Annotated in this window: 50 protein-coding genes and 1 pseudogene (2 of these 51 only partly in view); 14 read left to right on the top strand and 37 right to left on the bottom strand. The window is 69.3% G+C overall.

The genetic code is table 11. The annotated features are described in order from the left end of the window. The 17 genes from truB to QWY84_RS08285 all read right to left on the bottom strand — a co-directional run. On the bottom strand, positions 1-341 hold the 5' portion of the coding sequence (truB, locus tag QWY84_RS08365) for a tRNA pseudouridine(55) synthase TruB (protein WP_290202124.1). Its footprint begins 592 nt before the window's first position; the window shows 341 of its 933 coding nt (coding positions 1-341); its start codon is at positions 339-341; its stop codon lies off the left edge, out of view. A 34-nt stretch (positions 342-375) separates the two neighbouring features. Then, positions 376-750, bottom strand: coding sequence for a 30S ribosome-binding factor RbfA (gene rbfA, locus QWY84_RS08360; protein ID WP_290202123.1), 375 nt, complete (start codon positions 748-750; stop codon positions 376-378). A 32-nt stretch (positions 751-782) separates the two neighbouring features. Next, entirely contained in the window at positions 783-3,425 is a 2,643-nt protein-coding gene (gene infB, locus QWY84_RS08355; RefSeq protein ID WP_290202122.1) for a translation initiation factor IF-2, read from the bottom strand. An 82-nt stretch (positions 3,426-3,507) separates the two neighbouring features. Next, complete coding sequence (gene nusA / locus QWY84_RS08350) at positions 3,508-5,019, bottom strand: transcription termination factor NusA (RefSeq protein ID WP_290202121.1); 1,512 nt, start codon at positions 5,017-5,019, stop codon at positions 3,508-3,510. A gap of 45 nt (positions 5,020-5,064) precedes the next feature. Continuing rightward, the gene (gene rimP / locus QWY84_RS08345; protein WP_290202120.1) at positions 5,065-5,520 is read right to left on the bottom strand and encodes a ribosome maturation factor RimP; all 456 of its coding nucleotides are present in this window, start codon (positions 5,518-5,520) and stop codon (positions 5,065-5,067) included. 265 nt (positions 5,521-5,785) lie between these two features. Beyond that, on the bottom strand, positions 5,786-7,024 hold the full coding sequence (locus QWY84_RS08340; protein WP_290202119.1) for a cation:proton antiporter: 1,239 nt from the start codon (positions 7,022-7,024) through the stop codon (positions 5,786-5,788). A 181-nt stretch (positions 7,025-7,205) separates the two neighbouring features. Then, positions 7,206-8,051, bottom strand: a complete 846-nt coding sequence (locus QWY84_RS08335) for a carbohydrate ABC transporter permease (RefSeq protein WP_290202118.1) — start codon at positions 8,049-8,051, stop codon at positions 7,206-7,208. Positions 8,052-8,063: 12 nt separating this feature from the next. Continuing rightward, positions 8,064-9,035 (bottom strand): carbohydrate ABC transporter permease, encoded by a 972-nt coding sequence (locus QWY84_RS08330; RefSeq protein ID WP_290202117.1) that lies wholly within the window; start codon positions 9,033-9,035, stop codon positions 8,064-8,066. Further along, positions 9,032-10,084 (bottom strand): ABC transporter ATP-binding protein, encoded by a 1,053-nt coding sequence (locus QWY84_RS08325; RefSeq protein ID WP_290202116.1) that lies wholly within the window; start codon positions 10,082-10,084, stop codon positions 9,032-9,034. Before QWY84_RS08325 ends, QWY84_RS08330 begins: the two co-directional genes overlap by 4 nt. A 98-nt stretch (positions 10,085-10,182) precedes the next feature. Next, positions 10,183-11,625 (bottom strand): ABC transporter substrate-binding protein, encoded by a 1,443-nt coding sequence (locus QWY84_RS08320; RefSeq protein ID WP_290202115.1) that lies wholly within the window; start codon positions 11,623-11,625, stop codon positions 10,183-10,185. Positions 11,626-11,760: 135 nt separating this feature from the next. Then, positions 11,761-12,417 carry a DsbA family oxidoreductase gene (locus QWY84_RS08315; RefSeq protein WP_290202114.1) on the bottom strand — a complete coding sequence of 219 codons (657 nt, stop codon included), beginning with the start codon at positions 12,415-12,417 and terminating at the stop codon, positions 11,761-11,763. A 285-nt stretch (positions 12,418-12,702) separates the two neighbouring features. Then, entirely contained in the window at positions 12,703-13,233 is a 531-nt protein-coding gene (locus QWY84_RS08310) for a DinB family protein (protein WP_290202113.1), read from the bottom strand. Between the two features lie 83 nt (positions 13,234-13,316). Further along, positions 13,317-14,177, bottom strand: a complete 861-nt coding sequence (locus QWY84_RS08305) for a M48 family metallopeptidase (protein WP_290202112.1) — start codon at positions 14,175-14,177, stop codon at positions 13,317-13,319. Continuing rightward, entirely contained in the window at positions 14,158-14,622 is a 465-nt protein-coding gene (locus tag QWY84_RS08300; protein WP_290202111.1) for a YbjQ family protein, read from the bottom strand. The genes QWY84_RS08305 and QWY84_RS08300 overlap by 20 nt, the downstream gene beginning before the upstream one ends. A 9-nt stretch (positions 14,623-14,631) precedes the next feature. After that, positions 14,632-14,952, bottom strand: coding sequence for a YbjQ family protein (locus tag QWY84_RS08295; RefSeq protein WP_290202110.1), 321 nt, complete (start codon positions 14,950-14,952; stop codon positions 14,632-14,634). Positions 14,953-15,015: 63 nt separating this feature from the next. Further along, entirely contained in the window at positions 15,016-15,669 is a 654-nt protein-coding gene (locus QWY84_RS08290) for a hypothetical protein (RefSeq protein WP_290202109.1), read from the bottom strand. A 129-nt stretch (positions 15,670-15,798) separates the two neighbouring features. Then, positions 15,799-16,536: a zinc ribbon domain-containing protein gene (locus tag QWY84_RS08285; protein WP_290202108.1), complete on the bottom strand. Its 738-nt coding sequence runs from the start codon at positions 16,534-16,536 to the stop codon at positions 15,799-15,801. A gap of 137 nt (positions 16,537-16,673) precedes the next feature. On the opposite strand from QWY84_RS08285, the gene QWY84_RS08280 reads away from it, so the two are divergent. Beyond that, entirely contained in the window at positions 16,674-17,162 is a 489-nt protein-coding gene (locus tag QWY84_RS08280; protein ID WP_290202107.1) for a DUF488 domain-containing protein, read from the top strand. Between the two features lie 8 nt (positions 17,163-17,170). Here the strand turns inward: QWY84_RS08280 and QWY84_RS08275 are convergent, their stop codons facing one another. Then, entirely contained in the window at positions 17,171-17,902 is a 732-nt protein-coding gene (locus tag QWY84_RS08275) for a DUF2182 domain-containing protein (protein WP_290202106.1), read from the bottom strand. Positions 17,903-17,931: 29 nt separating this feature from the next. Further along, the gene (locus QWY84_RS08270; protein ID WP_290202105.1) at positions 17,932-18,537 is read right to left on the bottom strand and encodes a DUF1326 domain-containing protein; all 606 of its coding nucleotides are present in this window, start codon (positions 18,535-18,537) and stop codon (positions 17,932-17,934) included. A gap of 266 nt (positions 18,538-18,803) precedes the next feature. On the opposite strand from QWY84_RS08270, the gene QWY84_RS08265 reads away from it, so the two are divergent. Then, complete coding sequence (locus tag QWY84_RS08265; protein ID WP_290202104.1) at positions 18,804-20,750, top strand: winged helix-turn-helix domain-containing protein; 1,947 nt, start codon at positions 18,804-18,806, stop codon at positions 20,748-20,750. 26 nt (positions 20,751-20,776) lie between these two features. Then, a complete protein-coding gene (locus QWY84_RS08260) occupies positions 20,777-21,619 on the top strand; it encodes a sulfurtransferase (protein ID WP_290202103.1) in 843 nt (280 codons plus the stop codon). A gap of 15 nt (positions 21,620-21,634) precedes the next feature. Here QWY84_RS08260 and arfB read toward each other — a convergent pair whose 3' ends face one another. Both arfB and QWY84_RS08250 read right to left on the bottom strand, forming a co-directional pair. Then, a complete protein-coding gene (arfB, locus tag QWY84_RS08255) occupies positions 21,635-22,048 on the bottom strand; it encodes an alternative ribosome rescue aminoacyl-tRNA hydrolase ArfB (RefSeq protein ID WP_290202102.1) in 414 nt (137 codons plus the stop codon). A gap of 47 nt (positions 22,049-22,095) precedes the next feature. Continuing rightward, positions 22,096-23,106, bottom strand: a complete 1,011-nt coding sequence (locus QWY84_RS08250; RefSeq protein ID WP_290202101.1) for a calcium/sodium antiporter — start codon at positions 23,104-23,106, stop codon at positions 22,096-22,098. A 167-nt stretch (positions 23,107-23,273) separates the two neighbouring features. Here QWY84_RS08250 and QWY84_RS08245 point away from each other — a divergent pair, with 167 nt between their 5' ends. Next, positions 23,274-23,639, top strand: coding sequence for a phasin family protein (locus tag QWY84_RS08245; protein WP_290202100.1), 366 nt, complete (start codon positions 23,274-23,276; stop codon positions 23,637-23,639). Positions 23,640-23,718: 79 nt separating this feature from the next. Here the strand turns inward: QWY84_RS08245 and QWY84_RS08240 are convergent, their stop codons facing one another. The 3 genes and pseudogenes from QWY84_RS08240 to QWY84_RS08230 form a co-directional block, all read right to left on the bottom strand. Continuing rightward, entirely contained in the window at positions 23,719-24,198 is a 480-nt protein-coding gene (locus QWY84_RS08240; protein WP_290202099.1) for a nucleoside deaminase, read from the bottom strand. 42 nt (positions 24,199-24,240) lie between these two features. Beyond that, positions 24,241-24,507, bottom strand: coding sequence for a cation:proton antiporter regulatory subunit (locus QWY84_RS08235; protein WP_290202702.1), 267 nt, complete (start codon positions 24,505-24,507; stop codon positions 24,241-24,243). Then, a pseudogene (locus QWY84_RS08230) lies at positions 24,508-25,431 on the bottom strand (ATP-grasp domain-containing protein); the annotation flags it as partial. Positions 25,432-25,663: 232 nt separating this feature from the next. On the opposite strand from QWY84_RS08230, the gene msrA reads away from it, so the two are divergent. Further along, positions 25,664-26,299, top strand: a complete 636-nt coding sequence (gene msrA / locus QWY84_RS08225; protein WP_290202098.1) for a peptide-methionine (S)-S-oxide reductase MsrA — start codon at positions 25,664-25,666, stop codon at positions 26,297-26,299. 114 nt (positions 26,300-26,413) lie between these two features. After that, the gene (locus QWY84_RS08220) at positions 26,414-27,901 is read left to right on the top strand and encodes an esterase/lipase family protein (protein ID WP_290202097.1); all 1,488 of its coding nucleotides are present in this window, start codon (positions 26,414-26,416) and stop codon (positions 27,899-27,901) included. A gap of 6 nt (positions 27,902-27,907) precedes the next feature. Here QWY84_RS08220 and QWY84_RS08215 read toward each other — a convergent pair whose 3' ends face one another. Beyond that, positions 27,908-28,252, bottom strand: a complete 345-nt coding sequence (locus tag QWY84_RS08215) for a hypothetical protein (RefSeq protein WP_290202096.1) — start codon at positions 28,250-28,252, stop codon at positions 27,908-27,910. A 173-nt stretch (positions 28,253-28,425) separates the two neighbouring features. Here QWY84_RS08215 and QWY84_RS08210 point away from each other — a divergent pair, with 173 nt between their 5' ends. Next, entirely contained in the window at positions 28,426-29,325 is a 900-nt protein-coding gene (locus tag QWY84_RS08210) for a LysR family transcriptional regulator (RefSeq protein WP_290202095.1), read from the top strand. A gap of 27 nt (positions 29,326-29,352) precedes the next feature. Here QWY84_RS08210 and QWY84_RS08205 read toward each other — a convergent pair whose 3' ends face one another. Further along, a complete protein-coding gene (locus QWY84_RS08205) occupies positions 29,353-31,236 on the bottom strand; it encodes an ABC transporter ATP-binding protein (protein ID WP_290202094.1) in 1,884 nt (627 codons plus the stop codon). A gap of 217 nt (positions 31,237-31,453) precedes the next feature. On the opposite strand from QWY84_RS08205, the gene soxR reads away from it, so the two are divergent. The 5 genes from soxR to QWY84_RS08180 all read left to right on the top strand — a co-directional run bounded on the left by soxR (position 31,454) and on the right by QWY84_RS08180 (position 34,862). Next, entirely contained in the window at positions 31,454-31,909 is a 456-nt protein-coding gene (soxR, locus tag QWY84_RS08200) for a redox-sensitive transcriptional activator SoxR (protein WP_290202093.1), read from the top strand. A 307-nt stretch (positions 31,910-32,216) separates the two neighbouring features. Next, on the top strand, positions 32,217-32,789 hold the full coding sequence (locus QWY84_RS08195; RefSeq protein ID WP_290202092.1) for an LOG family protein: 573 nt from the start codon (positions 32,217-32,219) through the stop codon (positions 32,787-32,789). Between the two features lie 79 nt (positions 32,790-32,868). Continuing rightward, positions 32,869-33,747: an AraC family ligand binding domain-containing protein gene (locus QWY84_RS08190; protein WP_290202091.1), complete on the top strand. Its 879-nt coding sequence runs from the start codon at positions 32,869-32,871 to the stop codon at positions 33,745-33,747. 63 nt (positions 33,748-33,810) lie between these two features. Beyond that, positions 33,811-34,539, top strand: a complete 729-nt coding sequence (locus QWY84_RS08185; protein ID WP_290202090.1) for an AzlC family ABC transporter permease — start codon at positions 33,811-33,813, stop codon at positions 34,537-34,539. After that, the gene (locus QWY84_RS08180) at positions 34,536-34,862 is read left to right on the top strand and encodes an AzlD domain-containing protein (RefSeq protein WP_290202089.1); all 327 of its coding nucleotides are present in this window, start codon (positions 34,536-34,538) and stop codon (positions 34,860-34,862) included. Before QWY84_RS08185 ends, QWY84_RS08180 begins: the two co-directional genes overlap by 4 nt. Before the next feature lie 81 nt (positions 34,863-34,943). Here the strand turns inward: QWY84_RS08180 and QWY84_RS08175 are convergent, their stop codons facing one another. After that, entirely contained in the window at positions 34,944-35,234 is a 291-nt protein-coding gene (locus QWY84_RS08175; protein WP_290202088.1) for an HU family DNA-binding protein, read from the bottom strand. A gap of 201 nt (positions 35,235-35,435) precedes the next feature. Continuing rightward, entirely contained in the window at positions 35,436-36,401 is a 966-nt protein-coding gene (locus QWY84_RS08170) for a LysR family transcriptional regulator (RefSeq protein ID WP_290202087.1), read from the bottom strand. Positions 36,402-36,637: 236 nt separating this feature from the next. Between QWY84_RS08170 and QWY84_RS08165 the strand changes: the two genes are divergently transcribed. Continuing rightward, positions 36,638-37,840, top strand: a complete 1,203-nt coding sequence (locus tag QWY84_RS08165) for an efflux RND transporter periplasmic adaptor subunit (RefSeq protein ID WP_290202086.1) — start codon at positions 36,638-36,640, stop codon at positions 37,838-37,840. A gap of 67 nt (positions 37,841-37,907) precedes the next feature. Beyond that, positions 37,908-41,075, top strand: a complete 3,168-nt coding sequence (locus QWY84_RS08160; protein ID WP_290202085.1) for an efflux RND transporter permease subunit — start codon at positions 37,908-37,910, stop codon at positions 41,073-41,075. A gap of 158 nt (positions 41,076-41,233) precedes the next feature. Here the strand turns inward: QWY84_RS08160 and QWY84_RS08155 are convergent, their stop codons facing one another. The 9 genes from QWY84_RS08155 to QWY84_RS08115 form a co-directional block, all read right to left on the bottom strand. Further along, on the bottom strand, positions 41,234-41,500 hold the full coding sequence (locus tag QWY84_RS08155; protein ID WP_290202084.1) for an EF-hand domain-containing protein: 267 nt from the start codon (positions 41,498-41,500) through the stop codon (positions 41,234-41,236). Between the two features lie 215 nt (positions 41,501-41,715). Next, positions 41,716-43,011 carry a glycerophosphodiester phosphodiesterase family protein gene (locus tag QWY84_RS08150; RefSeq protein ID WP_290202083.1) on the bottom strand — a complete coding sequence of 432 codons (1,296 nt, stop codon included), beginning with the start codon at positions 43,009-43,011 and terminating at the stop codon, positions 41,716-41,718. 161 nt (positions 43,012-43,172) lie between these two features. Then, positions 43,173-44,657: a phospholipase D family protein gene (locus tag QWY84_RS08145; RefSeq protein WP_290202082.1), complete on the bottom strand. Its 1,485-nt coding sequence runs from the start codon at positions 44,655-44,657 to the stop codon at positions 43,173-43,175. 15 nt (positions 44,658-44,672) lie between these two features. Further along, positions 44,673-47,048 carry a penicillin-binding protein 1C gene (gene pbpC / locus QWY84_RS08140; RefSeq protein ID WP_290202081.1) on the bottom strand — a complete coding sequence of 792 codons (2,376 nt, stop codon included), beginning with the start codon at positions 47,046-47,048 and terminating at the stop codon, positions 44,673-44,675. Further along, positions 47,021-52,594, bottom strand: a complete 5,574-nt coding sequence (locus QWY84_RS08135; RefSeq protein ID WP_290202080.1) for an Ig-like domain-containing alpha-2-macroglobulin family protein — start codon at positions 52,592-52,594, stop codon at positions 47,021-47,023. The genes pbpC and QWY84_RS08135 overlap by 28 nt, the downstream gene beginning before the upstream one ends. Positions 52,595-52,776: 182 nt before the next feature. Next, a complete protein-coding gene (locus QWY84_RS08130; protein ID WP_290202079.1) occupies positions 52,777-54,129 on the bottom strand; it encodes a GGDEF domain-containing protein in 1,353 nt (450 codons plus the stop codon). A 249-nt stretch (positions 54,130-54,378) separates the two neighbouring features. Further along, positions 54,379-55,719: an aq_1923 C-terminal domain gene (locus QWY84_RS08125; RefSeq protein WP_290202078.1), complete on the bottom strand. Its 1,341-nt coding sequence runs from the start codon at positions 55,717-55,719 to the stop codon at positions 54,379-54,381. 306 nt (positions 55,720-56,025) lie between these two features. After that, complete coding sequence (yghU, locus tag QWY84_RS08120; protein ID WP_290202077.1) at positions 56,026-56,892, bottom strand: glutathione-dependent disulfide-bond oxidoreductase; 867 nt, start codon at positions 56,890-56,892, stop codon at positions 56,026-56,028. Positions 56,893-57,140: 248 nt separating this feature from the next. Further along, positions 57,141-57,671: the 3' portion of a LysR family transcriptional regulator gene (locus QWY84_RS08115; RefSeq protein ID WP_290202076.1), read on the bottom strand. Its footprint extends 366 nt past the window's final position; 531 of the gene's 897 nt are visible here — the last part of the coding sequence; the start codon falls outside the window, past its right edge; its stop codon occupies positions 57,141-57,143.

Genomic DNA, 57,671 nt, shown 5'->3' with positions numbered 1-57,671 from the left:
CGCTCCAGGACCCCGGCCACGGCGTCGGCGTCGAGCGCCGGCACCGGCCGCTCGCTCAGCAGTTCACCCTCGGCGTCCGCCGTGGTGGTGGTCTGCCCGAGCCGGCAGGTCACCCGGTAGCGCTTGTCGGCGTCCAGGAGGAAACCGGACACCTTGGTCGCCTCGCCGAAGCACAGCGGCAGCAGCCCCGTCGCCAGCGGGTCCAGGCTCCCCGTATGGCCGGCCTTGCGTGCCACGAACAGGCGCTTGGCCCACTGCAGCACCTGGTTGGAGGTGCCGCCGGCGGGCTTGTCCAGCAGGAGAATGCCGCTGACGTTGCGTCGATTGCGCTTGCTGACCATCGGAAGTCGTCGGGCGTCCCGGGAGATGACGGGTTCAGTCGTCGCGGTGGGCGTCGTCTTCCTCGACGACGCGATCGATCAGGGACGTCAGGTGCGCGCCCCGGTCGAACGACGGATCGTGGACGAAACGCAGGGCCGGCACGGTACGCAGCCGCACCCGCCGCCCCAGCTCGCGACGCAGGAACCCGGAGGCGCGGTTGAGAATGCCGGCGGCCTCCTCGCTGGCGGCCGCCTCCGCGCCCAGCACGGTCATGAACACGCGGGCGTGCCCCAGGTCGCGGGCGAGCTCCACCCCGGAGACGGTCACCGAGCCGATGCGCGGATCGCGGATCTCGTCGCGGATGATGGTCGCCAGCTCGCGCTGGACCTGTTCGGCCACGCGCCGGGTGCGCGGTGTCTCGTTGCTCATGCCTGTCCCCTGCGGTGGCAGCCCGGGCCCGTTTACAGCGTACGGGCCACCTCGACGCGCTCGAAGCATTCGATCTGGTCGCCGACCTTGACGTCATTGTAGTTCTTGACGCCGATGCCGCACTCGGTACCCGAGCGCACCTCGCTGACGTCGTCCTTGTACCGGCGCAGCGACTCCAGCTCGCCCTCGAAGATCACCACGTTGTCACGCAGCACGCGGATCGGGCAGCGGCGGCGCACCACGCCCTCCTCCACCAGGCAGCCGGCGATGGAGCCCAGCTTGGACGACTTGAACACGTCCTGGACCTTCGCCAGGCCGAGGATGTTCTCGCGGATCTCCGGCTCCAGCATGCCGCTGATGGCCTTCTTGACCTCGTCGATGGCCTCGTAGATGACACTGTAGTAGTGCACGTCCACCTCGGCCTCGCGGATCAGCTTGCGGGCGGCGCCGTCGGCACGCACGTTGAAGCCGATGAGAATGGCGTTGGACGCGATGGCCAGGTTGACGTCGGACTCGTTGATGCCGCCGACGCCGGTCTGGATGACGTGCACCTTGACCTCGTCGTTGGACAGGTCGGCCAGCGACTGGCTGAGCGCCTCGGCACTGCCCTGGACGTCCGCCTTGAGCAGGATGTTGACCTGGTTGACCTCGTCGGACTTCATCTGGCTGAACAGCTCGTCCATGCGCGCCGCCTTCTGCTGCTGCAGGCGCTTGTCGCGCTGGCGCTCCTGGCGCAGCTCGGCCACCTCGCGGGCCTTACGCTCGTCCTTGAGCACCATGACGTCGTCGCCGGAGTTGGGCAGCCCGGACAGGCCCAGGACGACCACCGGGGTCGAGGGTCCGGCCTTGTCCACCTGGCGGCCGTTCTCGTCCAGCATGGCCCGCACGCGCCCGTACTCGACGCCGGAGAGAATGACGTCGCCCTTGTGGAGCTCGCCGTTCTGCACGAGGATCGTCGCGACCGGTCCGCGCCCCTTGTCCAGGCTAGACTCGACCACGATGCCGGTGGCCGGGCAGTCCACCACCGCCTTGAGCTCCAGCAGCTCGGCCTGGAGGATGATCGCCTCCAGGAGGTTCTCCAGGCCCTCGCCGGTCTTCGCCGAGACGTGCACGAACTGGGTATCGCCGCCCCACTCCTCCGAGATCACGTCGTGCTGGCTGAGCTCCTGCTTCACCCGGTCCGGGTCGGCATCCGGCTTGTCGATCTTGTTGACCGCCACGACCAGCGGCACGCCGGCCTCGCGGGCATGCTTGATGGCCTCTTCGGTCTGGGGCATGACGCCGTCGTCGGCGGCCACCACCAGCACCACCACGTCGGTGAGCTGCGCGCCGCGGGCCCGCATGGCGGTGAACGCCTCGTGCCCCGGGGTGTCCAGGAAGGTCACCCCGCCGCGCTCGGTGGTCGCGTGATAGGCGCCGATGTGCTGGGTGATGCCGCCGGCCTCGGAGGCGGCCACCTTGGTGCGGCGGATGTGGTCCAGCACCGAGGTCTTGCCGTGGTCGACATGGCCCATGATGGTAACCACCGGCGCGCGCGGCCGCTTCTCGCCCTCGGGCTCGGCGGCCTCGCTGACCACCTCCTCTTCCAGGGCGTTCTCGTTGACGATCTTGGGCCGGTGGCCGAACTCCTCGACCAGCAGCACCGCGGTTTCCTGATCCACGGCCTGGTTGATGGTCGCCATGACCCCCTGCTTCATCATCTCCTTGATCAGCTGCGGGGCCTTCACGCTCATGCGCTGGGCCAGCTCGCCCACGGTGATGGACTCGGGGATCTCCACCTCGCGCACCACCGGCGCCGTCGGCTTCTCGAAGCCGTGCTGCAGGGTGCTCGCGGCACCGCCGCGGCGATCCTTGTCCTTGCGCTTGCCGCGCTTGCCCGGGCGCGTGGAAACGTGGATCTCGTCGCGGCCCTTGCGGCTCTTGCCCTTGCGGCGGCCTTCCTCCGCCTCCTCGTCGGCGCGGCTGCGCTCCTTGGCCTTGGCCTTCTTGCGCTTGCCGGCCTGGCTGGATTCCTCGGCTTCCAGCGTGGCCGGATCGGCCACCGGCGGCTCGCCGGCGGACGCCTCGGTCCCGGCCTCTTCCGTGTCGCCGGTTTCGGCATCGGCCTCGGTCTCGGTGACCGCTTCATCCGCGGCCTCCGCCGCCTCGACGGCCTCCCCGGTGCCGGCGGCTTCCTCGCCGGCGGCGGCCGGCGCCTGCTCGGCGGCTTCCCCGGCCGTTTCCGGCTCCGGCGCGCCGGCGTCCGCCTCGCGGGCCTCCTCGGCCTGGCGTTCCTCCTCGGCGCGGCGGGCCTCCTCGGCCTCGCGCTGCTCCTGCTCGAGCCGCTGGCGCTGGGCCTCCACGTCCTCGCGCTTGACGTACGTACGCTTCTTGCGCACCTCCACGTTCACGGTGCGCGTGCCGGCGCTGCGCGAGCCGCGCGCGCCGCCGCCCCCGGTGGGCAGCTTGATCTGGCTCGTGCTCTTGCGACGCAGGGTCACCTTGCGCGGTCCGTCCTCGGCGTCGTTGCCGCTGCGCGATTTCTGCAGATAAGCCAGCAGGGTCGCCTTGTCGTCCTCCGAGAGCACGGAATCCGCGTCGGTCACCTCGACACCGGCCTCACTGAGCTGCGACAGCAGCCTGTCCACCGGTGTACCGACCGCCTCTGCAAACTGCTTGACTGTCACTTCCGACATGCATTTCTCCCCGAATCCTGTGCGTCGATCGGCACCGCCTCACGCGTGCCCCTGCCTTACCGGGCCTGGCCCGCACGACGGCTCAGGATTCCTTCTGCTCCTGCTCGGCGAACCATGGTTCCCGAGCCTTCATGATCAGCGCAGCCGCCCGCTCGGCGTCGATGCCGGTGGCGTCCACGAGGTCGTCGACCGCCTGATCGGCCAGGTCCTCCATGGACACCACGCCCTCGGACGCCAGCTTGCGCGCAAGCTCGTCGTCCATGCCCTCCATGGCCAGCAGATCCTCGGCGGGCTCCGCATTCGCCTCACCGCTGCTGCCGCCCGAAGCGATCATCTGCTGCAGGAGCGCGTCGCGGGCGCGCGAACGGAGCTCCTCGACGATATCCTCGTCGAACTCCTCGATCTCGAGCATCTCCGAGGTGGGAACGTAGGCCACCTCCTCGATGCTGGAAAAGCCTTCCTGCACCAGGATCCCGGCCACCTCCTCGTCGACGCCCAGGGTCTCGATGAACGAGTCCAGGATCCGCTGCGCCTCCTCCTGGCTCTTGGCCTGGGCATCCTCGCTGGTCATGACGTTGAGCTCCCAGCCGGTGAGCTCGCTGGCCAGGCGCACGTTCTGCCCGCCCCGGCCGATGGCCTGGGAGAGCTGATCCGCGCCCACGGCGACGTCCATGCTGCCGGAGTCCTCGTCCACGACGATGGACTCCACCTCCGCCGGCGCCATGGCGTTGATCACGAACTGGGCCGGGTTCTCGTCCCAGAGGATGATGTCGATGCGCTCGCCGGAGAGCTCGTTGGACACCGCCTGCACCCGGGAGCCGCGCATGCCCACGCAGGCGCCCACCGGGTCGATGCGCGGGTCGTTGGAGCGCACCGCGATCTTCGCCCGCAGGCCCGGATCCCGGGCTGCGCCCAGGATATCGATGAGCTCCTGGCCGACCTCCGGCACTTCCAGCTCGAAGAGCTCGATAAGGAACTCCGGTGCCGTGCGCGAGACGAACAGCTGCGGGCCGCGGGCGTCGGGGCGCACCTCCTTGAGGTAGCCGCGCACGCGGTCACCGGCGCGGAACGCCTCGCGCGGGATCATCTCCTCGCGCGGGATCAGCGCCTCGGCGTTGCTGCCGAGATCCATGATGACGTTGCCGCGCTCGGCCTTCTTGACCACGCCGGTGAGCAACTCGCCCACCCGGTCCTTGTAGGCTTCCACCACCTTGGCGCGCTCGGCCTCGCGCACCTTCTGGACGATGACCTGCTTGGCCGTCTGCGCGGCGATACGCCCGAACGCCACGGACTCCATGGGCTCCTCGACGTAGTCGCCCACCTGGAGGTTCGGGTCGCGCTCGTGCGCCTCGGACAGGCGCATCACCTGCTCCGGATGCTCCACCTCGGCGTCGTCGTCCACCACCTCCCAGCGGCGGTACGTGCTGTAGTCGCCGGTGCGCCGGTCGACATCGACACGCACGTCGATGTCGCCGGGATGGCGCTTCTTCGTGGCGGAAGCCAGGGCCGCCTCGACCGCCTCGACGATCACGTCGCGATCGACGCCCTTCTCGTTGGATATGGCCTCTACGACCAGCAGAACCTCTTTGCTCATGCTCGCGACTCCACGCCCGGGCGACGCTGTACGTCCGCCGGGTTGTCAGACATCCGGAACCAGGTTGGCCTTGTCGATCCGCTCCAGCGGCACCGCGTACTCCGTGCCCTGCTCCTCGATTACCACCATGGCATCCCGCACGCCGCGCAGGATGCCGTTGAACTTGCGCCGCCCCTCCCACAGGCCGGTCAGGCGCACCCGCACCTGCGCCCCGGCGAAGCGGTCGAAATCCGCGGTCTTGAACAGGGGGCGATCCAGCCCCGGCGACGAGATCTCCAGGCGGTAGGCATCCCGGATCGGATCTTCCACGTCCAGCAAACCGCTGATCTGGTGCGAGACGGCCTCGCAGTCCTCCAGCGTGATGCCTGCCGCCGAATCGATGTAGATCCGCAGCAGCCCCTCGCGCTTGTTGGGACGATACTCCAGCCCGACCAGCTCATACCCCATGGAGGCTACCGCGGGCTCGGCCAGCGCCGTCAGCTTTTCCCGGATCGCGTCCATGTTCATTCCACACAAATAAAAAATGGGCCCCGAGGCCCATCCGATGCTCAGCGACCGGCGCCCGGCTGACAGGCGCCATCCCGCTGGGTTGCGAACTCCTGCCGCCGGCACCCGGCGGGCGCACCCGGCAGGACAGCACCAGGCCGCTTTCCAGGGCCCGGAACGCCTCGTGCCGGGGCAACGTCGCTCGAGCCGCGCACGGGCCTCGACCCGCGAAACCGCGACGTTTCGAGGCGGGGAACATACACCTCAAGTCACCGTCCGGTCAAGCAAAAGCCGCCCTGCCGCGGAGCACCCGGGCCACCAGGAACGGGCCCGCCACCTCGAAGATGATAGTGGAGGTCACGGCGGTGGTCATCAGCAGGCCGGCGTGCTCCGGAAAGCGCTCCGCCGCCAGCAGCGCCATCCCCATGGCGACACCGGCCTGGGGCGTCAGCGCCAGGCCGATCGCCGGCGGCAGCCGGCCACCGCCCGCATCCAGGCGCACCGCGGCGAGCCCCCCGAGATACCGCCCCGCCAGGCGCAGGACAATGTAGGCGGCGACCAGGCCCAGGGCCGGGCCCACGGCGGTGAAGTCCACGCTCGCGCCGGACAGGACGAAGAAGAACACCAGGAACGGCCACTCGATGTTCTCGATCTCGTTGAACGCCCGCGTATGATGCACGGAGGCATTGGCGATCACGCACCCCGCCACCATGGCCATCAGCAGCCCCGAGATCTCCAGCACCTCCGCCAGGCCGGTCATCAGGAGAATCAGCGCCAGGGCCTCGACCTGGGTCGGCTTGCCCGGTTGCAGACGCCCGGTGAGCCATGCCGCCGGCAGGCCGATGAGCCCGCCCAGCAGCAGCGCTCCGCCGAGCTCCCAGGCCGCGTGCCCCAGCGCGGCCGCCCCGTCGACGGAGGTGTGCCAGCCGAGCAACGCCATGGCGAGCCCGAAGACCAGAATGCCCCAGGCATCGTCGATGGCCACGACCCCCTTGAGCACCCGCGCCCGCAGGCTGTCGTCGCCGCTGTCGCGGACGGCCTGCAGGACCGCGGCCGGATCCGTGGCCACGGAGACCGCCGCAAGGCAAACGGCGACTGCAAGCGGATATCCCATGAGCGCGATCCCCAGCCCCACCACCGCGACGCTGGCGACCACGACGGCCGCGGACACCCGGAAGATGACCGGGCCCAGGGTACGCAAGCGCTCCGCCGTCAGCTCGCCGCCCAGCAGGAACGCCACCATGACCAGCGCCAGCTGGATCAGGGGCTCGCCGAGCTCCCCCAGAGGCCGCACTCCCGGCGACCCGAGCACCAGTTGCTGGACCGCGGCGACCGCCACGCCGATCAGTATGAGAAGGGAAATGCGCGGCATGGACGTGCGCCGCGCCGCCACGTCGACCAGGATGCTCGCGGACAGGATGGCGCCGAGAAGAATCAGGCTGATGGCGGCATCGCCCATGCGGTCGTCCACTCCCACGCGGTCGCGGTTGCACACCAGTACAGGCAGGGAGCCTATCATGGCGGGACAGGCGGCATGATCCGGACACGCCCCGCGCGGCGGTTACGCGAGCACCGGGCCGGGCCCCTACCCCGGGCATGCACGAACCTTCCGGCATCGCCCCGGTCCTAGGGCATCAGGGCGCGGGCGTTGCGGGTGACCGTCCCTGGCACCCGCGGACGTCGGCACGGCTCGGCGGTGCTCAGCCCTCGGCTTCCGTCGCCCCGGACGCCTGGAAGCCGCGCACCAGGTAGTCGAACAGAAGCCCGTAGGCGATGCCCAGCGGGATGGCGACGATGGCCGTGGCCGCCATCAGCGACGGCCAGAAGTAGACGTCGCCGCGGATCAGCTCCGTGGGCACCCCGGCGCTGATGTTGCGCGCGGCGCTCTCGCTGATGAATGTCACCGAGTAGATGTAGTTCGACAGCGACAGCGAGAACGCGAACACCACGCAGGCACCGATGCCGGGCAGGGCCTGGGGCAGCACCACCTTGCGGAACGCGCCGAAGCGCGTGCAGCCGTCCAGCAGCGCCGCCTCGTCCAGCTCCTGGGGGACCGACCGGAAGAAGCCCAGCAGCAGCCAGGTACAGAACGGCACCGTGATCGTGGGCAGAACCAGCACCAGCGACCAGATGGTGTTCGCCAGCCCCAGCCACACGACGATGCGGAACAGCGGGATGAACAGCAGCGTCGGCGGGATCAGGTAGACCAGGAAGATGGCCATGCCCGAGCTCTCGCCCCAGCGGCCCGTCAGGCGCGCCAGGGCGTAGGCCGCCGGAACCGCCAGGACCACCGTGATGGCCACCACGAACACGCCGATGACCACCGAGTTCCACACGAACGTCGGGAACCCCGTGTCCGTGAACAGGAAGATCAGCGGCTCCAGGGTCGGGCCCTGCTCGTAGATGAACGGGTTGGCCCCGAAGGAGAACAACTCCGATTCCTTCTTGAAGGTGGTGATCACGGCGTAGGCGATGGGCAGCACCGCGAACAGCAACAGCAGCACCACCGCCGTGTAGAACCCCAGCTTGCGCAATTGTCGTTGCATGACCACCGGCTCCTAGTCCTTGTGCAGGCGCGACGCGAAGCGCAGGGCCACGATCGCCGCCGCCAACAATACCGGGAAAAGAAACAGCGCAATGGCCGCCCCCTGCCCGAGGTCACCGCTCTCGATGCCCTTGAGATAGGCCCACAGCGGCAGGATCTGGGTGGAATGGCCGGGCCCGCCGCGGGTGAGCAGATCCACCGACGAGATCTCGCCGATCACCAGCAGGGCGGTGAACAGGATGGCCACGATGAGCACCGGCGCCAGCGCCGGCAGGATGACCCGGAACAGCGTCCGGAAGAAGCCGGCGCCGTCGATCTGCGCCTGCTCCAGCCGCTCCCGCGGGATGGACAGCCGGCCGGCCAGGACGATGATGGTCGCCAGCGGCAGGGTGCGCCAGGTGTCCACGAACACCACGGAGAGAATGCCCAGCCACTCGCGACCCAGCCAGTACATGTGCCGCTGCGGCCCGAACAGCCCGTCGGGCCCCAGGATGCCGATCTGCACCAGCACCCAGTCGATGGGGCTGAACTGCGAGTCCAGCAGCCACAGCCAGGTAATGGCCGACAGGGCCACGGGCATGGCCCAGGGCATCATGAACAGCACCTGGACCAGGCGCTTGCCGCGGAACTCCCGCGACAGGATCTCCACGGCGATGGTGGCCAGCACCACGATGCTCACCACCGTCAGCGTGGTAATGATCACGCTGTTGCGCAGGGCCGTCCAGAACGTCTCCTGCTGCATGACCGCCCGGAAGTTGTCCAGGCCGACGAAAGTGTCGATGCTCGGGTTGCCCGCGGTGGCGTCGCTCATGCTCAGGGCGATGGCGATGATGAACGGCACGCCCACGAAGAACACCACGTACAGCACCGCCGGCGCCAGCATCAGCGAGCCCAGCACCCGCGGGCGCTCCAGCGCCCCGGCCAGGCGTTCGCCGAAGGTCGCGGGCGCGCGGGCGCGCACCGGCTCAGAGACTTGTGCGCTCATGCCACTGCCACCTCCGGTCCGCTCTTGCGCATGCCGCTGCGGGCGTCGAAATACTGCGCCTGATGCCGCGGAACCACGAGCTGCGTGCGCTCACCGGCCCGCAGGCGCGGCGTCTCCTGACGCTCCCGGGCGATGATGCGCAGCCCTTCGCCGGATTCCGGCACGCCCCCGTGGACCAGCCCGTAGATCAGCCACTCGGAGCCCAGGAACTCCAGGTGCTCGATCTCCACGTCCAGGTGCAGGGCTGCCTCGACGTCGTCGGGCAGGTCCGCTTCGGCGATCAGGTGCTCGGGACGGGCGCCGATGATCTCGTCGCCTTGGCGGAACAGGTTCATGGGCGGGTCGCCGATAAACCCGGCGACGAACAGATTCGCCGGCGCATCGTAGAGCTCCCGCGGCGTGCCGATCTGGTGGATGCGCCCGCTCTGCATGACGGCGACGCGATCGGCGAGCCCCAGCGCCTCGACCTGATCGTGGGTCACGTACAGGGTGGTGATCTGCGTACGATCCAGCAGGCTGCGCAGCTCGCCCCGCGCCTGGCTGCGGATCTGCGCATCCAGCGAGCTCAGCGGCTCGTCGAAGACGAACAGGTCCGGGTCGCGCACCATGGCGCGGGCCAGCGCCACCCGCTGGCTCTGCCCGCCGGACAGGCGGCTGGGCCGGCGATCGAGCAGGTCACGGATGTCCAGGATCTCCGTCACCCAGTCGATCTTCCGCTTCTGCTCCGTCTCCGGCACCTTGCGGGCGGCCAGGGGAAAGCGGATGTTCTCGCGCACCGTGATGTGCGGGTACAGCGCGAAGCTCTGGAAGACCATGGCCACGTTGCGCCGTCGCGGCGGGATGCCGACGATGGACTCGCCGTTGACCAGGATATCGCCGGCCGTGGGCTCCTCCAGGCCGGCGACCATGCGCATGAGCGTGCTCTTGCCCGAGCCCGAGGGGCCGAGGATCGCCAGCAGCTCGCCGTCCTCGGAGCGGAAATCGATGCCGTCGACGGCATGGATGGACCCGAAATGCTTCTTCAGTTGCCGTGCTTCCAGGATCGCCATAGATCGCTGCCCTCAACACGTTGGACATGGTTCACCGTACACCACCCGGCCGCGGGCCGCGGCCGGGTGGTGAACATGGCAGGACTGCAACGGAGGGATCAGTTCCCTTCGCCGACGTAGCCTCGTTCACGCCACTTGGCAAAGATCTGCTCGATCTCCTCCGCGGTATCGCTCACCGCCTCTTCGGGGGTTTTCACGCCGCGGGCGACGTCGGCCATCATGCTGGAGAGCAGCTCGGACTGGTACACCTCGCTGATCGCCGGGTTGGCATAACCCGGGTAGCCCAGCCACGCGGTCCAGTCCTCGGCCGTCTTGAGCAGGCTCAGCTTGTCCGCCGGCTCGGCCCCCCAGGGGTCGTTATCCAGCCAGCTGTCCTCGCCCAGCAGCTGCGGCGCCGTCGACGGGAAGGCCGGGAAGTTGTAGAACTTGGAGTAGTAGCTGGCGTTGGCGTAGTTGCCCTCCAGGTCCAGCATGAACTTCTTCGCCGCCTGGATGGTGTCCTCGTCCTCGACGTAATCGGGCATGGTGTAGATGAACCACACGTGGGACGGCATCATGCGATCCCCGCGCGGTCCCTCCAGCCCCGGGCGGAAGCCCGTGTCCGCGGCGATCTCCGGTGCCGATTCCTGGGCACTGCGATAGAACGAGATGGAGTTCTGGATGTAGGACGCCCGGCCGCCGATGAACGTCTGGTTGTTCGAGGCCGCGTTCCAGGCGAACACCTCCGGCGTCATGGCATTGTTGTACAGCTGCTGCTGGAACTTCACCGCCTCCAGGACCTCCTCGGAGTCGAAGGTCACGTTGCCGTTCTCGTCCTGGATGGAGCCGCCGTGGGACCAGATCAGGGCCCGGGCGTAGAACTCGGAGTCGATCTCCGGCGACATGCCGACGCCCACGGGAATGCCCGTGTCCTCGTAGATCTGGGCACCGCCCTCCAGCAGGTCCTGGTAGGTCTCCGGCCCCTCGGGGTAGCCCGCATCGTCCCAGAGGGAGCGCCGGTAGTCGCCCGGGTCGGGCACCCAGCCGTGACAGAAGCCGTACCATTGATCCTTCGCCGGCAGGTAGCTGGACCGGGCACAGGTACCTGCCTGCTCGCCGAACTCGGCCTGGGCGGCCTCGTTGACGTCGTCCAGGGACTGCAGGCCGTCGATGAATGCCGTGGGCGGGGCGACCATCTCGAACAGCGTGGCACCCTCACCCGCCGAGATGGACGCCGACAGCGTGGACGACAGATCCGCCAGGTTGATGAAGTTCACGGTGACGTCGACGTTGTGGGCGTCACCCCAGTCCTGGGCGTACTCCTCGAACCACTCGTCGTAGCGCGGCACGAAGTGGCTCCACTGGGTAATGCGCAGCTCCGTGCCGTCCGGGAAGGACTCGGGGAAGCTCATGTCCCCGTATTGCGTGCGGAACTCGATGTCCGGGGGATCGCCGGCGGCCTGGGCCGCCCCGCTCACGGCGAGCAGCGCGGTGGCCGTGATCGCCGTGACGAACCCTTTCCGGTGGATGTGACTGATTTGCTGCAGGGTGTGTTTTGACATGGTTATACCCCCTCTCTCCTCCGATCACCCAAGGTGACACCCTGAGCCTAGAAGGATTGGGGGAACTGTCAAACCGGCAAGTCCCTGCCATGAACCGATTTCCCGCGCCGGAGCCGGACCCGGCGGACCTTCCCGTCACGCCGGCGCCGTTGCCTCGTCGGCGATCTGCCGGAAGGCGCTGACCAGGGTTGCCGGCTCCTGGGCGCCGGAGATCAGGTAGCGCCCGTTGATGATGAACCCGGGCACCCCGGTGATGCCGGCCTGCTTGTAGTAGGCCTCTTCCGCGCGCACCTCGTCGGCGTAGTCGTCGCCGGCGATCACCTGTTCCGCCTCGTCGCCGGGCAGGCCGGCCGCCTCGGCCGCCGCGCGCAGCACGGCGGGGTCGCCGGGATCCTGCCCGTGCCCGAAGTAGGCGTCGAACAGCGCCAGCTTCAGCTCGGTCTGGTGATCCCGGTCACGCGCCCAGCCGAGCAGGCGGTGCGCATCGAAGGTGTTGTGCGCGCGCCGCTGCGCCGCCATGCGGAAGTTCAGCCCCAGCTCGTGCGCAGTGTCGATGATCTGCTGCTGGGCAGCCTGCATCTCCTCGGCGCTGCGCCCGTACTTGCGCATGAGGTGCTCGAGAATAGGCTCGCCCTCGGGCGGCATGTCCGGATTGAGCTGGAACGGATGCCACTGGATGGTAAACGCGAACTCGCCGGCAAGCTCGCCCATGGCCCGCTCCAGGCGCTTGTACCCGATGGCGCACCAGGGGCAGGCGACGTCCGAGACGATATCGATCTGTACCTTGTTCATGATTCACCGCTTTCGGGGGATTGTCTGCCTCGCCCGGGACGCAGGGCGCTCCTCGGGCGTCACCGCCCGGTTGGAGAGGTGCGGAGGCCGCTTTGTTCCCGGTGACGTGCCGCCTGTAGGTGCGACCGGGTCTGTCACGATCCAGTCTATCAGTCCGCGCGAAGAAGGCATGCCGGAATCCACCGATCCGGTCCCGTAGGCCGGGTACCGGCCCCGCGGCATACGAGGCTTCCCGGAAACCACCGGGACCTGGCAGGGTTTCCGGGAACGCTCGCAACGCGCCGGTCACCCCGGCGGCGCACCCGCCGGCCCGAGCTCCTTCGCCTCGGGGCACCAGATGAGATCCGTCACGCCCGGGTCCACGCCCTGCTGCGTGAGCAGCGTGGTGATCTGGCCGCGGTGATGGGTCTGGTGGTTGAAGAAGTGGGATACCGCCAGCCAGTAAGGCATGCGCCGGGGCGCCGGGTTCACGGCGCTGGTGTAGGCGAGCTCGCCGCCGAGGGTTGCCTCCGTCAGCGCCTCCGCCCACGCGCGGATGCGCTCGTCCTCCCGGGCGCGCTCGCTGCGGAGGGTATCGAAGTCCGCATACAGCTCCTGGTCCAGGGACTGGACCGAGAACGGCTCGCCGGTAAAGCGCCCCATCCACAGGCGATCGGCCAGCAGAATGTGGTTCAGCGTACCGTGGATGGAGCGGAAGAAGGCCCCGGCATCCCGCTTGCGCTCGGCATCGGACAGACCGGCGCAGGCATCGTAGATGCGTTCGTTCATCCACTGGTTGTAACGCGCCATCCCGCGGGCATGGATAAGCAGGCTCATGGCGACCTCCCGTTCATTCGGCCATTTTTGCACCGCAATACCAGCATGCCACCGGTTCTCCGGGGAATGCCATAGCCGCCCGGCTACTTGACGGCCCCCGACGGGCGGGAGGAGCCGCCCCCGCCGAGCGCCTGCAGCGGTGGCGGCAGGGGCTCCAGGGACGCGCCCGCGGCCCGCGTCCGGCGCGCAATCGCCGCGAGTCGCTCGGCGCTGCGCGGGTGGGTGCGAAGCAGATCCACCGGGCCCGCATCGCCGCGTCGCTGCTGCATGTGCCGGAAGAACTCGCCGGCGCCCGCGACGTGGCCGTAATGCGCGCGCAGCGCGTCCAGGGCCGCGCGATCCGCGGCCCGCTCCATGTCCCGGTTGAAGCTCAGCACGGTCATGAGCCCCGCCGAGCCCAGCACCTCCTGCACCCCGGATTGCCCGGTCGCCCCGGAGATGGCCGCCCATACCAGGCTGATGACGGCACTGCGCCCCAGCGCCCGGACCGGATCACGGTGCTTGACGTGGGCGATCTCGTGGGCGAGCACCATGGCCAGGGCGTTCTCCGAGGAAAGCGTTGCCACCAGCCCGCGGGTGACGATCACGTGGCCGCCCAGGGTGGCGAACGCGTTGGGGACGGCCTGGTCCGTGAGGTGCACCCGCACGGACATGCCCTCGGGCAGGTCCGCGGCCACCGCCAGCTCGTCCGCCAGAGCCTGCAGGGCGTCACGGGCCTGCGGGTACTGCGAGACCACCCCGGGCTCGACGCCGCGGGCCACGGCGCGCTCCCACTCGAACGGCACCAGCGGCGCCAGCCGTTGCGCGGCGACCACCAGCACCGCCGTGACGACCACGGCGGCGACGGCCAGCCCCGCCGCCAGCGTCAGGAACTCGCCCAGGCCGCTGGTCTCCGGGCTGTTGACGCCCTCCGGCGGCTGCGGATTACGACGCGGCGCCTTCACGGTCTTTCGGAATCAGCGCGGTACCGTAGGCCAGCACCTCGATGGATCCGAGCCCGCTGCCGGCATTGCCGGAGACCCGGCTGGTCTCGAAGCGCATATTGAACACGGCGTCGGCGCCGAACTGGCGTGCCTGCTCCTGCATGCGCAGTACCGCCTCGCGGCGGCCCCGGTCCAGCAGCGACTCGTAGGCGGACACGCGACCGCCGACGAGATTGCGCAGCATGGCCAGGGTGGACTTGAAGTAGTCCACGGAGACGACGACGTTGCCCCGGACGAGCTCGCTGTCGTGGTGCAGATACTCCCGCGGCGGCGAGCGGGCAGGGACCACCACCAGGCCCCGGTAGGCCAGCTCGCGGCGCCGGATCCGCCGGTAGTGGCGCTTCTCCGCCAGCCGCCCGAACACGAATCCCACCACCAGGAGGACCAGGATGAGAATCAGCTCCATGATGCCCTCCTACATGTCGTCGAGGACGACCGCCGTTCCGTAGGCGAGAATCTCCGAGGCCCCGGCCGAGATGGCGGAGGTGGAGAAGCGGACGTTGACCACGGCATTGGCGCCGATGGCCTCGGCCTGGCTGGTCATCCGCTCCAGTGCGTACTCGCGGGCATCCTCCAGCAGCTCCGTGTACCCGGTGAGCTCGCCGCCCACCAGGTTCTTCAGGCTGGCCATGAAGTCCCGGCCGACGTGCTTCGACTGCACCGTACTGCCCTGGACGATGCCGAAGTGCTCCCGGACACGCTTGCCGGGTACGATTTCCATGTTGCTGATCAGCATGCAACCTCCTCTGTCTCCAATCGTTGTTGTCCACGCTCTCCCGGCCGCCGGGGGCCCCCGCCATCAGCAGCCGCCGCCCCCGTCACCGCCTCCGCCTCCTGCGCCACCGGCACCCACGGCACCACCGCCGCTGGAGATCCCGGTATTGAGCCAGAACATCATGTGGAGGCCGATGGCCAGAACGTCCAGCCGCGTCGGCAGGCGCGGCGTCAGGAAAAAGGCTTGCCGGGAGAATTCGCTGGGCTCCAGCTCGGCCGTCAGCCCCCTGGGGCCGAAAAGCAGCCGCTGGATGTCGCGCCGCGCAGAACCGTACGCGGTGCACTGCACCTGGTAGGGTTGATCATCGATCACGAACCGGCCGGCGGCTTCGCGGGTCGTCTCCGTGGTCTCGCGGATCTCGGTGACGATGCCGGCCCCGGCCCGCCACACACGCCGTCGCCGGGGCACTCCGAATACCGAGCGGGCCATGTTCGCCACCGCCTCGCCCACGGTGGCGTCATCGGGCCGTGCCAGCCGATAGCGACGGCCGCGGAAGCGCAGCTGCTCCGGCCGCCCCGACCACAGCCCGGGCTCCTCGATGGAGGCCAGCGTCTCCTCGCCGCGGGTGATCGCAATGGAGCGGCCGTCCCGCCGGAAGGGGCTGCGGAACAACCCCGGCGCGACGACATACAGCGGATCGCTGACGGATTCCTTGTCCGGCTGGGCAGTATCCTTCATGCCTGGGCCCTTGTGACGACTCCGGGTACAAGCGTACCTGCCCGGAACCCGGGGTAAAGGCCCAGTGTCTCAAAATGCGACCCATTCCACGGTCCGCGCACGCCGCAGGCGGAGGATCCGCCGCGCCGCTCACGCTCGTGCCGGTCGCGCCCGCCACAGCAGCAGCAGGCCCCACGCCATGGCGGCCAGCATGATCGCCCGCCCGGCGTTCAGGGTGACGGCGGCCAGCGTCGTGTCGTAGGCGAGAAGGCCCGTCTCGCCGAGGATGAACTCCCAGTCGTGGAAACCGTAGGGCGACGACTTGCCGTAGTTGCCGCCCAGCAGGGGGAGCTCGCCGGCCCGGGCATCCGCCATGTAGGGGGCGATGTCGAGGAAGTTCTGGCCGAACCACCACAGGCAGAGACTGGCGCCGAAGGTATCCTGGCGCTGCCACAGCAGCGCGACGCCGCAGATCACCGGCATCAGGAGCTGCGCCAGGGTCCCGCCCAGCGACCCGATGAACTGGCCGAAGAGACCGAAGATCACGTGCCCGGCCTCGTGGAAGGGCAGGTTCACGCTGTGCAGGAAGCCGGGCCGATGCCCCAGGGCATCGATATCCTGCAGCATGTAGCTCCAGCCCCAGACCACGAAGACGAGCCAGAGACCGAGACAAGGCCAGAAGAACTGCCGGGCCGCCACGGGCGGAGCCAGCAGCTCGCGCCCCAGGGAAGACCACCGGCCGCCCTCGCCGGCGTCCGTGTCCCGGGCGCTTGCCTCCACTGCCTCCAGGCGCTCCAGGTAGGCTTCGTACTTGTGGAACACCAGCCCGCAGCTGCTGCAGGCAATCTCCCCGGCTTCCCGGGGATGACCGCATTTCGGGCACTCCATGGACACTCCCTCGCCGGGCCCCGACGGACGCGCCGGAGTAGGGTGGCTGAGGGTACTGTGCCCCGGCCGGAGCCACCGCTTCAATTCCCTGAACCCGGGCGGGGCCGGGGTAGCCGTACCGCGAAGGCTGTCCGACAATGAGCCTGAAGCCACATGGCGAGGATCCCATGGCCGACGACACGGGCATCGACGGGCTGTTCACCATCGGCTATGAAGGCGCCTCCATGGAGGCATTCACGGGTACTCTCCGGCATCACGCGGTGGACCTCCTGGTGGATGTCCGGCAGGCCCCCGTATCCCGGCGCCCGGGTTTCTCCAGGAAGGCCCTGGCGGAGACGCTGGCGGACAGCGGCATCGGATACCGCCACGAGGGCGCCCTCGGCGCGCCGAAGTGGCTGCGGGACCAGGTGCGCGAGGACGGCGACTACGCCCGCTTCTTCCGCGCCTACGATGAGCACCTGCGCGCGCATGGCGACCGGCTCCACGCCCTGGCCGAGGCGCTGCACGGCCGCGTCGCCCTCATGTGCTACGAGCGCGATGTCGCCGTTTGCCACCGGCAGTCCGTTGCCGAAGCGCTGGCCGCCCGCACCGGGCTGGAGCCCGTTCACCTGGACGCAGCGGCATGAAGATCCGGTCAGGCGAGCATGAGCCAGACGCCGCCGATCATCAGCGCCACCCCCACCCAGCGGACCAGGTGCCAGCGCCCGCCCGCGAGCTTCTCCACCAGGATCAGCAGCGTAAGCAGGGCCATCCAGGCCAGGTTCATGACGCCGAAGACGAACATGAGCAGCATCAGCGCCCAGCAGCAGCCGATGCAATACAGCCCCTGGCGCAGGCCCAGGCCGACGGTCGCCCGTATGCCTTCCGGGGGACCGGCCGCCAGCAGTCCGAAGGGACTGCGGCAGTACCGCAGGCAGACGTCCTTCAGCGGCGTCAGCTGGAATGCGCCGGCGGCCACCAGCAATCCCCCCGCAAGCACGGAGCTCTCCACCCTGGAGCCGGCGGCAAACAGCGACATGGCGTCCAGCGCATACTGCGCCCCGGCAGCGGCGGCAGCGTATCCCGTCCAGGCCAGCAGGTAGCCCGTCGCGAAAAGATACGGAAGCACCGGCGCCGCTCCCGGGCGACGCCGCGCCAGCGCCGCCATGGACAGCAGGCTCGGCATGGCCCCGGGGAGCATCATCGCCACCATCATCACCGCCCACATGGTGACCATGGCGGCGAAGGGCGCAGCGTCGGCGGGCATGGCCGGCATCATGCCGGCCATGCGGATCATGTACCACCAGGCGAACGCAGCGGCCGCCGTAATGCTGGCAACGAGCACCAGCTCGTGGGCGTGCCCTTTCGAGTAACCGAGCGCACTCATGCCCTTTCCTCCCTGGCTGCTGTCGCCGGTCAGCCCGCCTGGTAGCGGAACGGGCCGTAGTACGCGGTGCGCTGTTCCACGCTCAGGTCGATGCCGTGCCCGCGGTGACTCACCTCCCGCGACTGGGCCACCATCAGGTCGTTCCCCGGCGCGATGGCGACCGGGTGCCCGGTAATACGCACGCTCGCGCCGTCCTGCCCCTCGATGCCCTCCAGCGCGGCGGCGCCGTGGTTGCCGATGCGCAACCCGACCCGACGGCCCTCGACGGTGAACGTCATGGGCGCTGTCTCGATGCCCAGGATTTCACCGACGAACGACGCCAGCGTTGCCGGATGGCCGCCCGCCTGGCCGCCGTAGATCTGTACCAGCGCGTCCCGCTGGGCCTCGTCCGCCTCCGCATCCACGTACACGACCACGCTCCAGCCGCCGGCGGTCAGGTTCCCCGGTGCGTGCACCATCATGGCCAGGTTGAGCCCGTCCAGGCGGGTCTCCCCGAAGTGGCCGCGTTCCACGTGCCACCCCACCAGGGCGTCACAGGTCCCCTCCGTCGGGTCCCCGCCGAACAGGCAGGGGCACGCGCCCTTGCACGTGCATGCCTCGAAGTACGTACCATCCACTCGCCATTCGACACCCATGATGACTCCTCCCTCGATGCGGATTGACCCCGGGCCGTATCCGGCGCCGCGGTACTGCAGGTATAGCCCGCGCCGCGCCCGCCAGCGTGAGGGCGCCATGAGAATTTCATGAGAATCGCCCCGCTCCGGTCGAACGGTGACGTGGCGGCGGGCGCCGGAACGGTTAAGCTTTCATGGAAGAGGCGTTCCCGGAATCACTGCGACAGCCGGCACAGGGCGAGTCGACGGCACCGGAGCACCAGGGATCGGATGATCGGGGGTAGGCCATGCGCGTCGCGGATCGTCTGGGACAGCGCGCGGCTGCGGCGATGCTCGGCCGCGAAACCGAGCTCGGGCAGCTGCGGACCCTGCTGGAACGGCAGGGCCCGCGGATCGCGCACGTCCACGGCCTGCCCGGCATCGGCAAGTCCACGCTGCTGCGCGGCTTCCTGTCAGCGGCCGCAGCGCAGGGCGCGCGCGTCATCCTGCTGGACTGCCGCGGCATCGAGCCCACGCCGGACGCCTTTCTGGCTACCCTCGGGGAGCTCGCCGGCAGTCCGCGCCCCGGTTCTGCGCGCATCGCGGACTGCCTGCCCGATTCCGGGGAAACGCTGGTCCTGGGGCTGGATGCCTTCGAGCATTTCCGGCTGCTGGACCCATGGCTACGGCTGCATTTCATCCCGGAGATGACCGAGAACGTGCGTATCGTCCTGGCCGGACGCCACCCACCGGCCACCGGGTGGTTGAGCGAGGGCTGGGAAGACCTGACCCTGGACCTGCCGCTGGGGCCTCTCCAGCCGGACGATGCCTCCGCTCTCCTCAAAGGCGAGGGCCTGCGGCCGGAGCAGTGCGCCCTCATGGCGGGTCGCCTGCACGGGCATCCGCTGGCACTGCGCCTGGCGGCGACGACGCTCCGCGAGCGCCCGGACGTGAGCCTCGACGACACTTCCCTGCAGGGCGTCATGGACCGTCTGACCGCCGTCTACCTGGAAGACATCGACGACCCGCTGCTGCGCCGGATCATCGAGGGCGCCGCGGTGGTCCGCCGGGTGACGGTATCACTGCTGGCGGCGCTGTTCCCCGGATCCGATGCCGAAGCCGCCTACAGCGCCCTCGAACGCCTGCCCTTCACCGAGAGCGCCAGCGACGGGCTGCGCATCCACGAGGCCGTTCGTACGCCCCTCGCCCGGACCCTGCACGCGCGCAACCCGCACCAGTACCTCGAGCATCGGCGGCGGGCCTGGCGTGCCCTGACCGCGGAAGCGGGCACCGCCGGCCGGCCGGACCTGTGGCGCTACACGGCGGACATGCTCTACCTCATCGAGAACCCGGTCTGCCGGGAGGCCTTCTTTCCCACCGCGGCCGCCCGGCTAGTGGTCGAGCACCCCCGCGCCGACGACCGGCCCACCATGCAGGCGATCGCGCGTGGGCACGAAGGGCCGCGCGCCGTGGAGTGCCTGCGCATGTGGATGGACACCGCCCCCGGGGCGTTCGCGGTCGTGCGCGGCCCCGGCGGGGGCTGCGAGGGCTTCTGCTGCCGGCTCGACCCGGCCCGGGTGCCGGTCCGGGCCCTGGCCGATGACGCCGTTACGGCCGCCTGGCGGGATCATCTCCGGACCCACCCGGTACCGGCGGGCAACAGCGTCCTGTTCATCCGCCGGTGGCTGGCGCGCAGCGAGGGTGAGCGGCCCGGCGGGGTGCAGGCAGCGGCATGGCTGGACCTGAAACGCACCTACATGGAGATGCGCCCGGCCCTGTCCCGCGTCTACCTGACCGTGACCGACCTGGCACCGTATGCCGCCATCGCCGCCGAGCTCGGCTTCCAGGTCCACCCGGAGCTGGCGGTGACCATGGACGGCCATACCTACCATACCGCCGTTCTCGAGTTCGGCGCCGACTCGGTGGACGGCTGGCTGGCGACTCTGGCCGCGCGCGAGCTCGGTCTCGCGCCGCCCGCCGACATTCTCGACCGCGACGCCCGCGAGCTCGTCCTGGATGAGGGGCGTGTCCCCCTCACGCCCCTGGAGTACGGCGTGCTGGTCCACCTGCAGGATCAAGCCGGACGGGCGGTGTCACGGCAAACCCTGCTGCATGATGTCTGGGGCAGCACGTACACTGGCTGGAGCAACAAGGTGGACGCCGTGGTCGCCGCCCTGCGGCGCAAGATGGGCCGGCACGCCGACTGCATCGAGACGGTGACCGGCGTCGGCTATCGCTACCGCGGGAAGTGTTAACAGGCCCTAGAAGGTTGGTGATGACCATGCGCACCGGAAACACGCCCCTGGTCGAGCCGGAGTGGCTCGCGCTGCACGTCGACGACCCCGATGTCCGCGTCGTGGACTGCCGGTTCAGCCTGATGGAGCCCGAGGCGGGGCGGCAGCAGTATACCGCCAGCCACATCCCCGGGGCCGTGTACGCCCACCTGGACGATGACCTGTCGGGCCCCACCGGGCCCGCCACCGGGCGCCACCCGCTGCCCGAGACGGAGGTCTTCGGCCGGCGCCTGGCCTCCTGGGGGATCAACAGCGACGACACCGGCAGCCCCACGTTCGTGGTCGCCTACGACGACGCGCGGATGTCGTTCGCCGCCCGCCTGTGGTGGCTGCTGCGCTATTTCGGGCACCGGCACGTGGCAGTGCTCAACGGCGGCTGGTCGGGCTGGTGCAACGCCGGCCTGCCCGTCAGCAGCGAGGTCCCGCAGCCGCGCCCGGGCCGCTTCACCGCGCACCCGCATCCGGAGTGGGCGGTGGACTTCGAGACGGTGGCCGGCCTGGTCGGGCGCCCCGAGGTGACCCTGATCGACGCCCGCTCCCCGGAGCGCCACCAGGGCCGCAGCGAGCCCATCGACCCCGTCGCCGGCACGATCCCGGGCGCCGTCAACTACTTCAGCAACAACGTGGTGGACGACGACGGGCGCATGAAGGCACCGGAACAGCTTGCCGAGTACTGGCGCAGCCTGGATGCGGCCGAGGAGACCGTCGCCTTCTGTGGCTCCGGGGTGACCGCCTGTGTCAACGTGCTCTCCCAGGAGGCCGCCGGCCGCTCTCCCTCCCGCCTGTACGTGGGCGGCTGGAGCGAGTGGTGCCGACGCAACGGGACCTGAGGGGGCCGGTTCCGCTCAATCCACGGGCTTGCCCCGCAGGGCCTTGGTACGCCCGCGGCGGGTTTTCTCGTCCATCCGGCGCTGCTTGGCCGCCTTCTTCGGCCGCGTCGGCCGCCGGGTCTTCACCGGCCGCATGGCGTCCCGGATCAGGGTGCGCAGCCGCTCCAGGGCATCGGCGCGGTTGTCCTCCAGCGTCCGGTACTGCTGCGCCTTGATGACGACGACGCCGTCCTTGTTGATGCGCTGGTCCGGCAGGGCCAGCAGCCGCTCCTTATAGGCCGGCGGCAGGCTGGAGCCCGGGATATCGAAGCGCAGGTGCACGGCCGTGGACACCTTGTTCACGTTCTGGCCGCCGGCGCCCTGGGCGCGCACCTGGGTGATCTCGATGTCGCGCTCCGGCAGGGTCACGGTGTTGGAAAGCCGCAGCATGGTTTCATCCTCGGAGCCGTTGCTGAACGCCGTTACCGAAGCCGGTTTCAGGCGAACAGCGTAAAGCTCAGGGCCACGTAGACCCCGTACGCCGCCAGAAGCAGCCCGCCCTCCGGGCGGCTGAGGCGGCGCCCAGTGTACAGCAGCCCCAGCAGCACCACCGCGGTGGCCAGCATCACCCACTGGTCGAACTGCAGGATGCGCCCGGCCACCGGAAGCGGTTGCAGGATCGCGGAAAGACCCAGAATCCCCAGCACGTTGAAGATGTTGCTGCCGAGAATGTTGCCCACGGCAACGTCCGCGTGCCGGCGGAGGGTCGCAAGCACCGACACCGAGAGCTCCGGCAGCGAGGTGCCCACCGCCACCAGGGTCAGGCCGATCACCGCCTCGGACAGGCCGAAGTACTCGGCGATCCCCACCGCCCCCGTCAGCAGGACCCGGGAGCCGCCGATGAGCAGCGCGAGACCGAGGACGACGGCGCCGATGGTCCACGGCACCGACCGCGGCACCGGGGATACCTCGTTGCCCTCCGCCGCGTGCATTTCCGCGGAGGGCGCCGCACTGGAACGTTCCGTCGTGTACGCCCAGACCAGGTAGGCAGCCAGTGCCACCAGCAGGATGACGGCGTCGAACCGCGCCAGGGCGCTGCCGCCGACCAGGACCACGAACAGCACGCTGGCGGCGATCACGGTGACGGCATCCCGCTGCAGCGCGAGCGGGCGCACCGCCAGCGGCGCGATCACCGCGCATACGCCGAGAATGAGCAGGATGTTGCCGATGTTGCTGCCCACCACGTTGCCGACGGCGATGTCCGGCCGCTGGCTCAGCGCCGCATCCACGGACACCACCAGCTCCGGCGCCGAGGTGCCGAAGCCGACGATGACCAGCCCGCTCAGCAAAGGGGAGACACCGAGCCGGCGGGCGGCCGCCAGGGAACCGCGGATCAGTGTCTCGCCGCCGACGGTGAGCAGGGCGATGCCGATAACGAGAAACAGGATGTTGAGCACGAGTCGGGCCTTCTTCTCTGCCGGCGCGCGTCCGAACCGGTCATTGTACATGGGACTACCGCCCGACAGGGTACCTGCAAACGCCGGGAAAGCCAGCACCGGACAACAATCCGGGGCGACAATCGAAAAGATGTTGCATCGCAGCATCCACCTTGCTATATTGCATCGCATCAAAGGCAGGCCGCCTTTGCAGAACGAGCCAACAGAGGATCATCGAGATGAGCAACGAAGCCGTTACCCAGATGCAGAAGCAGTTCGACAGCACCATCGCCGGCCCGGCCCGCACCTATGCCAGCCTGGTCCTGGATCACTTCGAGCAGCTCGCCAGCCTGCAGTTCGATGCGGTCAAGGCCTACGCCGAGACCGGCGTCCAGCAGGCCCGCGCCGCCCTGGACGTGAAGGATGCCTCCGACGTCCGCGCCTACGTCGAGAACCAGCAGAAGATCGCCAAGGACCTGGGCGAGCGCTTCAAGGGCGACGCCGAGAAGGTCGTGTCCCTGAACCAGGACTTCGCGCAGAAGGCCCAGAAGGTGACTGAGGACACCGCCAAGAGCGCGTCCAAGGCCGCCGGCCAGAGCAAGTAACCACCCGGGCAACGCCTGACGTGAAGCCGCCATCCCCTGCCGGGGTGGCGGCTTTTTTTATGCCCGCGTTTGCCTAGTGTCAGGTGCCGGCGTGAAAGCGCCGGTGCAGCTCGCGCACCTGCTCCGCCAGGCCGGGCACCGGCCCCTCCACCGGAACGCCGGGCGCGACCGTCCGGATCGGCAGCGGCCGCACGGGCGGCTCGGGCACGCCGAGCTCGGCGAGCCACGCCACCAGCTGCTCCGAGGAGCTGACGTAGACGATCCGGCCCAGCCCCACCCAGGCGTGCGCCGCCGCGCACATGGGGCAGTGCTCGCCGGAGGTGTACACCGTGGCCGCGGCCCGCTCGTCGGCGCTCATGTGCGCCGCGGCCCACCGCGCCAGGGCGAGCTCGGGGTGCTGGGTGTGATCGCCGGAGGCGACGTGGTTGTGGTCCTCGGCGAGCACGGCCCCGTCGGCGGACACGAGCACGGAGCCGAACGGCTCGTCACCGGCTTCCAGCGCCTGGGTGGCCAGCTCGACGCAACGGCGGAGATACGGCAGGTCGGCTTCAGTGGGCATGCGGCATTCTCCCGGCATCGTGGACGGCCGAACAGCGGCGGGCTACTCCGCCGGGCCGGACTCCAGGGTCCTGACCTTCGGGCGCCGGCGGCGCCGCGCCTTCGCCGGTACCATACGGCGCATGGACTCCATCCTGCCATAGCACAGCAGCTTGTCGCCGGCCTCCAGCACGCGGTCGACCTTGGGATTGGGAATCACCTTGGCCCCCCGGTAGAGGGTCAGGACATTGATGTCCTGCTCCCAGAGGCCGGTGTCCTTGATGGTCAGGCCGACGAAATCCGATCCTTCCGGAATATAGATCTCGCTCACCCCGTAGCCCTTGCTTACGGTGAGGCGCTGGCGGATGTCGATCTCCGGGAAATCCACCTGCGCGGCGATGTACTCGATCACCGCGCCGGCGACGTCGAGCTGCGTGCAGTACTCGATGCCCTCCAGGCCCGGCGACGAGTTGACCTCCATGATCTGCGGGCCGCTGCGGCTCTCCAGCATGTCCACCCCCGCCACGCGCAGCCCCATGATCTGCGCCGCGCGCACGGCGGTCTCGCGGAACGACTCCGGCAGCTCCACGGCCTCGGCGACGCCGCCACGATGCACGTTGCTGCGGAACTCCTGGCCCTGCGCCACTCGCCGCATGGCCGCCACGACCCGGTCGCCGACCACGAAGGCACGGATGTCCCGCCCCTTGCTCTCGGCCACGAACTTCTGGATCAGGACGTTCTGCTTCTGGCTCTGCAGCAGCTCCACGATGGACTCGGCGGCCTTGACGGATTCCGCCAGCAGCACCCCGATACCCTGGGTCCCCTCGATCAGCTTGATGATCACCGGCGCGCCGCCGACGCGCTCGATGGCCGGAAGCACGTCCTTCTTGTCGCGGACGAAGGTCGTCCGCGGGATGCCGATGTGGTGCCGGCTCAGGATCTGCAGGCTGCGCAGCTTGTCCCGGGAGTTGAGAATGCCGTGCGCCGTGTTGGCGCAGAACACGTCCATTTCCTGGAACTGCCGGACCACGGCCGTGCCGTAGTAGGTGATCGACGCGCCGATGCGCGGCAGCACCGCGTCGTAGTCGCTGAGCGGTTTCTGCCGGTAGTAGAGGTCCGGCACGCCCCGCTGGAGGTCGATGGCGAACTTCAGGGTATTGAGCACCCTGACCTCGTAACCGCGCTCCTTCGCGGCTTCCCTGAGGCGGCGCGTGCTGTAGGACCTCGGGCCGCAGGAGAGAATGGCCAGTTTCATGATGCGCACCCTCCTTGAGCGTAGTAGCAGGCCGGGCACGCTTGCAGCGGCGATCGCCGGCCGGTGCCGCTCCGGCCCATCATGAGGGACGGCAGGCGCGTTGGCCAGCACAGGCCGGCGTCGTCGCCGCTCCGGCGGGTGCGGGCCCGGGTGTACGTACTAGCCCTCATGCGGTGGTCCCGCGCCGGCGTGATAATGGTCCCGTCAGTCACTGCAAACGCGGAGGTACCCCGTGGAACGGATCATGATGTCGGTGCCGGGGCTGCTCGTCGCCCTGGCGGTCACCCTGTCGACTGTCCTGGGCCCCCGGGCGGGCGCCGCCGAGGACACCGCCACGGCGGTCTTCGCCGGGGGCTGCTTCTGGTGCGTCGAGGAGGCGTTCGACGGCGTCGACGGGGTCATCGACCATACCGCCGGCTTCGCGGGCGGCCACGTCGAGAACCCCAGCTACGATCAGGTGGTCGCCGGCGGCACGGGCCACGTGGAGGCCGTGCGCGTCGAGTACGACCCCGCGGACGTCTCCTACGAGCGGCTGCTGCACGTATTCTGGCGCAACATCGACCCGCTGGACGACGGCGGGCAGTTCTGCGACCGGGGCAGCACCTACCGCACGGTGATCTTCGTCCAGAACGAGGACCAGCGCCGGGCGGCGGAACGCTCCCGGGAAGAGCTGGAGCAATCGGGACGCTTCGACAGGCCCATCGCCACGGAGATCATCGCCGACGACACGTTCTACGCGGCGGAGGAGTACCACCAGGACTACTTCAAGAAGCGCCCCCTGCGCTACAAGTTCTACGTCTCCAGCTGCGGGCGCTACGGCCGCCTGGACGAGGTCTGGGGCGACGAAGCCCGCCCCGGACACGGCTGACCGGCCCCGGGGGCGCCACAGGCGCCTTCCCGCGGTGCTTCCCGGCACCCGGACAATGGGCTATACAGGGAGGTACTAACCTTCCCGGAAGTATTGGGCCGGCAAGGAGGAGCCATGGCCGAGACAATGCGTCCGTTTTTCCCGATCATTTACGTGCGCGGCTATGCCATGACGCCGGGGGAGATCGCCGCCACGGTGGCGACCCCCTACATGGGCTTCAACCTGGGCTCGACCAAGATCCGCCAGAGCTGGGACGGCTCCGTGCACCGGCATGTCTTCGAGTCGCCCCTGGTGCGGCTCATGAAGGACTACGGCTACACGGACATCTACGCCGGGGGCGTCGAGCGCGCGGGACGCCTGCCGGCGAAGAGCGTCGTCATCCACCGCTACTACGAGCAGGCGGACGAGCACCTCGGCACCGGCGAGCGGCCCACGATCATCGACGCCGCCCGCGGCCTGCGCGACGCCATCCACCGTCTCCGGGATCAGGTCTGCGGCGACGACGCGGCGATGCGCGAGCAGTTCCGGGTCTACCTGGTCGCCCACTCCATGGGCGGGCTGGTGTGCCGGTGCTTCCTGCAGAACGACCAGGTCAGCACCGAGGCCGACCGCGCCCTGGTGGACAAGGTCTTCACCTACGCCACGCCCCACAACGGCATCGAGCTCGCCGGCATCAACGTGCCGCAGTTCCTCGACACCTGGCACATCAACAACTTCAACCGCAGCGAGATGGCCCGCTACCTGCAGCTGCCCGCCGATGCCGAGCGCGTGGATACGCTCGACGGCCGGTTCGATCCCCGGCGTTTCTTCTGCCTCATCGGCACCAACGCCCCGGACTACGAGGCCGCCGGCGGGTGGTCGAGCAAGCTGGCCGGCGAGATGAGCGACGGCCTGGTGCGCATCGACAACGCCGCCGTGCAGGGCGCACCCCGCGCCCATGTCCACCGCAGCCACGGCGGTGCCTTCGGCATCGTCAACTCCGAGGAGGGCTACCAGAACCTCACGCGCTTTCTCTTCGGCGACGTACAGGTCCGCGGCATCCTGGAGGTCGAAGCCCTGCCGCTGCCCCCGTCCGTGCGCAAGGCCCGCGCGGAGGGCCGCGAGGTGCGCGCCTCGTACTACTTCGAGGCCGGCGTAGCGCCGCGCGCCGCCAGCGGCTACATGCTCAGCGAGCGCCGCCGGGACACGTTCTCCGCCATTCTGCGCCAGTTCGACGAGATGATGCGCTGGCAGACGGAAGGCGGCGCGTCGCCCCGCTGGCCGGTGCTGTTCTCGGTCTTCCTCGACCGGCGGCGGATCACCCGGGGGGAGACCCTGGTCTTCAGCGTGGAGCTGGCCGTCTCCACCACGGACTATACCGTGGACGGCTTCCTGTTCCTCGACCGGAAAATCCCGTCGGAATACCTGTTCCGGGACACCATCACCCTGCGCGCGCGCCCGGCCGGCGACGACTGGAACCTGCGCTACATCCTCAGCGACGAGGACTGGGGCGAGGGGCGGGGCCGCCCGGCGGAGCGAACGGACGCCGGATTCGTCATTCCGCTGCGCTCGCGCAAGGGGTTCAGGGCGAGGCTCCGCATCGAGCCCCGCCACTGGCAATAGGGCCTGTTAACACATCGCGCATTCACCGCATGGCGGTCCCACACGCCCTGCCGCGTCGCCGCGTCGACGGCGCTCCTGCAGCGCCCGCCGGGCGTCGACCCGCAGGGGCAGCCGCAGGGCCCAGAGGATGTCCTCGCGGCGGTATCCCATATCCTCCAGGATCCGGTCACTCTGGGCCAGCAGCGGCAGGAAGCGCCGCCGGAACCGGCGGCGCTGCCGGTACAGCGCCACCCAGCGCTCGATGGCGCGGATCAGGCCGAGCGGCGGCATGGCCGGCATGTAGAAGTCGGGCATGGACGCCGGACGGTTCTGTGGAACCTCGCAACGGCGGATCGGATTGGCATTGCTCATGTCGCACCTCCCTCGGGGCAGCCGCGCGGTACGCGCCTGCCGGTAATTGCCTTGCAGTGATCGGAGACCGCGATCCCTGACGCGATCTCTGGGAAGGATCATGGCGGCGGCGCATTGATTAGACAAACGAAAAGATTTACATTTAACTTTAAGTAAAATTGAAAGGTCTCGTCATGAACCAACCCGCCACACCGCTGAACCACGGCGCCCTGCCCTTGCTGGATACCGAGGTGCTGCGCACCTTCGTGACCATCGCCGAGAGCGGCAGTTTCACCCGGGCCGCACGGCAGGTCTTCCGCACGCCCTCGGCGCTGAGCATGCAGATCAAGCGCCTGGAAGAGACCCTGGGCCAGCCCCTGTTCGTGCGCGAGGCGCGGCGGGTGCGCCTGACCCCGGAGGGCGAGATGCTGCTGGGATACGGACGCCGCCTGCTCCAGCTCAACGAGGAAGCGGTGACGCAGTTCCTGGCGCCGTCACTGGAGGGGCGCGTGGGATTCGGCACCACCGACGATGTCGGCTCCCGCATCCTGCCCGGCGTGCTGGCGCAGTTCGCCCGCTCGCACCCGGCGGTGCAGGTGGACGTGGTCGTCGGCAACAGCAGCGCGATGCTCAAGCGCCTGGAGGCCGGCGAGCTGGATTTGGTGCTGGTCACCGCCGGCAACGACGGCCAGGAGCCGCAGGGCGAGATCGTCCACAGCGAGCCGCTGGTGTGGGCGGGGCGTGAAGGCGGCATCGCCACCCAGCGCTCGCCCTTGCCCGTGGCGCTGGCCAACCGCGGGTGCGCATGGCGCGCGGCGGCGCTGGATGCCCTGGACCGCGCCGGCATCGCCTACCGCGTCGCCTATACCTGCGAGCACTGCGCCGGGCAGGAAGCCGCCATGCTCGCCGACCTGGCCGTGGCGCCGTTCCCGGTGAGCCTGGTCAAGCCGCCCCTGCGCAAGCTCGACCAGGACGCACTGCCGCCGCTGGGGGACTACCAGGTGGCGCTGGTTCGCCGCAGCGCCACGGGCAGCGCCGGCGACGCCCTGGCCGGCCACGTGGTCGAGGCGTTCCGGGACCTGAGGAAACACTGAGGCCCGCCAGTGCTTGCGCCGCGATAGCTAGCCTCCCGCCTCCACCGCGGTCGCACGCGACTCTGCGTATCCGCCCTCCGCGGGCTCCAGGCCGAGAAAGCCTCCCGACTGGCGCTGCCACAGCGCCGCGTACAGGCCGCCCCGGGCCAGCAGCTCGTGGTGGCTGCCGCTCTCCGCCACGCGCCCGCCATCGATCACCACCAGCCGGTCGAGCGCGGCGATGGTGGACAGGCGATGGGCGATGGCGATCACCGTCTTGCCTTCCATGAGCGTGTAGAGCTGCTCCTGGATGGCGGCCTCGACCTCGGAGTCCAGCGCCGCGGTGGCCTCGTCGAGGATGAGGATCGGCGCGTTCTTGAGCAGCACCCGGGCGATGGCGATGCGCTGCCGCTGGCCGCCGGAGAGCTTCACGCCCCGCTCGCCCACGTGGGCGTCGTAGCCGGTACGCCCCTGCGGATCCGATAGACCCGCGATGAACTCGTGGGCCCGCGCCTGCTCGGCGGCGGCAATGACTTCCTCCTCGGTGGCGTCCGGCCGGCCGTAGCGGATGTTGTCGCGGATGGACCGGTGCAGCAGCGAGGTGTCCTGGGTGACCAGGCCCACGTTCCGGCGCAGGGACTCCTGGGTCACCGTCGCGACATCCTGCCCGTCCACCAGGATCCGCCCGCCGTCCACGTCGTGGAAGCGCAGCAGGAGATTCACCAGCGTGGACTTGCCGGCGCCGGAGCGGCCGACCAGGCCCACCTTCTCGCCGGGGCCGATGGACAGTGCCAGGTCCCGGATGACCGGGGCGTACCGGTCGTAGCCGAAACGTACGTCCTCGAACCGGATCGCGCCGCGCGGCACCGCCAGCTCGGCCGCGCCGGACGCGTCCCGCACCGCCGGGGGCCGGGCGATGGTATTGATGCCGTCCTGCACGGTGCCGATGTTCTCGAACAGCCCGGCCACCTCCCAGAGGATCCAGTCCGACATGGAGCGGATGCGCAGCACCAGGGAGACGGCCACGGCGATGGCGCCCAGGCTGATCAGCGCCTGCTGCCAGGCGAACACCGCAATGCCCGCGACGCCCACCAGCAGCAGCGCGTTGGTCGTCTGGAGCGTGACGGTCAGCGCAGTCACCAGGCGCATCTGGCGGTAGACCGTATCCATGAACCCGGTCATCGCCTCCCGGGCGTAGTCCTGCTCCCGCAGGGTATGGGCGAAGAGCTTGATGGTCTGGATGTTGGTGTAGCTGTCCACCACCCGCCCGGTCATCTGCGCCCGGGCGTCGGCCTGGGCCATGGAGATCCGGCGCAGGCGGGGCACGAAGTGCACCAGGATGCCGATGTACGCCGCCAGCCAGAGGACCAGCGGCAGCATCAGCCACGGATCCGCCCGGCCCACCAGGAACATGGCCCCGGTGAAGTACACCACCACGTAGACGAACACGTCCGTGAGCTTGAGAACGGTCTCGCGGATGGACAGCGCCGTCTGCATCACTTTCTGCGACACGCGGCCGGCGAACTCGTCCTGGAAGAACGCCATGCTCTGCCGCAGCACGTAGCGGTGCGCCAGCCAGCGCACGAGCATGGGATAGTTGCCGAAGATGGTCTGGTGCGTGAGCAGCGACTGCAGCAGGACCAGCAGCGGGAACCCCGCCACGATGAGCACGCCGATGCCCAGGAGCATCCAGCCGTGCTCACGGAAGAAGCCGGCACGGTCGGCGTCCGCCAGCCAGTCCACCAGCGAGCCCAGGAAGCTCAGAAAGGACAGCTCGACCACGGAGATCAGCGCCGTGACCACGGACATGAGCACCAGCCACGGCAGCAGCGGTCGCGAGTAGTGATACAGGAAGGCGGCGAGGCCCCGCGGCGGCTGCGACGGCTCCCCGCGGGGAAACGGGTCGACCAGGTTCTCGAAGAATCGGTACATGGAACGAATCTCACTGGTTGCGGGCAGGCCGGATCATCCGGCGCTGCATCGGTTCTTCTTCCGCACCCGCCGTGGCGGCCGAGAGCGGGTATTGCGTACAACGGCGCAGGAGTGTAGAACCTCAAGTTATATTGAGGTCAAGCGACGCCAATGCCGCAAGACCGGCCCTTTGGGGCGCGGCAATGACGCACACTTGGGTTACAGGACACTAGGCGCCATGACCGAAACCGCCCGCATCCAGCGCGAGCTCAGCGTCGGCCAGGTGGCCGCGCGCAGCGGACTGGCCGTGTCGGCCATCCATTTCTACGAGGCCAAGGGGCTTATCACCAGCCGCCGCAACGCCGGCAATCAGCGCCGCTTCTCCCGTGACGTCCTGCGCCGGCTGGCCATCATCAAGGTGGCCCAGCGAACGGGCATCCCGCTGGATGCCATTCGCGAGGCCCTGAGCACCCTGCCGGAAGGGCGCACGCCCACCACGGAGGACTGGCGCCGGCTGTCCGCCCACTGGAAGAGCGAGCTGGACGCACGCATCGATCGCCTCACCCGGCTGCGGGACCAGCTCACCGGCTGTATCGGCTGCGGCTGCCTGTCCATCGACAGCTGCCCGCTGCGCAACCCCTACGACGAGCTTGCGGAGCAGGGCTCCGGCCCGCGGCTGCTGGACCCCGACTGAGGCGATGCAACACAGCATACGGTCAGCACGACGGACAATGGACCCCGGACACGCGCGACACCGCCACGGCGATGGCGTCGGGTCGGCGTTGCCGTGCTTCGGCATCGCTTCCCGCCGAGGTCCTGAGCGTCGAGGTGCAACCGCCGCCGGCGAGGTGCTGCCGGCATCCGCGCGACCGTGACAGCGCCGGTCCAAGGCCGACGCCGTCGGTGGCCGAAACGCCGGGCGGCTTGCTAGTGTCCTGCTCGACCACTACGTCGCACGGGTTCACTGCTGGTACCTCCACGTCCAATGCAGAGGGTTAGGGATGACGAACATCTGTGTATTCGCCGGCTCAAGCCACGGGCTCAGGCCCTCCTATCGCGACGCGGCCCGAAGGCTCGGGAACCATCTTGCCGGACGGGGGATCGGTCTGGTTTACGGCGGTGCGTCCGTCGGACTCATGGGAACCATCGCCGAGTCCGTATTGCAACAGGGCGGTGACGTCACCGGCGTGCTGCCCCGGGCTCTGCTGGACGTCGAGATCGCCCACCAGCACCTGACGGAGCTCCGCATCGCCGAATCCATGCACGATCGCAAGGCGCAGATGGCGGAGCTGTCGGACGCGTTCATCCTGCTGCCAGGGGGTATCGGCAGCCTCGAGGAGACGTTCGAGGCATGGACCTGGTCGCAGCTCGGCATTCACGGGAAGCCAATCGGTATCCTCAACGTCGATGGCTTCTACGACGGCCTGCTCGGTTTTCTCGATCACCTGATCAGCGAACGATTCGTGAAGCAGGAGCATCGCGACGTTCTCGTGGTCGAGCAAGCGCCGGAACCGCTCATTGATCGCCTGCTGAATGCGGAAGTCCCCCGGACGAGCAAATGGGTTGACCCCTGAAGCCCCGGAGTTGCTCCTCGAACAGCTTCAGCGGGCCTGGCCGGCACCGGCACCGGCACCGGCACGGAGGATAAAGGAAATGAATCCGGGGGGTGCTACACCGGAACACGCCAACCCGCCCGAGCGCGGCGTAACGGCGCACCTGCGCATCTTTCCCGGTCTCGACCACCTGGAGTGGCTGCACGCACGCTTTGTCGACGGCCAGCGCTACGCGCGGCACTGCCACGCAACCTATGCCATCGGCGTGGTGGAAAGCGGCATCGAGGGCTTCCATTACCGCGGTGCCCGCCACGCCGCGGGTGCCGGCCGGATCGTGGTGATCAACCCGCAGGAGCCCCACGACGGCTTTCCCGTCGGCGGGCATTTCCGCTACCGGATGATCTACCCCACCGTCGACCTGCTACGCCGGGCGGCGGGGACCACCGGGCCGGGGACGCCGCATTTCCCGAGCGGGGTCATCCACGACCCCGGGCTGGCGCGTGCGCTCGTCCGCGCCCACGAGCGGCTGGAACAAGGCACCACCCTGGAAGGCGAGAGCGCATTCTACACGGCCGTGCAGCAGCTGGTGCAACGGCACGCCCACTCCCCGCGCACGTCCCCCTCGCGCGGAAACGGCGTGCCCGCCGGGCTCCGGCAGACCCGCGACTACCTCGAGGCAAACCTTGGTGAAGGCGTCTCGCTCGGGGAGCTCTCCCGCATTGCGGGACTGCCGCCGCACACCCTGTGCCGGGCCTTCCGGCAGACCTACGGCCTGCCGCCCCATGCCTACCAGGTCAATCGCCGGGTCGAGCAGGCGCGGGCCCGGCTGGCGTCACAGGAGCCGATCGCCGCTGTTGCCCTGGCGCTCGGCTTCACCGATCAGGCGCACCTGAACCGCTGCTTCCGGGCCCGGACCGGGGTCACGCCCGGCCAGTACCAGCGGGCGTGCAAGAACGTCCAAGACCCCGGGGCCGGTTAACATTTCCCATGGTCGCCGCGTTGCTGCCCGCAACAGACCTCCGCGACGGAACCCGGAGCCGCCATGCAGCACTCCCCGACAACATTTCAAGCGGCATCCCTGGGCATGCGAGCGGCGGCGCCGGTGGCGGTCGCCTACGCAGGAATCGGCCTCGCCGCCGGTGTCGTCGGCGCCGAGGCGGGGCTGAGCGCCGCGGAGGTCGGGCTCCTGTCGGTGCTGCTTTTCGCCGGCTCGGCGCAGTTCGTCTTCGCCGATCTCTATACGGGTGCGGCGACGGTCCTGGTCGCGACCGTGTTCCTGGTCAACCTGCGCCACCTGCTCTACGCCACGGCCCTGTCGCCGCGGGTACAGCACCTGCCGCCCGGCGCCCGCTTTCTCATCGGCGCGCAGCTCACCGACGAGACCTTCGCGCTGGCGAGCAGCCTGATCGGCACGCGCCTGCATCACGGCGCCTGGATGATCGGGCTGAACACGGGGGCCTACCTGGCCTGGATCGGCGGCAATGTCACCGGGGCCCTGCTGGGAGAAATCGCCGGCACCGTTGACGCACTGGGACTGGAGTTCGCTCTCGCCGGGATGTTCGCGGCGTTGCTGGTCACGCAGATCCGGGCGCAGCGGGCTCGTGTGCCGATGCGCGTGTTCGTGGCGCTGCTCGCCGGCGCCGTGATGGTGCTGCTGGACTACTGGCAGCCGCACCCGCTGAACCTGATGATCGCCACCGCGGTCGCCGCCACGGCAGGTGTCGGCGCAAGAGCCGTGCGCCGGCGCGCTGTGCGGGAGGAGGCTGCATGACGATACGCCCGGAGACCGTGGTCCTGATCAGCGCCTGCATGGCGGTCACCCTGGTGCCCCGCGTGCTGCCGCTGCTTCTCGCCCGGCGGCTGAGCCTCCCCGCTGTCGTGCAGGAGTGGCTGACCTACGTTCCCATCGCCGTGATCGCGGCACTGCTGGTGGACCAGATCCTGCTGGTGGGCGAGCGCCCCGGCATCACGTGGTCGCTGCCCCACGTCGTCGCCGGGGCCGCGGCGCTGCTCATCGCCGTGGCCAGCCGCAGCATCGCCCTGACCGTCACCGGCGGCGTGGCGGTCTACGCGGCGATGCAGGGGCTCACGTGAGTCCGCGGCCGTTGCGCCGCTTGCCGGGAGGGTGCGAAGGATGGCCGGCCACCGGACAAGCGCCGGCCATCCCGGACCGGGTCAGCCGTTGACCGCGTCCTTGAATCCCTTCGCGGGCTGGAATTTCGGCGTTTTCGCCGCCGGAATCTGCACGGTCTGCCCGGTGCGGGGATTGCGCCCCTGGCGGGCGCTGCGCTCGGTGCGCACGAACTTGCCCAGGCCCGGCAGCGGGGCCTTGACGCCGTCCTGGACGTGCGTGGTGACCGTATCCGCCAGTGCCTTCAGGACATCATCGATCTGCTTCTTGGTTACGCCGTCGACGCGCTCCGCGATCTTGTCGATGAGCTCGCTCTTCTTCAGTTCCGTGGTCATGGGACCTCCTCCGTAGCAATGGGTAGCCCGTTCCTTGTACCAGCGTAGCGCCGCCGCAGCCAGCGCACGGCGCCGTTTTCCTCCTGTAGTTGTGACGCAGTTCTCACAGGGCTGACCGATCGTTCGCGTGAAAACCGCCGCGGCCAGCGGCATCCCGCGCGGCACGCGGGCACCGAACACCGCGGCACGGCCCCCTGCAGCTCATGCGAGGGCCTCGTCGGTCTCGGCGGACGCCTGAGCCGCCGCGACCGCGACCGATGAGCACATGAACGGATCCTCGTTGAGGCGCCGGGCGACGAAATCCACGAAGGTACGGACCTTCGGGGACACCAGCCCTCCCCCGGGGAACACCGCGGAGAGCACGGTCTCGGGCCCGCTCCAGTCGGGCAGGACGCGGCGCACCCGGCCCTGCCGGGCATCGCTGCAGGCAATGACGATCTCGCTGACCAGCATCATGCCGTGCCCGCCCGCCAGCAGCATGCGCAACGCGTACGGATCGTTGGCCACCGCCACGGGATGGACCGTGACCTCCTCGGTGCGCTCCCCGTTGCTCAGCAGCCAGGTGTAGCGGTTGCCCCTGCGGTCGGTGCGCTTGCCCAGCACCGGGTGATCGGCCAGCTCACCGGGCTCGCGGGGTTCACCGCGCTGTCGCAGATAGTCGTCGCTGGCGTAGACGAACGACCGGTAGCGCGCCAGGGTCCGGGCAACAAGCCGGGAATCGGGCAGCGGCCCGACGCGCAGGGCCACATCGATCTGGTTGGCGACCAGATCCAGGCGATCGTTGTCGAGCACGAGATCGATGCGCACGTCCGGGTAGAGCTCCCGGTAACCGTGGATCAGCACCGCCATCACCTCGGAGCACATGGTGAACGGCGCGGTCACGCGCAGCCATCCCCGTGGACGCTCCTCGAGCTGCTGCACGGCGCTTGCCGCCTCGTCCAGCTCCCGGGCAATACGGCTGCTGTAGTTGAAGTACACGGAACCCGCCTCGGTCAGCCCGAGATTGCGGGTCGTGCGGTGCAGCAGCTTCGCACCGAGGCGCTCCTCCAGCTCCTGGATCTTGCGGCTGACCGTCGTCTTGGGGATGCCCAGCACCCGCCCCGCCCCGGTAAAGCTGCCCTTCTCCACCACCTTGGCAAAGATCAACGCATCGTTGAGGTCCTGCATCGAACGATTCCTTCCGTCAGGGCCGCCGCGCGGCACCGGCCCGTGTTGTCCCGTCCATGGAACAGTATTTCCCTGAATGCCCCACTAATCAATCGCGCAATCGCGGCGTATGGTTCATCGCGACCGAAACCGCAGATGCGGGCCGGTTCCTGTCGAAACGGGACCACCCCAGCCGACCAGATCATGCGCCCCGGCCCCCGGGGCAAGCGGGCGCCCGCGCACGCAAGGGGAAGACAATGGATAGGAACCGCAGGTCTGTCGTATCACCCGTCCTGGTGCGTGTCGCCGCCGTGGCCCTGGCAGCGCTGACGCTGGCCGGCTGCAACACGCAGGCCCAGGACGGCAGCGAGCCGCCCGCGCCCCCGCAGGTCAGCGCGGCGGAAGTAGTGGTCCGCGAGGTCCAGCTCTGGGACACGTTCACCGGGCGCATCGAGGCGGTCGAGACCGTGGCGCTGCGCCCGCGGGTCGACGGCTACATCGAGCGGATCAACTACGACGAAGGCCAGGAGGTCGAGCGCGGCGACGTGCTGTTCGTCATCGATGCCCGCCCCTACCGGGCCGAGCTGAGCCGGGCGGAAGCCGAGCACGCCCGGGCCCTGGCCCGGGCCGAGCTGGCCCGCACGGAAGCCGAGCGCGCGGAGAAGCTCGCCGGCTCCAGCGCCATATCCGCGGAAGAGCTGGATCAGCGCCGCGCCGCGGCAGCCGAGGCGCAAGCGGCCGTGCATGCGGCACGCGCCTCGGTGGAGATCGCCCGCCTGCAGCTGGAGTTCACCGAGGTGCGCGCTCCCATCGCCGGGCGCGCCGGACGCGCCCGCGTGACCGTGGGCAACCTGGTCTCCGGCCAGGGCAACGGCACACCGCTGACCACCATCGTCTCCCTGGATCGGGTTCACGTCCACTTCCACAGCGACGAGCAGGCCTACCAGCGCTACGACGCCATGGCCCGTAGCGGCGAGCGGCCGAGCTCCAGGGACAACGGCACGCCGGTCCGCGTCGGGCTGGCCATCGAGCCCGGCTACCCGCACCAGGGACGGGTGGACTTCGTGGACAACCGGATCAATCCCGACACGGGCACGATCCTCATGCGCGCGGTGATCGACAACCGGGAACGCAGGTTCGTCCCCGGCATGTTCGCCCGGGTGCAGATGCCGGGCAGCGGCTCGTTCACCGCCCTTCTCGTCGACGACAAGGCGATACTCACGGACCAGGACCGCAAGTACGTCTATGTCGTCGACGGCGACGGGCACGCCGTTCGCAAGGACGTGGTCCCCGGGCGTCTGGTGGACGGCCTGCGCGTGATCACCGACGGGCTCGCTCCGGGCGACCGGGTCGTGATCAGCGGCACCCAGCGGATCTTCTTCCCCGGCATGCCGGTGGACGCAGAGATCGTCTCCATGGACGCCGCCACGGGGGCCACTGCAGCGGCGAGCCCGCCGTAGGCACCGTGCAGCCGCAACGCTACCCGGCGGTCCCCTTCCCGGCGGATTACACGGACGGACGCATGTCATGAACTTCGCGAAATTCTTTGTCGACAGGCCGGTATTCGCCGCCGTGCTGTCCGTGTGCATCTTCCTGGCCGGCGCCATCGCCATCCCGCTGCTGCCGGTGAGCGAGTACCCCGACGTCGTCCCGCCCAGCGTCCAGGTGCGCGCCGTATTCCCCGGCGCCAACCCGGACACGATTGCCGAGACGGTGGCCACGCCCCTGGAAGACGCCATCACCGGGGTCGAGCGGATGATGTACATGAAGTCCGTCGCCGGCAGCGACGGTGTGCTCGCCATGACGATCACCTTCCAGCCGGGCACCGACCCGGACCAGGCGCAGGTCCAGGTGCAGAACCGCGTCAACCAGGCCCTGCCGCGGCTGCCGGAGGAAGTCCGGCGCCAGGGGGTGACCACGCAGAAGCAGTCCCCGGACCTGACCATGGTGGTCCACCTGCTCTCGCCCGGGGACGAGTACGACGCGGTCTACCTGCGCAACTACGCCACCCTGCACATCAAGGACGAGATCGCCCGGCTGCCGGGAGTGGGACAGACCCTGGTCTTCGGCGCCGGCGACTACGCCATGCGCATCTGGATCGACCCGGACCGGGCCGCCGCGCGCGGGCTGACCGCCGGCGACGTGGTGCGCGCCGTGCGCGAGCAGAACGTGCAGGTCTCCGCGGGACAGCTCGGCGCTCCGCCGACCCCGGAGGCAGCGGACTTCCTAGTCTCTGTCAACGCGCAGGGGCGCCTGGTCACCGAGGAGGAGTTCGGCGCCATCATCGTGCGCACCGGCAGCGACGGCGAGATCACCCGCCTCGCGGACATCGCCCGCCTGGAGCTAGGCGCGTCCGAGTACGCGCTGCGCTCGCAGCTCGACAACCAGCAGGCCGTGGCCATCGGCATCTTCCAGGCACCGGGCTCGAACGCCATCGCGCTGTCCAACGCCGTGCGCTCCACCATGGACGAGCTCGCCACGCGGTTCCCGCCGGGCCTGGAGCACGACGTCGTCTACGACCCCACGGTGTTCGTGCGCGATTCCATCAGCGCCGTCATCAGCACCCTGCTGGAGGCCGTTCTCCTGGTCGTGCTGGTGGTGGTGCTGTTCCTGCAGACCTGGCGCGCGTCCCTCATCCCGCTCCTGGCGGTTCCCGTCTCCATCGTGGGCACGTTTGCCGTGCTCTACCTGCTCGGGTTCACCATCAACACGCTGACGCTGTTCGGCCTGGTGCTCGCCATCGGCATCGTGGTGGACGACGCCATCGTGGTGGTGGAGAACGTGGAGCGAAACATCGCCGAGGGGCGGCATCCCCTGGCCGCCGCGCACCAGGCCATGCGCGAGGTCAGCGGGCCGATCATCGCCATCTCCATCGTGCTCTGCGCCGTCTTCGTGCCCATGGCCTTCCTGGAAGGGGTCACCGGCCAGTTCTATCGGCAGTTCGCCGTCACCATCGCCATCTCGGCGGTCATCTCCGGGATCAACTCGCTGACCCTGTCCCCGGCCCTCGCGGCCATGCTCCTCCGGCCCCACGACGCGCCGCCGGACAGGCTCACCCGGGGAATCAACTTCCTGTTCGGATGGATCTTCCGGCCGTTCAACCGGTTCTTCCGGCGCAGCTCCGAGGGCTACCAGACCGCGGTGGGCCACAGCCTGCGCCACCGCGGTGCCGTGTTCGTCGTCTACGCGGTGCTGCTGGCCGCCACCGGCGTCATGTTCCAGAGCGTGCCGGGCGGATTCATCCCCACCCAGGACAAGCTCTACCTCATCGGCGGCGTCAAGCTGCCGGAAGGCGCGTCCCTGGACCGCACCGAAACGGTGGTGGAGACCATGACCGACCTCGCCCTGGCCACCGAGGGCGTGTCCAGCGCCGTGGCGTTCCCGGGGCTCAATCCGCTGCAGTTCACCAACACGCCGAACACCGGCACCGTGTTCTTCGGGCTGGACGCGTTCGCCGACCGCGAGCGCACCGCCGCGGCCATCTCCGGGGAGCTCAACCAGAAGTTCGCCGGCATCCGCGAGGGCTTCGGCTTCGCCATCATGCCGCCGGCGATTCTCGGCATCGGCACCGGCTCCGGATTCTCGTTCTACATCCAGGACCGTGCCGGCCTCGGCCACGGCGCCCTCAACGACGCCCTGACCAACCTCTCCGGGGCACTCAGCCAGGTACCGGGCATGGGCTACCCGATCTCTTCCTACCAGGCCAACGTGCCCCAGCTCGACGCCCACGTGGACCGGGACCGGGCCAAGGCGCAGGGCGTGGCGATCACCGATGTCTTCGAGACCCTGCAGGTCTACCTCGGGTCGGCGTACATCAACGACTTCAACCGCTTCGGCCGCACCTACCAGGTGATCGCCCAGGCGGATGCGCCCTTCCGCATGCAGGCGGAGGACATCGCCAACCTCAGGACGCGCAACCGCGACGGCGAGATGGTGCCCATCGGAACCATGGTCCGGATCGAGCCTACCTTCGGGCCGGATCCGGTGATCCGCTACAACGGCTATCCCGCGGCCGACGTCATGGGGGAGGCGGACCCGGCCGTGCTGTCATCGAACCAGGCACTGGCCGTGGTCGAAGAGGTGGCGGCGCAGGTCCTGCCCAACGGCATGACCTTCGAGTGGACCGACCTCAGCTTCCAGCAGGTCAACGAGGGCCGGGCCTCCCTGGTCATTTTCCCGCTGGCAGTGCTCCTGGTCTTCCTGGTCCTGGCGGCGCTGTACGAGAGCTGGGTGCTGCCCCTGGCGGTGATCCTGATCGTTCCGCTGTGCGTGCTCTCCGCCCTGGCCGGGGTGTGGCTGGCGGGCGGCGACAACAACATCTTCGTCCAGATCGGCCTGGTGGTGCTCATGGGCCTGGCGTGCAAGAACGCCATCCTGATCGTGGAGTTCGCCCGCGACCTGGAGCACCAGGGCCGCGGCATCGTGGCGGCCGCCCTGGAGGCCTGCCGCCTGCGCCTGCGCCCGATCATCATGACCTCGATCACGTTCACGGCGGCGGTGGTCCCGCTGGTGCTGGCTACGGGTGCCGGCAGCGAGGTCCGCCACGCCCTGGGGGTCGCCGTGTTCGCCGGCATGATCGGCGTCACCGTATTCGGGCTCCTCCTGACACCCGTGTTCTACGTTGCCCTGCGCAAGCTCGCCGAGCGTGCCCGCGCAACCACCCCGGAGGCCGACAATGCCCGGCAAGCGCGCTGACCTGCCGCGGGTTGTGCTGCTGGTGGCCGTGCGTCACGAGGCCCGCTGACCGCGGCGCGGCCGCGAAAACAGCGGGCGACGGGACGGCGGCGAAACACGAAAAGGGCGCGCCGTAGCGCGCCCCCGGCATCCCTGCCCCCCTTGCGAGTCCGTCGTCTCTACCCGGCTTCCCTTGCCCGCGTCGAGGTCGCATTGGCCAGGCCGCGTTCGAACTCGGCCCGATCCAGCGTGCCATTGCCGTCGCGGTCGAGGGTCCGGAACTGAGCGTGCAGTTCCGGATTCGAGACCAGCTCATCCATGCTGATCATGGAGTCGCCGTTGGCGTCCGTCTTGTTGAACGCAACGGCGTCCGCGGCGAGCACCGCACCGGGTACCACCAGGGCGATCGCGAGACCGCCCGCCGTCAACCACTTGGTCGTCTTCATTGGAAGAATCATCCAGAAGGAGAGGCATCCGGAGTACGGTCCGGCCCAGCGCCGAGGCCTTCGGCGCAACTGCATGGATACGCTTCCCCCGGCACCCCGTCCAGTACTCTTTTCCGTGCAAGTCAGCGCCCTATAGATCCAGACGGTTGAAGGCCCTTCGGCGCTGCTTCGCCACGCCCGACCCAGGACTACGTACGATGCCGAGCTCCGCACGCTCAGGCATCCGGATCCACGCAATTGTCGTAGAAGGTCACCGTCGCCGGCCAATCGGAGAACACACCGATGACGCCGACATCCCGGGCGAGGACGTCGAGGCTGAGCAGCTTGTCGCCATCGGTGTCGATCACGTCGTCCGTGGTCTGGTGGTACCACGCGCCGTCCTGGCCCAGTGGAGCGGAACGCTCGAACGTCCAGGCGATGAGATCGAGGCCGGCATCCCGGGCATGCTCGGCGTAGGTGGACGGCACCACGGGGCTGCCGCCCCCGCCACCGGCAGCATCGGTCGCCAGCAGCATCCACATCGGCGGGGCCAGGATGTTCACTCCCCGGTCCGCCAGCTCGCCCATGTCCGGCGTCCACGTGCCCGGGTCGGCATGGTCGAAATCGTCCCGGGCATAGCGACCGTCGAGATACACGGCCTGCTCGGCGAAGGCGGGCTCGTTGTCGATCCAGTACTGCACGTCATCCAGGTTGAACGACTGCGGATAGACATCGGCGGGAGCGACGCCGGCTGCCTTGTACTCGTCGATCATCTTCTGCGCATAGTCCGCCTGGCTCATGCCGTTGAACGGCATGTCCACCGCGGGGGCCTTGAGCTCGGGGGTCATCTTCACGCCCAGTGACCGGAACAGCTCGATGCTCTCGGCATGGGTCATGAGCGTACCGCTGGAGGCGTAGAGATCCGTGCGCCATCGGGGTGTCCCGTCCAGGTAGCCCTCGATGGTATCGGCCTCGGTATCGACGCCTTCCATACGGCCTTCCAGCGTGCGGTACTCGGCCAGGGTAATGTCGCTGGTGCAGCACCGGATGTCTTCTGCATTGGTCAGTGCACCGGTGTCCGGATCGAACGCCGGGGGCACGGCGCATCGATCCGCCAGATCGGTTTCCAGGATGTTGGTGGTGGAGTGCAGGTCACACTGGGAGTGCCGGCAGACCAGTTCCTTGTCGGCGGTGAAGGTGACATCGCACTCGAGAATGCCCGCGCCCATCTGCGCGCCGGCAATGTACGACTCGCGGGTATGCTCGGGGAACTGCAGGGCCGCGCCGCGATGGCCGATGGAGAACTCGGTCCGCTGCCAGTTGCGCCCGCTGCTGGCACAGTGCAGGAGCTCATCCTTGAGCTCGCGCTCGCGCGGGAAGTCTTCGCCCATGTCCCGGGCCAGGAACAACGGCCGCGGGCCGAGGGTGATGTCGCCTCCGGCCGCCACGGCCTGGGCCGCCAGCACCCCGGGCGCGGCGGCCGTCAGCGACAGCAATGCGAAGGCGATCGCGAAAAAGACCGTCCTTTTCATGGCGTGCTCCATTGTCCGTTTCGTCCACTGCCCGGGGCGTTGCCCGGCTTTCCGGCATCATGTCTTTTGAGCAATTTACCCGACCATCGATGTCAGCATGATGATCCCGCGATGACAGCCCGGCATTGCCCAGGGCACCGGCACGGTGCGCTCTGCGCGGCTCAGAACGTCGACAGGCCGGTCGCCTCCGTGATCCGGTACTGCCAGTACCGCAGCCGGCCGGCATCACCGTGCTCGGTGTACGGCAGGCTGTACCGCCGGTCACCACGATTGCTCCAGCGCCGGTCGAAGAAGACGGCGGCGTCACGCATCACCGGGGTCTGCCGGCTCCCCTCAACGAGGACACTGGTCTCCAGGTTCAGGTCGTCCAGGTTGCGCCGTGTATAGTTCGCCGAGCCGGCAATGAATGCGGCGGAACCGACGGCGGAGCGATACAGCATGAACTTGCTGTGGCACTGCTCGCCGCGGGTGGTGCACCAGCGGACGGGAATACCGGCGGCAACCAGCTCATCGGCGACCGGCTGATTCGGCACGCCGTTCTTGCGGCGGCCGAACGCACCCTGGTTGGGATCGAGCAGCACGCGCACCTGCACGCCGCGCCGGTGCGCGGCCTTCAAGGCGCCGACGACGCCGCGGTGGGAAAGGTAGAACATGGCCAGGTCGATGGAGTCGCCGGAGTCGGCGCGGCCCAGCAGGGCGAGGACCTGCTCGAGGATGGCCGCCTCCGTCAGCACCTGGATGCGGGTACCGTCATGGCGCTCCGCGCCGGACGGGCGCGGCTCCGGCGGCTCCGGCCAGACCAGCCCGGGGCGGGAGAAGCGCACGACGGCACGCTCGGTCTCCAGCAGATCCAGGGCGGCCGGGCCGGTGAACTCCACGGCGACATTGCCGTGCGCACTGGAGGCATCATGGGGGTTGCCGGACGTCACCAGGCCGACCCAGCCCCCGGGCGTGTCGGCGACGAGTGTCTTGCGGTGGTTTGCCTTGAAGTTGAGCATGGCCAGGAGGCTGCGCAACGGAACGGCCTGATCCCCGACCGGGTTCGGGAGCCAGCCGCTTTCCGGAGCGTCGCCGAGCCACTGGCAGCAGATGCGCCACAGGCCGGACCACGCCGGGTTCGGGTCCCGCAGCGCGCCGAGCCGGGTGATGACCACGTCGACCCCGGCCCGCTCAAGGCGTTCCAGATTATCGTTCACGACCCCGCCGTAGAGGGTGTTGATGGGGTCGGTAATCAGGATGATCGACATCTCCGGCCGCGCCCGCTTCCTGTCGACAAGGGCGGCGGTCACCTCGTCGGACAGGGACCGCATGTCGTCGCCGTCGGCCTCGCCGGCGAAGTCGTTGAGCAGGAACATGTCGAGCACGATCAGGCGCTCGGCCCCGCCGATGAGTGCCAGCACGCGGTCGAAGATGTGGTGCTCGGTGCGGCGCTGCCCCGAGGCGTCGACCCAGGTGTCGTCGGCCAGGAAGCGGACCTCGCCCTGCTCGCGTACCGGCATGGCGGCGCTCAGCCCCTCGGGCAAGGGCTTGAAGCTGTGATAGGCGGCAACGGCGACGCAGGCGAGCACCAGAAGCCCGCACGCGGTAAGCGCATGACGCCCGAAAGGCCGTCGCCGCCGGATCCCCAAAAGCCCTTGCCGTGTCATGACTGCACGGATCCCTCAGTTGGTGGGAAGGCGCCGGTCCGCGTCCGGGGCCGCAACACGGAAGCGCCGTACGCGTCGTGCACCGGTCTCGTCGACCACGGTCAGGGTATGCGCCCCCGGCGTCAGATCCACGGGAACCTCGTGGAACACCTCGGTCTCCCCCACGAAGCGCCCGTCCAGGTGCCAGTACAGGGTAGCGTCGTCCACCCGGTGGATCGCCTTGAGAACCAGCCGGCTGCGGCGGCCGCCGAAGTCCGTGGGTATGTAGACCCTCGCCCCCGGGTCCGGATAGAGGATGGCGAACGACTGCGTCGGAGCCGACTCGCGGCAGTCGGGGCGCACCGGGGGCAGAACCCGGTAGTCGGCATTGCGGCGACGGTAATAGTGCGCCTGCACCGGCGGCAGAACGAACCAGCTCTCGTTCCGCATGGCAGTCACCGATTCGCAATCCGCGTTGACGCGCCACTGGCCGCTTTCATCCAGGTGGATCCAGCGATGATTCCTGCTGACCCGGTGGTAGTGACTGTCCACCGGGACCTCGGCCCGGCGGGTCGGGCAACCGTTGTTCGGCAGATGCCCGTCCGCCCTGCAGACGCGGATGGTCTTCAGTCGCGACCGGGGCTTGTCGAACCAGCCGCCGGTTTCCAGCTGGTCGAATATGGCAAACAGCAGCGGTCCCGCCGTGGTCGTCCCGGTGAGCTCGCTCCGGCCCTCGCCGGCCGCATTCCCCGCCCAGACGCCGACGGTGTACCGCGGTGTCGTCCCCACGGCCCATCCGTCCCGCAGGCCGTAGCTGGTACCGGTCTTCCAGGCGATGCGGCGCCCGCCCGTGTGGTCACGCCAGTGACGATCGACGCCGGGCCGGTCCACCTCGAGGAGCGTGTTCAGCGTTACCCAGGCACTGCCGGCGCCCAGGGGCGACGGCGGCCCCGGTTCACGGGCAGTGCCGGCCAGGACGCGCGGGTTGCGCAGGCGATAGGCGCCGGCGCGGCCACCGCTGGCGAGCGTGCCCGCGAGGTTGGCATACATGCCGGTGAGATCCCACAGCGTTGCCTCGGCGCCCCCGAGCACCAGGGTCAGCCCGTAGTCCTGCGGTGACCGGTGCAGGGTGGTCATCCCCAGCTGTTCGAGGAGGTCGTGGAACCGGGCGATGCCGTGGCGGCGCAGCATGAACACCGCCGGCACGTTCAGCGAGTCCGCCAGGGCCGCGCGCGCACGCACCGCGCCGCGGAAGCGCTGGTCGTAGTTCTCCGGGCTGAAGCTGCTGAAATGCGCGGGAACGTCGGGAACCAGCATGCCCGGCTGGAGCATGCCGTGCTCGACCATGTTCGCGAACAGGAAGGGCTTGAGAATGCTGCCGGAGCTGCGCGGCCGCTGGACCAGGTCCATGGCGTAGCCGTGGCCAGCGTGCCCGACCCGACGCGTGTTGCCCGCGTACGCGACCACCTCGAAGGTGCGGTTATCCACGACCAGCGCGGCCGCGTTGTGAATGCCGCTGCGGCGCAGACGCGCACCGTGCTCCTGCACGATCCCCTCCACCCGCGCCTGGACATCGGCGTCCAGCGTCGAGGTGAAGCGGGCCCGCTCACTGCCGACGCGCAGGCGGTCCAGCAAGTGGCCGGCGTGGCGCGGCAACGCCCGGGGGCCGTCGGGCACGGGCTCGAGCAACGCCAGCTCCAGATCCTGGGCGGTGAGCTCGCCGGCGCCGTGAAGCTTGCGCAGGAGCGCGTCACGCTTTGCACGCAGGCGCTCCCGGCCACGACCGGGGTGGATCAACCCGGGCGCATTGGGCAGAACCGCCAGCGTGGCGGCTTCGGCCCAGGACAGGTACGCCGGGCTGCGGCCGAAATACCGCCAGGCTGCCGCCCGCAGCCCCACGACGTTGCCCCCGAACGGTGCATGCGCAGCATAAAGGGACAGGATCGCATCCTTGCTGTAGCGGGTCTCGAGGCGCAGCGCCAGGAGGGTCTCGTAGACCTTCTGCGGCAGAGTCCGGGGCGGGTCATCCAGCGCCAGCCGGACGACCTGCATGCTCAACGTGCTCGCGCCGCTGACGATGCGCCCGGCGGCGAGGTTCTCCCAGCTCGCCCGGGCTACCGCCACGGGGTCGACCCCCGGGTGGTGGCGGAAGCGCTCGTCCTCGAAGGCAATGAGGGCGGTGGCGAAGCGCTCGGGCACCTCTTCGCGGGGCGGGAATCGCCACTGGCCGTCGGGGGCGACCCGGGCGCTCAGCAGCTCCTGGTTGCGGTCCAGGAGCACCGCCGAGTAGTCCGTTCCGAACAGCGGCTCGGGTAAGCGCGGCCAGGCCGCCCAGGCGACCGCCAGGGCGGACAGCAGGACCGCCGGCAGGACGGCCCGACGCCCTAGTCGCCGCCGCTTACCTCGATCCATTGTCCCGCCGTACGCGCCTTCAGGGTGTCGTCGTACATGGCTTCGAGGACCACGCCCGGGGCGTAGTACCGCCCGGGGTACGCGGCCGTGAAGCGCAGCTCGAAGGTCCGGCTCTCACCGTCGGCCAGCCCGAAGTGCGTATGCACGCGATCATCCCGGATGTCGCGATACACGTACTCGCCGGTGGCCCCGTCTCCGGCGCCCCGGAGCCGCTCGTTGCTGATCTCCCAGCCCGAAGGGACGACGTGGCGCAGCGCCAGCTGCTCGACATCCTGGCCGCTGCGGTTGGCCACCTCGACCCGGGCACGAACATCGGTGCCCGATGCCAGGTCGGCGATGTCCAGCGATTCGCCGTCACGGCCGTAGTACGTGACGGCCACGTCGAGACCCTCCTGGCGGGCCTCCTCCGCGCCCGGCGGCGGCGTGCCCTCGGTGGTCAGGGTGAGATACAGGGGGCGGCTGCCATCGTTGCGCACCACGACGGGCCCGGCGCCCTCGTCGGTGGCCAGGGGTACGGCCACCACCGGCTTGTCCACCTGCCGCTGCCGGGTAGCCGAGTCGCCGCGCCCGTACGCGAACGCGACGCCCGTGCCAGCCTCCTGCTGATCGACGACGTAGCCGCCCAGGGCGGCCAGGCCGAAACCGACGCTCTGGGTACTGTGCCACTCGCCGCCGCGGAGCCCCTCGGCGAGCGTACGGGCCACGGCGGCTGCTTCCTCGTGCCTGCCGAGGGTGTGCAGCGCCGTCAGCAGGATGGCCCGGTCCCGCATGGCCGAGCCGAAGGTGGCCCCCGGCCGGTCATACTCGCGGGAAACGGAGGGCGCCCGGCCCATCAATGCGCCCGCCGCCTTGTCGAGCCCCAGCCGGGCATACGCTGTCGCCAGCAGCCAGCGGCCCGGTGCCGGCAGCGTGTTGCCGGCACGCAGCCGGTTCATGGCACCGATCTGGGGGCGATCCGCCCGGGCCAGGACCAGCAGGCGGAACGCCTGGGTCATGGCCTCCCCGTCGCCGCCCGCGGTCCACTCCTGGCTCACGGTGGCGGCATGGTCCAGCCAGTCGGACAGCAGCGCCTCGGGTACGTCGTAACCCACCCGCTCGGCGGCGACCATGAAGTTGCCCGCATAGACGTCCGCCCAGCCGTTGTAGCGGCTACCGCCGGGCCAGTACGAGAAACCGCCGTCGCCGCGCTGGAAGCTGCGCAGGCGCTCCAGGGCGGCATGGACATTGTCTTCCGTCGCCTGGATGCGCTCCGGCGGCAGCTCCGCAAGCCGGGGCAGATAGACCTGGGGATAGGCCGCGGAGGTGGTCTGCTCGATACACCCGTAGGGATAGCGGATCAGGTAGCCGAGCCGCTGGCCGAGCCCGAACGGCGGGACCGCGCTGGCCTCCAGGGTCACCTCGTTGGTGCCCTTGAGTCCGTGGAGATTCACCGGTTGCCGCCACGTCTCGCCGGGCTCCAGGCGGCGGCGCACGGTTCGCGCCTCGGGCAGTGACGCGGACCGGATCTCGAGGTTGGTGGTCGTGCGGCTGCCGCCCTCGCTGCTCCGCACCACGGTAGTGACACTGGTCTCCCCGATGCGCTCGGCCACACGGAGCCGGAAGCGCACCATCTGTTCCGCGCCCTGCTCGAACGAAACCTCCCGGGTCGACGCCCCCGCGAGGCTCAGGCCGTCGCCCGGCTCCAGCGCCACGGACGCCTCCGCTACGCCCTCCTCGTGGGCAAACACGCGCACCGGCACCGTCACCGTCTCGCCGGGGCCGAGCACCCTGGGAAGCGTGATCAGCCCGGACACGGCGTCCCGCACCGGCACCGTCCGCTCCGCCGAGCCGTACGAGCCGTCGTGACCGGCGACTGCCATCACCCGCACGGCCCCGATGTACTGCGGCAGATCCACGGGATGGGAGCGCTGCGCCCCGGCATCGAGACGGAACGGCCCGAGGAACCGCACCACCGGCGGGAAGCGCCGCTCCCTGCGGCTGCCACTGTCCTCCTTGCCGCTGTCGCTTCCGCCCACGGCGAGCAGGCGCTGGAGGTCCGCATCATAGGCGCCGACGACCTGATCGAACAGATCCCAGGTCATCACCCCGAGCGCCTCACGCTGGTAGAACCGGTCATGGAGCGCCGGCGTCGCGAAGCTGGTCAGCCCCAGCAGGCCCTCGTCCACCACGGCCAGGGTATACGTCATGGGCCGGTCGCGCGCCTCGGCGACCCGGATGGTCTGCCGTGACTGCGGCGGCCAGGGCCCGTCGGTTTCGATCTCCGGCTGCAGCTCCGTGTCGGGGTCCGTGACCTTCAGCGGAACGATCCCCTGAAGCCGCATCGGCCGATCGTTGTCGCGCCCGGAATGCGGCTGGATCACCGTAACGGCCGCATAGACATTGGGGGCCATGCCCTGGCGGATGGGGACTCGGACCCGGCGCCGCCCTTCGCCGTCGAAGGTCAGCCAGCGCTGCGACAGGATCCCGGAGCCGTCCTCGATGGTGAGCAGGCCGCGGCCCCGCAGTCCCGACGGCATGGTCAGCACCGCCGTCTCGCCCACCCGGTAGTCGTCCTTGTCGGCGCTGAACGTGAGCACGCTGGCGGCTTCGGCCTGCTCCTGGGGCTGTCCCGCCCAGCCCGGCCAGTCGATGTAGAACACCTCGCCGGTGCAATGGCCGCCGTCGCTGTCACACGCGCGCAGTAGGTAGCGCCCCCACGCGGGCCGCTGGATCTCGAACCGGTATACGCCGCGACCATCCGTGGTGCTCACCGTCGCGCGATCGACCGGCGTACGGTGTTCCGCGCTGGAAAAGGCGGTCACGCTCTCCGCCGAGCTGTCCCACCACCACTTCCAGTCGAGCTCGTAGAGCCTGACCTCGACGGCGTCGACGTCGGCGGGCTCGCCGTCGTGGGTGAGCGTGCCGATGGCCACTTCGTGGGTCTTGTCCGTCAGCAGCATGCCGCGGGACGCGTCGCCCTCGGGCATGCGCACGCCGACGTAACGGTGGTAGGGATGGGCGGTGAGCGACTGCGTACCGACACTGAATTCCCCGCCGGGCTCGAACACCCGGGAGGTGAACGCCGCGCGCAGGGTTCCGGCGGGCTGGCCCGGCACGCGCAGCGGCGTCTCGAACCGGGCCCGGCCCTCGTCATCGAGCCGCCCTTCCCAGATGGTGGCGGGCTCGCCGTCGAACGCCCGGACCGGGTCGTCGAACTCGTAGCCGCTGAACCGGTTGAACGTGGTATCCACGGGTGCGTACCGGACCTCGACGTCCGCCTCGAGCTGCGACGCGGTGGCACCGTGCAGCCAGCGGGCCCGGAAGTCGAACGGCACCGGCTCCTCGCCGAGAAGCAGGGGCTCGGCACCCGGCTCCAGATTCATGTCGAGGCGATTGGGCTTGACCGTCTCCACCCGCACGGTGCGGTCGTACTGCTTGTCTCCCACGAGCACCCGCGCCGTCCAGCGGCCCGTGGGGGCGTCGTTCGCCGTGGCGACGCTGAACCGGTAGAAGCCGTCGAGCGGATTCCGGTTGGTGCTGGTCCGACGGATCTGTCCCCGCGGCCCCAGCAGGTGGAGGGTGGCCGGGTGCCCGGCCGGCACCGCGTCGTCCGGGTCGTGCAGCACGAACGTCAGGTGCATGGTGTCGCCGGGTCGCCAGACGCCACGCTCGCCGTAAATGGTGCCCTTGACGCCCTGCTCGACGGTCTGCCCGCCGGTATCCAGGTGGCTGGTCGGCAGGGCCGAGCCGCGATCGACCTTGAGGTAGCCCTGACGGCCCCCGTGCCGGGCGACCAGGTAGTACGGCACGGATTCCAGCTGCACCCGTGCCATGCCCTGAGCATCCGTATGCAGCGTGTCGACGGGCTGATCCTGATAGTTGCGCAGCTCGATCCGGGTGTCCGGCAGCGGCTCCCCGGTCCGCAGGTCGGTGGACACGACCACGAACGAGCCGTCATTGCCGCGCTTGGCGATCAGGCCGATGTTCGACGCCAGGAAGTTGCGCTGGTCCCTGACCTGATCGGAGTGGCGGTAATACGCGTTCCTGCACGGGTCGCGCCGGTCGGCGCGCGAGCTCCCGCCGGAGTCGGCGCCGTAGTACGCCTCGGCGTAGTCCCAGTTGCTGTCCTCGGCGACGCTGTCCGAGCCGTCGTAGTTCTCCGGCGGCCCCTCCCGCCACACGGGGGCGCGGCTCTCGCTGTCGCCGCAGGGGTAGGTCGCATTGCCGCGATTGATGGAAAGCTCGAGCCGGAACAGCGCGTTGGGGTGGCTGCTCGCCAGCTCGGAGACATCCAGCGAGTAGCGCTGCCACTGGTTGCGCTGGTTGTCGGGCAGCTCGATGGTGCGGCGCCACAGGTTGCGGCCGACACGACGCAGCTCGCGCCGTTCATCCAGATCATTCACCTGCAGGAACTGGCCGATATTGTCCTCGTAGATCCGCATGGCCTGGACCTGCAGCGAATCCACGTTCATGGTCTCGATGGGGATTTCCAGGTGCTCACCGGCAGGCAGGATGACGCCGCTGCCGGCGAAGCGCACCTGCGGGTCTTCGTGATCGAACACCAGCTCCGTTTCGAAGGCGGCGTCGAGACGCTCGCCCGAGACGCTTCGCAGGCCGGGATTCACCCGCAGCGATGCCCGCCTCTGTGCCTGTCCGCTGGCCAGGTCCGTAACGAACAGCGTCGCCGTGTTGCCGGAGACGCGGGTATCGAACGACGCCCCCTCCAGGGCGAACAGGCCGCTGGCGTCCTGGCCGGGGTCCAGGCGTTCGGTGAAGGTGATCTGCACCCGGCGGCTGGGCTCGCGCTCGACCCGGACATCCGCGACCTGGAGCGTGCCCCGCACGGGGATGGGCACATCGCGGGCACCTTCCGTTTCCGCGCCGATGGCCTCGCCGGCCCAGCGGAACGTCAGCGACGCCGGCTCATCCGGCCGGTCCAGCCCCGAGGCCGTGAATACGTGGGACCGCCCGGATTCGGCGTGGCGCCAGTCCAGGTCGACGTCGCGGCCGCGATAGCGTGCCGTGACGATCTCGCGGGCCGTCGCCGGCTTCACCCGATCGGAGGTGGACAGCCGCCCCGCAACGCGGACACCTTCGTCGCCGCCCAGCGAGGGCGGATCGATGCGTACACGGAGCTCCGGCGTGATGACGGCAAACCGGAAGGCGTAGGGCTCAAGCCCGTCGGGCAGCCCACCCAGCCGTGCGGGGTCGACGCGGACACTGTATTCCGTTCCGGGGTCCAGGCCCTCTGCAGGCCGGAAAACCAGCTCACTGCCCGAGACGCGCTGGACGCTGCCGGCAACCGAGGGTTCGATGCGGAACACGCCTTCGAGATCGCTGCTGTCCACACCGGGGGGCAGCACGTCGTGCTGGAACACGAGCCGGATATCGGCATCCCGGGAGACGGTTCCCGCCGTGTGATGCCGTAGATACTGCGCCCAATGCAGGCTTTCGCCCCGTGCTGAAGCCGGCGCCTCAGCGGCATCCACGGCGCCCGGAGACCACCATCCGGCGGCAGCCAGGAACAGTACGGCCAGAACCGCCCATGCACGATTCCCTGTAGGCATGCATCCCCCCTTTCCCTGACGTTGCTTCTCTTGTATCCGCGGCTCCGGCAATACCGCCCTTACCGGGCAGGCCCGATGGCGCACGGAACGCCGAGTGCTGGACTGTATCCGCACCGTCCCACCGCATGCAATCGAGACCGGTTGATCCCGCCGCATCAAGCGCAGGGTAACGCATCCTGCATTCATCCCCCTCCTTCAACCACTTCCATGTGCGAACGCCGCTCGCTCTCTGGGGGACCATCATGTGCCGCCGCCTCGCGGCCGTCGGTGATCACGGTCAGCCGGTTCTTGCCGTTCTGCTTGGAGACATACAGTGCGCGGTCGGCCCGGGCGACGCTGATCTGCCAATGATCGCCCGTCAGTGCCGCGTACCCCATGCTCATGCCCAGGCGCAGGCCGGGGGCTTCGTCGAAATACATGCGCCCCGCCGCCGCCCGCAGACGCGAAGCCACCTCCTCGACCTGCGCCGGCCCGGTATCCGCCAGGTAGACCAGGAACTCGTCCCCGCCCCACCGGCACGGCACGTCATCGCCGCGCAACTGGGTGCGCAGGGCGACGGCGACGTGCCGCAGCACGGCATCGCCGACCAGGTGGCCGTAGGCGTCATTGATCGCCTTGAAATCATCCAGATCGACGAACAGCAGGCCGCCGTCCCGGGCACCGTCCCGCTCACCCAGCACCTTCTGGAGATACTGCTTGGTGAACAGCCCCGTGGCCGGATCGCGGTCCACCTCGTCGGACAGGCGCTGGAGCACCATGTGCTGGTGGCGCTCCTCGCGCAACGTGCGGGAGTAGTGCAGGGCCAGGAACGCGAACGCACCCACCTGGAAGCAGGCGAACCCCAGCGGCAGCATGTTGATCGGCGACAGGTGCACGCGCAGCTCCCGCAGGACGTCGTGGAGCCCCGCCGCATAGAGGGCCGTGATACCCGCGACATTGAGCCACCAGCCCAGCCGGTCACTGCGGCGCAGCGGCGAGCGCGCAAGCAGCGGGAAGATGAGCGCCGACAGCGCCAGGGCGAAGCCGAAGAACCACGGCGCCAGTGCGCCGTAGTCGGCGAACACCGACATGCCCCGCCGGGTGAGTTCCCCGCCGGCGATCACCAGGGCCGGGTGGTCCACCCAGAGAACCGTCGAGACGATCGCGGCTACCGCATAGAGCAGGGCCATGCGCGCCCAGGACAGAATGCCGCGGGACGCCAGGGCCCAGTACAGATTGATATAGGCGGCAATGGCGAAGATCACCGTGGCTATGGCGACACGGATCTTCGGCAGCGTCCCGCTCAGGTCGCCGTGCAGGGCGTCCAGGCGCACGGCCGTGTCGGCGCCGATGTACAGCACGGCGAACAGGTTCGCCAGCGCGAAACACTGCGCAATCCGGGCCTGGCGGCTACGATCACCGCGATGGGCGACCGTGAACGCCGCCACCAGGATGACAAAGGTAACGCTCACGCTGAGCGCGACGAGCCGCAGCGACAGCACCGTCAGGTCGACGCCGGAGGCCTGCGCCAGGTTGCTGAGGAGATCGTCGTCCATGGGCAATGCGTCCCTCCGCCACGACGCCGCCGTTGGCCGGTCGTCGTCCGCGCGACCGCTCGAGCCGTCAGCGCCCGGTACTGTTTGGTGGTTTTCCCTGCCCCGGCGAAGCGGCGATGCTCGTTCCGCCGGCCGGGTGAAGCCTGCAACAGTGCCTGGAACAGCATCAGCATGGCACGAAAACGGCGCTTGTCGAGCATGCCCCGGCGTCGCGTCGCGCCTCCCGCCCGGGGCGGACGCGCCCCCGGACTAGCGCACCGCCACTTCCTCGATGGCATCGAAGTACACCGGCGAGACCATGTGGCCGCCGCTGAACCGCTGCCGGAGCTGGAGCCGCCGGGACTCGACGGCATCCAGGTAGCCGAACGAGGTCTCGCCGTCATCGGTGCGGACGCGGATATAGGCACCCTCGTGGCTGCCGAGCTCGGCGACCGGGACGGGCGTATAGCCGTCATCCGGGGCGGACGGCTCGTCGCCCGCGTCATCGCTCCGGGCCGCCTGCCCGCCCTGGTCAGCCGGCGCCCGCCCGGCCCCGGTCTCACCCTCGCCGTCGCCGCCTTTCCCGGCGGCCGACGGGCCGCTCGCCTGCCCTTGCCGGCCTTCCGCCCGGGCGATGTCGAGCCGGCCGATGGAGTCATCGTTGACGTAGATCTGGCCCTGCAGGTACTGGCGCAAGGTCTGCGGCCGCATCTCCCCCATCCGCATCACCGGCAGGCTGTGCCGTGTCCGGATCTCGACAGTGACGCGGTCCGGCTCATCGATGAACCGGCGGTAGGCCGCCAGCATGTTCGGGCCGGGCTGGATCCCGGCCTCCAGCAGCCGCGCCTCCCAGGCCTGTGCATGACGCTCCAGGTACGCCTCCCGGCCGAGATCGCTCTCCTGCTGGCAGTGATCCAGCAGCCGGCGGTAGTACCCGTGATCCTGGTAGCGCAGATCGATCGCCTCCAGCTCCGCCGTGGAGGCTGCCGCGGCGAGCTCCGCGACACTGCGCGACCGCGCGGTCACGCCGATGCGTATGTCAGCGGTGAGGTCCGCCATGTCCTGGACCCGCGACGCGAAGGACAGCTGCAGGGAGCGGTCCTCGAAGCGGTAGTCCATGTCCATGTCCATGGCGAGCTCGCCGCCGGACGCGCCCAGCAGATCGGCCAGCTCCTCCGGGGTGAGCTCCCCGGACTCGCCGCAGCCCGCCACGTCCAGCCGCGCCGCGGGCTGCATCATCTGCCACTGGCGGTCATCCATGGCGTAGAGATCCAGCGGCACGCCCTCCAGGGTCAGCCCCAGCTGCGCCGGCAGGCGACGGTCCTCGAACTGGCCGGACAGGCGATACAGGGCCCACAGGCTGCCCGTGCGCAGGATCACCTTGTCCACCCGCGCTTCCTCGCCCGGCCCCCGCGGGCTGAAGGCCAGATCCTCGATCTCCACCTCCCCCCACGGGGTAATGGAGACATCCCCGTACTCGAACGTGCCCATGGGGCGGGTCTGCATGGCCAGGTCATCCAGGTGACTCTCGATCCGCCAGGTGGCGTAGGTATGCCCGGCGATGCCCCCCACGACGACGATCAGCGCCGTAATGATCAGTGCCCGTTTCACGATTTGCCCCTCACGATTCTCTGGTTATGCCGGGGTGATCGGCGCCCGGAGCCGCAGCTGAAGGCTGACCCCGGACAACGCCCGCCGTAGCGGACTGACGGGCACCGGCGCGCTCCAGGAGAGGGGTTCGGGGAACCGTCCCTGGATGCGGGCCAGATACCACAGCCCATTTCCCCAACTTGGCAAACTAATGAAACGGGACGGGCTTGGCAATGATGCGGCGCTCGCGAGCGCCGCGAGCGTTCGCGCTTCACCGGAGACGGCGGGGCCGGCTTCGGCTCCCGCCCTCCGCTTTCCGGCGCCGGGCTATGCCTGCATCTTGTCCTGCGTCCGGTGCTCGAAGTCGCTGGCGTCGTGCCGCTCCGGCAGCTGCCTGTGCGGCTCGCCCCAGACGCGGTTCACCATCCGCCCGCGCTGCACGGCCGGCCGCTGGTCGATCTCGTCCGCCCAGCGGAGCACGTTCTCGTAGGTGTGCACCTGGAGGAACTCGCCGGCGTCGTAGAGGCGGCCCTTCACGAGCTGGCCGTACCAGGGCCAGATCGCCATGTCGGCGATGGTGTACTCGTCACCGGCGATATAGCGGCGCTCGGCCAGCTCGCGGTCGAGCACGTCGAGCTGGCGCTTCACCTCCATGGTGAAGCGGTTGATGGGATACTCGTAGGACTCCGGCGCATACGCGTAGAAATGGCCGAAACCGCCGCCCAGCAGCGGCGCACTGCCCATCTGCCAGAACAGCCAGTTCAGGCACTCGGTGCGGGCCGTGTGGTTGTCCGGCAGGAAGGCGCCGAACTTCTCGGCCAGGTAGAGCAGGATCGAGCCCGACTCGAACACCCGCGTCGGCGGCGTGGTGGTCCGATCCAGCATGGCCGGGATCTTGGAGTTGGGATTGACCTCCACGAACCCGCTGCTGAACTGCTCGCCCTCGCCGATCCGGATCAGGTGCGCGTCGTACTCCGCCCCCTGGAACCCCATGGCCAGGAGCTCCTCGAACAGGATGGTGACCTTCACGCCGTTGGGCGTCGCCAGGGAGTAGAGCTGGAACGGATGCTTCCCCAGGGGCAGCGCCTTGTCGTGCGTGGGCCCGGCGACGGGGCGGTTGATGCTCGCGAACTTGCCGCCGCTCGGCTTCTCCCAGGTCCACACCCGGGGTGGCGTATAGGTTCCGTCGGTCATCAGGGTCTCTCCAGGGTTGATGGTGCGCGATGGCATCTCGGGCCTCGCCCGCACGGCCGGGCCCAGTGGCGTCCCGCACTGGCATGGGGGTGGCGGGGTCGGTTTTTCAACCGGCCCGCCGGCGCCGGCCCCTGCACTTCCGCGGGATCAGCCCAGTAAGGGACCGATAATTCCAGAACAACGGTACCAGCACACGGCCCTGCGTGCAGCGCCCGCCATGGCCGGACGCCGCCGGAGGTATCGAGCGGCTACCACTCCAGCCGATGGTGGCAGGCCTCGCGCAGTGCCTCGATCAGCGGCGGGATCGGATCGCGCTGGAGCGTCACCAGGCCGACCTGCTGCTCCACCTCCGGCTCTACCAGCGGCAGGCCGACGACGCCGCTGTCGGCCCCGAAAAGCCCCTCGAAATACGCCGGCATGACGCTCGCCCAGCCGCGGAAGCGTACGTGCGACCACAGCGTGATCACGGAATTCGTCTCGATCTCCGAGATGGGGAGCGAGTTCGCGTGCAGGAACGCGCCGTCCACGATCCGGCGGTTCTGCATATCCGGGGTGAGCAGGATCAGCGGCAGGCTGCTGGCATCGTGCCAGCTCACGCTCTCGCGTCCCGCCCAGGGGTGGTCGCTGGGAATGAACAGCCGGTAGGACTCGACGTAGAGCGGCTCGGTAACGAGCTCGTCGCTGTGCCCCAGCGGCTCGTTGTCCAGATACGTGATGCCGGCATCGATCCGGAACTCGCCGATATCGCGAAGGAGATCCTGGGATGCCTGGGAGCAGAC

The sequence above is a fragment of the Aquisalimonas lutea genome (genome assembly GCF_030409225.1).
In the GTDB taxonomy this organism is placed as follows: domain Bacteria; phylum Pseudomonadota; class Gammaproteobacteria; order Nitrococcales; family Aquisalimonadaceae; genus Aquisalimonas; species Aquisalimonas lutea.
Note: the sequence above shows the minus strand (reverse complement) of the source record. Positions and strands in the feature narration are given on the sequence as shown.

Coding starts and splice junctions, on each gene's coding strand:
- rbfA (WP_290202123.1), bottom strand. CDS start 750: ATGAGCAACGAGACACCGCGCACCCGGCGCGTGGCCGAACAGGTCCAG.
- infB (WP_290202122.1), bottom strand. CDS start 3,425: ATGTCGGAAGTGACAGTCAAGCAGTTTGCAGAGGCGGTCGGTACACCG.
- nusA (WP_290202121.1), bottom strand. CDS start 5,019: ATGAGCAAAGAGGTTCTGCTGGTCGTAGAGGCCATATCCAACGAGAAG.
- rimP (WP_290202120.1), bottom strand. CDS start 5,520: ATGGACGCGATCCGGGAAAAGCTGACGGCGCTGGCCGAGCCCGCGGTA.
- QWY84_RS08340 (WP_290202119.1), bottom strand. CDS start 7,024: ATGATAGGCTCCCTGCCTGTACTGGTGTGCAACCGCGACCGCGTGGGA.
- QWY84_RS08335 (WP_290202118.1), bottom strand. CDS start 8,051: ATGCAACGACAATTGCGCAAGCTGGGGTTCTACACGGCGGTGGTGCTG.
- QWY84_RS08330 (WP_290202117.1), bottom strand. CDS start 9,035: ATGAGCGCACAAGTCTCTGAGCCGGTGCGCGCCCGCGCGCCCGCGACC.
- QWY84_RS08325 (WP_290202116.1), bottom strand. CDS start 10,084: ATGGCGATCCTGGAAGCACGGCAACTGAAGAAGCATTTCGGGTCCATC.
- QWY84_RS08320 (WP_290202115.1), bottom strand. CDS start 11,625: ATGTCAAAACACACCCTGCAGCAAATCAGTCACATCCACCGGAAAGGG.
- QWY84_RS08315 (WP_290202114.1), bottom strand. CDS start 12,417: ATGAACAAGGTACAGATCGATATCGTCTCGGACGTCGCCTGCCCCTGG.
- QWY84_RS08310 (WP_290202113.1), bottom strand. CDS start 13,233: ATGAGCCTGCTTATCCATGCCCGCGGGATGGCGCGTTACAACCAGTGG.
- QWY84_RS08300 (WP_290202111.1), bottom strand. CDS start 14,622: ATGGAGCTGATTCTCATCCTGGTCCTCCTGGTGGTGGGATTCGTGTTC.
- QWY84_RS08295 (WP_290202110.1), bottom strand. CDS start 14,952: ATGCTGATCAGCAACATGGAAATCGTACCCGGCAAGCGTGTCCGGGAG.
- QWY84_RS08290 (WP_290202109.1), bottom strand. CDS start 15,669: ATGAAGGATACTGCCCAGCCGGACAAGGAATCCGTCAGCGATCCGCTG.
- QWY84_RS08285 (WP_290202108.1), bottom strand. CDS start 16,536: ATGGAGTGCCCGAAATGCGGTCATCCCCGGGAAGCCGGGGAGATTGCC.
- QWY84_RS08280 (WP_290202107.1), top strand. CDS start 16,674: ATGAGCCTGAAGCCACATGGCGAGGATCCCATGGCCGACGACACGGGC.
- QWY84_RS08275 (WP_290202106.1), bottom strand. CDS start 17,902: ATGAGTGCGCTCGGTTACTCGAAAGGGCACGCCCACGAGCTGGTGCTC.
- QWY84_RS08270 (WP_290202105.1), bottom strand. CDS start 18,537: ATGGGTGTCGAATGGCGAGTGGATGGTACGTACTTCGAGGCATGCACG.
- QWY84_RS08265 (WP_290202104.1), top strand. CDS start 18,804: ATGCGCGTCGCGGATCGTCTGGGACAGCGCGCGGCTGCGGCGATGCTC.
- QWY84_RS08260 (WP_290202103.1), top strand. CDS start 20,777: ATGCGCACCGGAAACACGCCCCTGGTCGAGCCGGAGTGGCTCGCGCTG.
- arfB (WP_290202102.1), bottom strand. CDS start 22,048: ATGCTGCGGCTTTCCAACACCGTGACCCTGCCGGAGCGCGACATCGAG.
- QWY84_RS08250 (WP_290202101.1), bottom strand. CDS start 23,106: ATGTACAATGACCGGTTCGGACGCGCGCCGGCAGAGAAGAAGGCCCGA.
- QWY84_RS08245 (WP_290202100.1), top strand. CDS start 23,274: ATGAGCAACGAAGCCGTTACCCAGATGCAGAAGCAGTTCGACAGCACC.
- QWY84_RS08240 (WP_290202099.1), bottom strand. CDS start 24,198: ATGCCCACTGAAGCCGACCTGCCGTATCTCCGCCGTTGCGTCGAGCTG.
- QWY84_RS08220 (WP_290202097.1), top strand. CDS start 26,414: ATGGCCGAGACAATGCGTCCGTTTTTCCCGATCATTTACGTGCGCGGC.
- QWY84_RS08215 (WP_290202096.1), bottom strand. CDS start 28,252: ATGAGCAATGCCAATCCGATCCGCCGTTGCGAGGTTCCACAGAACCGT.
- QWY84_RS08210 (WP_290202095.1), top strand. CDS start 28,426: ATGAACCAACCCGCCACACCGCTGAACCACGGCGCCCTGCCCTTGCTG.
- QWY84_RS08205 (WP_290202094.1), bottom strand. CDS start 31,236: ATGTACCGATTCTTCGAGAACCTGGTCGACCCGTTTCCCCGCGGGGAG.
- soxR (WP_290202093.1), top strand. CDS start 31,454: ATGACCGAAACCGCCCGCATCCAGCGCGAGCTCAGCGTCGGCCAGGTG.
- QWY84_RS08195 (WP_290202092.1), top strand. CDS start 32,217: ATGACGAACATCTGTGTATTCGCCGGCTCAAGCCACGGGCTCAGGCCC.
- QWY84_RS08190 (WP_290202091.1), top strand. CDS start 32,869: ATGAATCCGGGGGGTGCTACACCGGAACACGCCAACCCGCCCGAGCGC.
- QWY84_RS08185 (WP_290202090.1), top strand. CDS start 33,811: ATGCAGCACTCCCCGACAACATTTCAAGCGGCATCCCTGGGCATGCGA.
- QWY84_RS08180 (WP_290202089.1), top strand. CDS start 34,536: ATGACGATACGCCCGGAGACCGTGGTCCTGATCAGCGCCTGCATGGCG.
- QWY84_RS08175 (WP_290202088.1), bottom strand. CDS start 35,234: ATGACCACGGAACTGAAGAAGAGCGAGCTCATCGACAAGATCGCGGAG.
- QWY84_RS08170 (WP_290202087.1), bottom strand. CDS start 36,401: ATGCAGGACCTCAACGATGCGTTGATCTTTGCCAAGGTGGTGGAGAAG.
- QWY84_RS08165 (WP_290202086.1), top strand. CDS start 36,638: ATGGATAGGAACCGCAGGTCTGTCGTATCACCCGTCCTGGTGCGTGTC.
- QWY84_RS08160 (WP_290202085.1), top strand. CDS start 37,908: ATGAACTTCGCGAAATTCTTTGTCGACAGGCCGGTATTCGCCGCCGTG.
- QWY84_RS08155 (WP_290202084.1), bottom strand. CDS start 41,500: ATGAAGACGACCAAGTGGTTGACGGCGGGCGGTCTCGCGATCGCCCTG.
- QWY84_RS08150 (WP_290202083.1), bottom strand. CDS start 43,011: ATGAAAAGGACGGTCTTTTTCGCGATCGCCTTCGCATTGCTGTCGCTG.
- QWY84_RS08145 (WP_290202082.1), bottom strand. CDS start 44,657: ATGACACGGCAAGGGCTTTTGGGGATCCGGCGGCGACGGCCTTTCGGG.
- pbpC (WP_290202081.1), bottom strand. CDS start 47,048: ATGGATCGAGGTAAGCGGCGGCGACTAGGGCGTCGGGCCGTCCTGCCG.
- QWY84_RS08135 (WP_290202080.1), bottom strand. CDS start 52,594: ATGCCTACAGGGAATCGTGCATGGGCGGTTCTGGCCGTACTGTTCCTG.
- QWY84_RS08130 (WP_290202079.1), bottom strand. CDS start 54,129: ATGGACGACGATCTCCTCAGCAACCTGGCGCAGGCCTCCGGCGTCGAC.
- yghU (WP_290202077.1), bottom strand. CDS start 56,892: ATGACCGACGGAACCTATACGCCACCCCGGGTGTGGACCTGGGAGAAG.